The sequence below is a fragment of the Kluyvera intermedia genome, from assembly GCF_034424175.1.
Taxonomy (GTDB): domain Bacteria; phylum Pseudomonadota; class Gammaproteobacteria; order Enterobacterales; family Enterobacteriaceae; genus Kluyvera; species Kluyvera intermedia.
Window position 1 is genome coordinate 2990319 of record NZ_CP139986.1, and the last position, 57671, is coordinate 3047989.

The window sequence follows — 57671 nt, forward strand, 5'->3', positions numbered from 1 at the left end:
GCAATCATCTGTACCTGTCTGTTGCCCATCGCTTTGTGGTAACCCGATTCATGAGAGTTAAGCCAGCGTCGTTTAGCCGCGTGTTGCTCCGAGGCTTGTGTGTTTTGTGTTTCCATCGTTTCCCTGTTACCTGTCTGTTTAAAGGAAGACTTCCGGTTTCGCGAATCGAACGACGGTCCGCGACAACGTAGGCCATTTTTCCCGTCATTCTATGTAGGGATAAAATCGCCGCGAAGCATCCTACCTGCAATTAATAAACGGTGCAAAACATACGCTGATGATGCCGGGGTAACGCACGGAAAACGCATCACAAAAGGCCACCTGCTACCCCGGTTTCGGGGAAGGACAACAGGCATAAAAAAACGGCGCCCGAATGGACGCCGCTAAAATAATCTTATACTGCTGGTGTTTACCGCTATGTATTAACAAAAAGGGCTATATTGCCTGGGGAAATTAATTTCCTGTTCAGGCCGTTTGTTTGACGTGTAATAAATTGACCGTCGCGGCGAGGCACAGGATATAACCAAACAGCTCGACGCCCTCTTCCACCATATTTTTGACAACCCGGACGTAGCCATCCTGCAAAATATCGTGCCACAGAACAGACATGCCAAACAGTCGAGAGAAAATAAGTACCGTCGCAAGACCCGCAACCATCAGGCCATAGGAAGGCGTGCGGGCATAATCCGCCAATTGTTTAGCGACCAATGCGGGGTTTCGGAGCGCGTAAACGATCGTCACAATACTGCTCAGCAGCGCGAACCATACCCAACTACCGTGATGAAGCAGGTCGAAAACACCGTCTAACTCGCGAATAAGCATGGCGAGGAAAAACCCAGCAATCAATACGTTACATTGTCTTTGAACACTGTTTTTTCGTGCCCGGATCAGGTGGATCAGCACGATAAGCAAGAGGATAGATTCTTGTACAATCTCAGTCAGTGAGACTTCAGACAAACCATTTTTGATGATATTGACATCAACATGCAGACAAAGCACAGCAGCAACGACCGCCAGAACCAAAAATATGATGCGCAAAAGAAGCTTAATTAATAGCATAAATATCACTAGTTTTTATTAAAAGAGTATTTTACATCACCACAACTTATTAAACTTATCGTTATGTGCCGCAATGCTTTTAATAACCGTCGTTTTCGTGCCAGGCGTTGAGCTAATTTTCGGGATGGGGATTGTCGACGAAATACACAGATTTGGCGGTGAGAAAGGCAATAAAAACGGGGATTACAGCAGGTTAAGTCTAGCATTTGGGGGCACTGCGAGAGTGCCCCCGCGCACTATTATTTCAGTTCTGGTAATTCAGCGTGAGCCGTTTGCTGCACTTCTACCGGCTGAGCCGCAGACGGTGCCTGAATGTTAAGCTGCTTTAACAAATCACCGATCCGTGCGTTGATGCGGTAAGTGGTAAACATCTCCGTAAACTGCATTTCGACATAACGGCGCTGGGCATTGAATACTTCGTTTTCGCTGTCCAGCATATCCAGCAGGCTACGCTCGCCAATGCTGAACTGCTCCTGGTATGCGGTGCGTACCACGGCGCTGCGATCGGCGTAATCTTTGGCAATAGGAACCTGCTGTTTGGCGTTCTGCCAGGCGTTCCACGACAGACGCAGCTCTTCATCCAGTTGGCGAAGGGCGTTGCGTTTCACATCCTGCGCTTCCTGCATTTTATAGGCATAGGATGACAACTGGGCTTTATCACTGCCGCCGTTGAACAGGTTGTAGTTCATTCTCACCATGGCCTGCCATTCCTGATCGTGCCCACGGGTGCCATCGACGTTGTTATCCATTCGGCGTCCCAGGTCGAGATCGACGCTCGGATAGAAGCGTGATTTGGCCGCTTCATACTGCTGTCGAGTGGCTTCAACGTCGAAGTCTGCCTGTTTAAGCAGCGGGCTGTTTTCCAGCATCTGCTTACGCGCGTCGCCCACCGACGCCGGAATATGAGTAGTCAGCGGCATTGACAGGCCGTCCGCCTCTTTTCCCACCACGCTGTAGTAGTTCGCCTGGGCATCCTGCAAGTTAGTTTGTTCGGTCAGCAGATTGTTTCTGGCCTGAGCCAGGCGCGCCTGCGCTTGTTCATAATCCGCTTTACGTCCTACGCCCTGTTCGGTACGCAGGCGAATCTGGTCGAATACTCGCTCATGGCTTTTCAGGTTATCTTCCGCCAACTTCACCATCCGCTGGCGCATCAGCACATCCAGGTAACTCTGAATCGCATTGAGCGCGGTCACTTCACTGGTATTTAACACCGAGTATGCGCGGGAGTTAACCGTCGCCTTTTGGCGGGACACCTCACTGGTGGTGGCAAATCCATTGAAGACATTTTGACGCAGGTTGATGGAAGATTCGCTGCGGTGCAGATTACGACGGTGATCGTCAGCTGCACGCGTGCTGGCGTTGTCGGTCTGTTCCCAGCCGGTACCGGCCGACAAATCTAAGGTCGGTAAATAGCCCCCTTTCGCCGCACGCAGATCTTCATCAGCGGAATAGCGACTGTTGACTGAAGCACTGACCTGCGGGTGCCATAGCAAACTGTCTTTGACGGCTTGTTCAAGCGACGCGGCATTTGCCGCCTGAGAGAACAGTAATGGTAATGAAATGCCGGTCAGTGCCAGAATATGTTTGCTCATAATTTCGTCCTTTAATTAATTTCCCTAACTGCCTGGTGTTAGCTTTGCGCCCTGAATAGAGAGAAAAACTAAATCTTTATTTTTTCGGGTGCCTGATTTAAAAATCCGGGTGATTAGCCCTACGATTTTTACCGCTCGCGAAGTGCTTCCGCTTTAGCTCGTAAGATCGGTTTTAACAGATAACTGAGAACGGTCTTTTGCCCGGTCATAATATCGACAGAAACCGTCATCCCAGGGATAATCAACAGCGGTTTATCTTCACTGCCTAAATAATTACGATCCGTTCTTAAGCGAATTTGGTAAAAGCTGCGGCCTTCTTTATCGGTGATCGTATCAGCACTAAGGTGATGCTGCCAACTTACTGATTTAGTGTATGATGGTGTTTTTGAGGTGCTCCAGTGGCTTCTGTTTCTATCAGCTGTCCCTCCTGTTCAGCTACTGACGGGGTGGTGCGTAACGGCAAAAGCACTGCCGGACATCAGCGCTATCTCTGCTCTCACTGCCGTAAAACATGGCAACTGCAGTTCACTTACACCGCTTCTCAACCCGGTACGCACCAGAAAATCATTGATATGGCCATGAATGGCGTTGGATGCCGGGCAACCGCCCGCATTATGGGCGTTGGCCTCAACACGATTTTCCGCCATTTAAAAAACTCAGGCCGCAGTCGGTAACCTCGCGCATACAGCCGGGCAGTGACGTCATCGTCTGCGCGGAAATGGACGAACAGTGGGGATACGTCGGGGCTAAATCGCGCCAGCGCTGGCTGTTTTACGCGTATGACAGGCTCCGGAAGACGGTTGTTGCGCACGTATTCGGTGAACGCACTATGGCGACGCTGGGGCGTCTTATGAGACTGCTGTCACCCTTTGACGTGGTGATATGGATGACGGATGGCTGGCCGCTGTATGAATCCCGCCTGAAGGGAAAGCTGCACGTAATCAGCAAGCGATATACGCAGCGAATTGAGCGGCATAACCTGAATCTGAGGCAGCACCTGGCACGGCTGGGACGGAAGTCGCTGTCGTTCTCAAAATCGGTGGAGCTGCATGACAAAGTCATCGGGCATTATCTGAACATAAAACACTATCAATAAGTTGGAGTCATTACCTGCCGTATCGACCGTTATCATTGATAGTGACCTGCATATTATTAATTTCAACGGCGGCCGGTTTTTGAGATGTTCCGTCGGTAGTGAAGCCTTCAATGGCAACACCGGCATCGTAGGTATCGAAGTTGGTGGATTTATTGCCCTTGATATCCAGCTTTTGCGAACCATCGCCGGTGATGCTAATAACACCGCCATCACGCGCGTAGAGACCGTAAACACCATTATCATTAGCTTCAATATGCATATTTTTGATGATAATCGCGGCTTGTTTGTCCGGTGTATTGGCAGAAACGCCGTGAGCCAGCAGCCCTGCACCGTACGACCATTGATTCGGCGTTGCCGCCGCATACTGCCGATTGGCGTTGGCGATTAAGGTGTTCTTTCCAGATTGGCTCTCAATATGGATGACGCCGCTGTCGGCCACCACCACCCCCTCAAGCTCATTATTATTGGCAATGATATCCATATCTTTAATCACCAGAGTGGAAACCTCACCTGATGGGCTATCGGCCCCTTTCGCATGCAGGCCTTTACCTAAATCTTGCCCGTAATCGTTCGCCATTCTGGTGTTATACACTTCAAGCAAGTGCTTACCGCTGGTGCTACTGATATTGATGATCCCCCCGTCGCGGGCGGCAATACCCTGATAGGCCTGATCGGCCACCCGGAGGTTCATATCCTGAATATAGATAGCCGAACGATCGCCATTTGACGCTGCATGGTCGGCAATAATGCCATCGCCCATATTGCCATCGGCGCTATTATTGGCAGCAACGTCGATGTTATTGTCTCCGCCCCCAACGATATTCAGCACGCCACCTTCCGTTGCGCGGATGCCGTAACGACCATTACCGTTTGCTTGCACATCCATATTTTGCACAACGAGTTGGGAAGCCACCCCCTGAACCGCCAGCCCCGCGCCTTCAGTCCATGCGGTGGCATGGTTTTTATTGCCATTTGCCGAGAGCGTGTTTTTGATATTATCAGCGCTGATAATATTGGCGGTGCTGCCTTCTGCAACCTGTAAACCATAGGTGCCATTGTCTTTTATCAAGACATCCATGCCCGTGATATTCAGTAATGAATTTCCTCTTACAATCATTCCGCCATCATTATTCAGGCCATTTTCGATGACATGTAAATATTGACGCCCATCCCCGAGGAAATCTACCCGGCCCCCCGATCTGGTCATAATCCCCGCTAATCCGTTCCCCTTAACCTCGGTGTTCATATTGGTAATGCTGACCAGAGCCTGATCCTCTGACCAGATACCACCACCCCACCCTGCTGTGGCGTTATTGTCATTCACAAAAAGGAATGAGCTGTGGTTATCTTTTCCACTAATGCTGACCACGCTATCAGCAGCAAAGGCGAAAATCCCTTTACCCGCGTTATTGTTGAATTCCACTTTATCAGCCCCTTCAATTGAGAGTTGACCTGCGGCATTGGCGCGGATGCCGTTATCTTTATTGCCATTTGAACTGACGTTCATCCCGCTTATGGTAAAATCAGCTTTCGATTCCACCAGAATCCCTTCCCAGCGGTTATTGTTAGACTGAAATTGATTGTCAGGTACGGAGCTGATTAAGGTTATCGAAGCGCCATCGGAAAAGAATACACCGGCATGGTTATTACTGACATCAACACCTTTAGCGGTTTTGATTATGGATGATATCGAATCTTCAGCGCGCAGCGCGCTGACATAACCATCAGATAAGTTATTAAGCGTCAGACCATCATTCCATGTCAGGTTGTTCTCCGTTATATGATATGTCCCCTGTGCCCAGGCTCCCTGCCCAGCCACAGCCATAAATAGCATATGCGTGATGATAATATTTTTATATTTCATTGCTTACGTCTCCGTACGTATACAATTTAAAAGTATTAGAGGTTATTAATAAACTCTGCATGAGATATAATGTAAAAATCACATTATCATTCTGGGGATAAGAGAATTAATTGAGGAGTTCTTAGGGGCTTTTATTATTTACCAGCCTCAATCATTCAATTCATTTAAGAATTAGATATTTAACCAATTGTTTCCAATCGTTTTTTAAACACCAAACCACCTCATTGATAGATTTAAGCTATCAATAAAGTCAATGTAATTGCCCAAGGGAACCACTAGCAAACGTAATTAAAAAGATTGGTTAACGTTTTTCGCAGAAAAAACATATAACTCATTGTTTTTGATTTGAAATTCAGACCATGATAAAAATATAGCTTATAAATTAGCTTGCTAAATATTAATTTAATATTTTTGCTTAAAATAAAAATATTCATTTCTCTACACTTCAAGATGTTTAAAATGTAAAAAATTTGAGTCTTCCTTGATCAATATCAATAAGAAAGATCGCAGCAAATATAAGAACATTACCATTCTGCCCCGGTTATTTATCACCTTTTCTTCGGAGATAACCCTGAGACAAATAAATCCGATGTTACGCATACATCATTTTTTCACCCAACGATAATACGGCACACGTCGGGTCGTTTCGGTCAACGTATCCGAAACATCAGCCTCAGCAGTGCTAATGCTCATCCCCGTTTTACGTAATTGCTGTACCTCTGCGGCAAGTCGCTGGATCCCAAACCAGAACAGAGCATCCAGCGCTGTGACGTCAAGCCCGGCCTCCAGCGCCAGCTTAAGACGCTCTCGCGGCACTCGCGTCTGCTTGGCTATCTCCTGATAAGGTGCTGCCGTCGATTGCCCATTTTCCATTCGTCGGATACGGCTGGCTAGGCTGTACACAAAGGTATCAGGGATAGCATCCATGCTGGTTTTCAGACTGTATACGCAACCAAAGCGCTTGCCGTTAAACATCACGTTTTTCTGATTGAGCGCCAGTTCCTCACGCACGCTGGCTATAAATTGTGGCGCTCTGACTAACAGTAAGCGAAAAGGCAACTCGAAGCTTGTAACGTAGTCAACGTTCAGCAACGCAATGCGCAGGCGATCTTCTGCGCCCATCCGGCGGCACTCTTCCATCACCTCAGCCCACTGGCTAGTCAGTCGCGCAGGTTCCGAAGCTTCTTTAAAGCTGTATTTTTCAATCTGATAATCAATGATCCCAGCCACTGTGAGTTCCTTTCAATTGCTATCAGTGGGTTACTTTAGCAACAGCCAGGCATTTTCGAAACGGTGGCCTTTAAAAAACGTCGTCACTCCTGATGTCGATGCTTAAACTGGCTCACATCAATATCAAACTGCTTAAGTTTACGCCACAGGGTGGTGCGACCAATGTTGAGCAAACTGGACATCTCCTGCACCCGGCCACTGGTCACTCTGGCGGCATGAATAATCGCTTCTTTTTCCATCGCCGAAATACTCAGGCTGGCGGGGATTAACCCACTGTTTACGCCGACAGCAGGATGATCGTGGAATAACCAACCAGGCAGATTGCTCAACCGGATATGCCCGTGTTCGCTGCTGATAGCGATATTTTCAACAATACTGTTCAGCTCAAAATCATTCCCCGGCCAGGAGTAAGCCACCAACTGTGCAAGGGCATCGTCATCCACCTTCAGCCGTGATGAAAAACGCCGTTCCAGGGTGCGTAACCGGCTGTGAACCAACGAAGGGATGCTGTTACGTCGCTCGCGCAGCGGGGGAATGCTGATCTCAAAAGAGTGCAGCGCATAGTAGAGCTGCCGACTAAAGCGGTTTTGTTCAACCAGATTTTCTAAATCCGTGGTGGTGGTCGCAATCACTTTTACATCCACCGGAACCAGCCTGCGCGCATCAAGGCGGGTGACGACACCCTGCTTTATCACCTGAAGCAAAATGGACTGTAGCTCGGGCGCCAGATACTCAACCTTCTCAAGAAAGAGTGTCCCACCGGAGGCCAGTTCAAGACGACTGAGGCGTCCGTTATCGTCTTCCGTCGCCGTGCTCCCCATAAAATCCAGCCCGAGGGCATTATCGGCATACAATTGGCAGTTGACGGCGATAAATGGCCCCGCGGCCCGCTCGCTTTCATTATGAATCGCTTGTGCAATCAGCTCCTTACCTACACCCTCTTCACCGCACATCAATACCGGGAAGCTGCCGCGCGACGCCTGGCGGCCAAAATGAATCACCCGCCGGGTTTCTGCATCGTCCGCCGACATCTGCGCAAAGGTGTGGCTAACTTTTCCCAGTTGGCTGGTCATCAATTGACGCATCTGCTCTACGGGGTGAAGCAGCAGAATAAAGCTGGTGCCCTGAGCTTCCACTATCGGTTTAAGGGTGATCACCGCATCGACAAACTGATGCTGGCTTTCAAAAGTCACTTCCGCATGGCTCAGCGGTCTGGCGTGTTTAATGGCTCGCCGGAGCAGCGCCGGGAGCGTCACCAAATCAGCAATGTTTTTACCCTGGCAGGCTTGAGCATCGAGGTGTAGAAGTCGTGCCGCCTGAGGGTTGAGAAACTGCAATATGCCCGCTTCATTCCACGCCATCACGCCGTCATCCATACTTTCGAGCAGACCGTACATCTGGTTAAGGTGGCGGTTAGACTCCGCCAGCAAACTGTCGGTCAGCAGCGAATTCCCCACTTCCCTGGCCATGGCTAGCGTCAACGACAGATCGGCGCTCCCGGATTCTGGCGCCAGGCAAACCAGGGCGATGGAGCCCGAGAGCCGACCGTGGTTATCAAATATTGGCGTAGAACAGAAAGCCCATGGGAACAGCGCTTGTTTAAAATGCTGTTCGCCCAGCGTTTTTACCGGTTGCCCCACCAGCGAGGCCAGCGAGAGAGCACAGGTGCCGATGATACTTTCTGCGCAGTAACTCCCGGCGTGGAAGCCTAGTTTATCCAGCTGTTCAAGCGTCTGAGGGTGGCCGCAGCGGGTGAGAATACAGGCGGACTCATCGAGAATGAACAGCGCACACGGGCGACCATCCATATACTCCCACGCATCTTCGAGTGCGGCTTGCCCAATGGTCAACAGCGCGGTCTTACGACGGCTGATAGACGCAAACGTCAGACCCTGTGCCTGATGCGGAGTGCTCCAGGTTTCGCGCTGCATCATCTTGCCGCAGCGGTGCCAGGATTGGGCAATAAATGTCACCTGAGCCTGTTCGGTCTGTTCATTCGGCGTGGTCATCTGTGTCATTCCTTCTTTCTGTGCATCCCGTATAAAAACAATAACCCCCGGCATCGTCTACGAGGACGCCGGGGGAAAACAACAACACGGTGGAGCGCAGATTACAGGAACGGTCAGCGCAAAAATTTAGTGTGTTGCCATCCACTGAGCGCCCAGACGGTCAGCGGCAAGAATCGCGCCATACACGCTTTGTGCCGTCACCGGGAACTGCATGTTGTGGATGGTTTCCCCTTCTGCGCAGGTGGCCTTCGCCACGGCGAGAATTTTCTCTTCAATGCCGTCCTTCACGCCCATCTGAGAAAGCGTCATTGGCAGCCCGACTTTTTGACAGAAGCCAAGAACCGTTTCAATTTCTTCCATCGGGCTGTTTTGCAGCACCAGTTGGGACAGCGTACCGAAAGCGACTTTTTCGCCGTGGTATAAGTGGTGACACTCTTCGAGGATAGTGAAACCGTTATGGATAGCGTGCGCCGCCGCCAGGCCACTGCTTTCAAAGCCGATGCCGCTCAGATAGGTATTGGCTTCCACAATACGCTCCAGTGCCATGGTGACCACTCCGGCCTCGGCGGCCAGACGGGCTTTCTCCCCTTCCGCCAGCAAGGTGTCATAGCACAGGCGCGCCAGACTCAGCGCTGCCGCCGTAGACTGTCCACCCGCCATGCTGACGGCACGCGCATCGAAACAGGCTTTTGCTTCAAACCAGGTGGAAAGCGCATCCCCCATCCCGGCAACCAGTAAGCGAACCGGCGCTTTGGCGATAATCGCCGTATCCATCACCACCATGTCGGGGTTTTTCGGATAGACCAGATACTCTTCAAACTCACCGGCTTCGGTATAAATGACCGACAGCGCGCTGGTTGGCGCATCAGTTGAGGCGATGGTTGGGATCACCACCACCGGCAGATGCTGGTAATAACCAATAGCCTTCGCGGTATCGAGGGTTTTCCCCCCACCAATACCGACGACGCCTTTGCAGCCCTTTTGTTTCGCTATCGCGCCGAGGCGGTTAATCTCCGCATGGCTGCATTCACCATTAAAGCGTTCAGCATGACTGCTGATGCCATTTTCATGCAGGCCGTTCAACACTTTGTCACCGGCCAGTTTCATCACAAAATCGTCGGCAATCACAAAATAGTTATCCGCCAGGTTTTTGGCATACTGACCGAATAAGGCTGATGCATCAGGACCCTGAAGATATTTTGCTGGAGATTGAATAACTTGTAGCATTCTCTACACCCTCACATTGAACTCGTTTCCATGATGGCGTCGGGTATGTTTGACATGGCCGACGCGGTGACAATCACTTTAGAGCGGGTGCAGAACAAAAAAATTCTTCGTTATTTGGTTCCACTTCGGAACAGCATCATAAAAATTTCGTTCCATAACGAAACGCATTAGAGAGCAGCGAGTCAGGATTGCGATCCAGATCCGCAGCCCATTCACACTATTCATCAGTTTAATTAATCTGGATTTCGCTATTCTGAACTTGAATGACTAAAAATAATAGCGTCACCCCGCCTGGCCGATGAATCCTGGCTCACCTGCACGGTAATTAAGCTTGCACCAGCTCTCACTTTCATCATTGGCCGACAAATAACGTTCCATTGTGAAACATAAACGCGGGAATACGTTTCGGGATGAAACCTCCAACAGCGGGGATTTTCTTTTTTCTCTACCAGGCGAGAATCACTTCATCGGTCACGGTATCGGAATTTACCTTATCGCCACCGGAACCCTACTCAGGAGGCAACCTTACCGTCGCCTCTTAAAACATCCAGCGGAGTACACAACATGAAAAAATTGATTAACCGTGTGGAAGATGTCCTGGCTGAACAGCTGGCCGGGCTGGCAAAGGCTCACCCGGAACTGAAACTTTTCCAGGACCCGGTTTACGTCACTCGTGCCGATGCGCCGGTCGCCGGTAAGGTTGCACTGCTCTCCGGCGGCGGTAGCGGGCATGAGCCGATGCACTGCGGATTTATTGGCACCGGGATGCTCAGCGGCGCCTGCCCGGGAGAGATTTTCACCTCACCCACGCCGGATAAAATTTTCGAGTGCGCCATGCATGTTGACGGTGGCGAAGGGGTGGTGCTGATTATCAAAAACTACACCGGCGATATTCTGAATTTCGAAACGGCGACCGAACTGCTGCATGAAAGCGGCATAAAAGTCACCACCGTGGTGGTCGACGATGATGTCGCCGTCAAAGATAGTTTGTACACCGCCGGGCGACGCGGCGTCGCCAATACGGTACTGATAGAAAAATTGATGGGCGCTGCCGCAGAGCGCGGCGACAGCCTGGAAGCCTGCGCCAGTCTCGGGCGCCAGCTCAATAACCAGGGCCACTCTATCGGTATTGCGCTGGGCGCCTGCACCGTGCCCGCCTCCGGAAAGCCGTCATTTGAACTCAATGATAATGAGATGGAGTTTGGCGTCGGTATTCACGGCGAACCCGGTATCGACCGCCGCGCGTTTACCTCACTGGATGACACCGTCGATGCTATGTTTGCCACCCTACTGGAAAACGGTCACTACAGCCGCACCCTGCGCCAATGGGATCCGCTGAAAGGATGCTGGCAGGAAGTCATGCAGACCAAACAGGCTCTGCAAAAAGGCGACCAGGTAATTGCGATGGTCAATAACCTCGGCGCGACACCGCTTTCAGAGCTTTACGGAGTCTATAACCGGTTAGATACGCTGTGCGCAGATGCCGGGCTGGTGATTGAGCGCTCTCTGGTCGGTTCCTGGTGTACCTCCCTGGATATGTCCGGTTTTTCGATAACGCTGCTGAAAGTGGGTGCGGATACCCTCAGCCTGTGGGATGCCCCGGTTCACACCCCTGCCCTCAACTGGGGCCACTAAGGAGATCTGCTATGTCACTGAACAGAGATAACATTGTCGATTGGCTATACCGCTGTGGCGACACCTTCACCACCCAGTGCGATTTTCTGACGGGGCTCGACCGCGAAATCGGCGATGCCGATCACGGTCTCAACATGCACCGTGGTTTTAGCAAGGTGGTGGAAAAACTGCCCTCTATTGCTGACAAAGACATTGGTTTTATTTTAAAAAATACCGGTATGGTGCTGCTTTCCAACGTTGGCGGTGCCAGCGGTCCGTTATTTGGCACGTTCTTTATTCGCGCAGCCCAGGTCACCCAGGCACGCCAGAATCTGACGCTCGAAGAGCTATATTTAATGATCCGCGAAGGCGCTGACGGAGTGGTGAGCCGGGGCAAAGCTGAACGCGGAGACAAAACCATGTGCGATGTCTGGCTGCCGGTAGTGGATTCCCTGCGCCAGTCCAGCGAGCAAAATCTCTCGTTAACCACAGCACTGGACGCCGCCTGTGAGGTTGCGCAGCAGGCCGTCCAGTCCACCATCACCATGCAGGCGCGTAAAGGCCGTGCCAGCTATCTGGGAGAACGCAGTATCGGTCATCAGGATCCTGGGGCCACCTCTGCACTGTTTATGATGCAAATGCTGGCAGCTTCGGCTCACGCGTAATAGGAAGGACAAGGCGATGGTAAACCTGGTAATTGTGTCTCACAGCGCCCAACTGGGCCAAGGGGTCGGGGAGCTGGCCCGTCAGATGTTAAGAGGGGATGGCTGCCGACTCGCCATCGCCGCCGGTATCGACGACCCCGAAAATCCTATTGGAACCGACCCTATCAAGGTGATGGAGGCGATCATCTCCGTCGCGGATACCGATGCCATCCTCGTGTTGATGGATATCGGTAGCGCGCTGCTCAGCGCCGAAACCGCGCTCGATTTGCTGGATCCCGAGATTGCTGCCCGGGTTCATTTATGCCCGGCACCACTGGTGGAGGGGGCGCTGGCCGCGACGGTCAGTGCCGCCAGCGGTGCCGACATTCATAAAGTGATAAACGACGCCCAGTGTGCCCTTCAGGCCAAACGCGTGCAGCTCGGTTTTCCCGCCGAGACGGAATCAACGCCACTGCTCGCGCCAGTTGAAGATAGCTTCCAGGGACAGTCTGTGATTGTTGAAATTACCAATCCGAATGGCCTGCACGTGCGCCCCGCAGCACGCCTGGTCGAGGGGTTATCCGGATTTAACGCCGACCTGCTGCTGGAAAAAGACGGTAAGTGCGTTAAACCTGACAGCATCAACCAGATAGCGCTGTTAAAAGTGCGCTGCCATGACAGGCTACGTCTGATTGCCAATGGCCCCGACGCTGCTGCTGCGCTGGCCGCTTTCCAGGCGCTGGCAGAGGATCGCTTTGGCGAACGCCCTGTCACAAGCGTACCGCCGACCAAAGGCCAATCGGCCCCCGCAGCCATTAGCGGTCAGGTGCTGCATTACCAGCCGAGCATTTTTACCTTTGATCAGGCAGCAGAAGGTCTTCCACAAGCGGAGTTTCGCCGCGTGAAAATGGCGGTAAGTCATACCCTTGACGATCTGTTGGGCCTTGCCGCCCTGGCGGCAGAAAAATACTCAGAGGATATTGCCGCTATTTTCTTTGGTCAGCATACCCTGCTCGACGACCCGGAATTGCTAAACAGCGTCAATGACCTCTTACTCCAGCAGCAATGCCGTGCAGAGTGGGCCTGGTCTCAAGTAATGAGCGAGCTTAGTCAGCAGTATCAGGCCCTGGACGACGACTATCTTCAGGCTCGTTATATTGATATCGAAGATATTCTGCACCGCACGCTGGGGCAGCTGGCTGACGCCCCTGATAGCGCACCCTGCTTGCAGCACCGGACTATCCTCATCGCTGACAATATTTACCCGTCGGTAGTTTTGCAGCTAGACGCGGCAAAAACGGCCGCTATTTGTTTGCGCGGCGCAAGCCCGCTGGCGCATGGTGCCATCATCGCAAAAGCCGCTGGAATCCCCTGGCTTTGCCAGCAGGGCAACGCCTTCGATGCCTACCGCGACGGTGACCCGCTAACATTAAGCAGTGCGGCAACCAAACCGTAATCACTCTTCGTACTCTTTCTGACACGCTGCTATACCAGCGTGTCATACCTCAAGCTCAGGAAACCGTTATGTCGCAATTTTTCTACAATCAACGTGAAAACCTCATTAATGACGCGATTGAAGGGGCGATTATTGCCAGCCCATGGAACAATCTCGCTCGTCTGGAAACCGATCCTGCCATCCGTATCGTGGTACGTCAGGATCTGGATAAATCCCGCGTGGCGGTGATTTCCGGCGGCGGCGCAGGCCACGAACCGGCCCACGTAGGCTTTGTCGGAAAAGGCATGTTAACGGCGGCCGTCTGTGGCGATTTGTTTGCCTCCCCGAGCGTCGATGCCGTACTGACCGCGATTGTGGCGGTCACCGGCGAGGCGGGCTGTCTGCTCATCGTTAAAAACTATACGGGTGACCGACTGAACTTCGGCCTGGCGGCGGAAAAAGCACGTCGTATGGGCTACAAGGTCGAGATGGTCATTGTCGGCGACGATATTTCTCTGCCGGATAACAAACATCCACGAGGGATCGCTGGCACTATCCTTATTCACAAAGTCGCCGGGTATTTTGCCGAAAACGGCAGCAATCTGGATACCGTCTCCCGGGAGGCGAATTTAGCGATGGCCCGGGTATTCAGCCTTGGTGTGGCGCTTTCCAGCTGCCACCTTCCAGCCGATCCCGAGGACGGTGTCCGCCATCACCCAGGTAAGGCCGAATTGGGGATGGGGATCCACGGAGAGCCCGGTGCCAACGTGGTGGATACGCAGAACAGTCGCGAGGTTGTTCGACTGATGGTGGAAAAAATCGCGGCGGCATTACCCGCTAGCGGACGCCTGATGCTGATGCTCAACAATCTGGGCGGGGTTTCGGTGACCGAAATGGCGATCCTCACCCACGAATTGGCCGCCAGCACGCTGGCTGCTCGCACCGATTGGCTCATAGGCCCTGCGCCGTTGGTCAGTGCGCTTGATATGAAAGGGTTTTCCATTACCGCGATGGTGATGGAAGAGAGTATTGAAAAAGCGCTGCTGGCTGAGGTCAGAACCTCAGGCTGGCTACCGCCGGTGAGTCTGCGCTCGCCGCAAACGATGCCCTGCACGCTTCAGAGCGCCCGCGTCGACTTTACGCCGTCTGAAAATACGCAGGTCCGCCAGATTGTGGAAACGGTGACCGCCACCTTGTCCGACCTCGAGAGCTGTCTTAACGCCCTCGATGCTAAAGTCGGCGATGGGGATACCGGTTCCACCTTTGCCGCCGGTGCGCGCGAGATTGATCGCCTGTTAAAGGAACATCAACTCCCGTTGGATCAACTGGAAACGCTATGCGGGTTAATTGGCGAGCGTTTAACGGTGGTGATGGGCGGCTCCAGTGGTGTGCTGATGTCGATTTTCTTCACCGCCGCCGGACAAGCGATTCATGACGGTAAGTCCATCGTCAGCGCCCTTCAGGCGGGGCTTGCGCAGATGAAATTTTACGGTGGAGCCGACCTGGGTGACCGTACCTTGATTGACGCCCTGCAACCGGCGCTGGACGCGCTGGCGCAAAATCCAGGTAATCTGGATGCCGCATACCGTGCAGCACAGGCCGGTGCGGATGCCACAAGCCTCGCGACCAAAGCCAATGCCGGTCGTGCATCGTATCTGAACAGTGACAGTCTGGCGGGGAATATGGATCCGGGAGCGCATGCAGTAGCGATGGTGTTTAAGGCACTGGCTGGCCAATAACAAAAAAGGGGTTACCTTGCGGTAACCCCTTTTCTTTAATTTGGCGGAAGCGTAGAGATTCGAACTCTAGAACCCTTTCGGGTCGCCGGTTTTCAAGACCGGTGCCTTCAACCGCTCGGCCACGCTTCCAATGCTGCGCACTATAAACATCCCAAACGGGCCTGTAAAGCACCAAAACGCGTTATTTGCGATGAAATTCACTTCTTACGTATCGCCTGGTTATTTCCTCTACAATTTTTGCTGCTGAAAACAAAAATAAGCGAGATGGCGGCGCAAAATGTGTTGCTTGATCGGAAATAGATCTTTGTCAGGGACGGCGCAAAAAAGGAGAGAGCACATTAAAACGATGGGTGTTATGCGGTATAAAAGCAAAAAGGGGTTACCTTTCGGTAACCCCTTTTCTTTATTTGGCGGAAGCGTAGAGATTCGAACTCTAGAACCCTTTCGGGTCGCCGGTTTTCAAGACCGGTGCCTTCAACCGCTCGGCCACGCTTCCAATGAGGCGCACTATAAACATCCCAATAGGACCTGTAAAGTGCCAAAACGAACGACTGCCCAAAAAACGAGCAAAACCGCGTTATTCGCCTGAAAAAACAACAAAATGACCGATTTTACTCGCCTCTAAGCAGTGCTCAGCGCATTCAGTGTTTTTTGATAAACATATCTTTGGTGTAATAGTAGCCCAGACGGTCAGGGGTAAATCCCCCCACCCATGGTTTCACCAGGTGCGTACGCACGTAGTGATAGACCGGGATCGCCGGAACATCGCGCCCCAGGAGATCCTCCGCTTTCTGATAATCGCTGGCGCGCTGAGCCGAATCCTGCACTTTGGCAGCATCACGCAACGCACCGTCATAGTCCGGGTTGCTGTACTTCGTGGTATTTTCGCTGTCGCCCGTGCGGAAGGTATTCAGGAACGTGGAGGCATCGTCATAGTCAGCAATCCAGGCATAGCGCACCACATCGAAATTACCGGTATGCATCGCATCCAGCATGGTTTTCCACTCCTGGTTTTGCAATTTGGCTTCAACGCCAAGATTTTTCTTCCACATTGACGCGGCAGCAATGGCAATACGTTGATGCGACTCAGAGGTGTTATAGAGCAAGTTAAAAGCCAGCGGATGGCTTTCGCTGAATCCCGCTTCTGCCAGTAACTTCTTCGCCTCGGCAAGCCGTTTGTCGAGCGGCCATGACGCATAGTCAGGCCCATGCAGTTTCACCCCACCGATTTCCGGTTGGCTAAACACCCACGCCGGACTCTGCCCCTGTCCCAGTACTTTTTCAGCAATGATGTCTTTATCCAGCGCCATATTCAGCGCCCGACGCACGCGCACATCATTGAACGGCGCACGGGTGGTGTTGAATTCGTAGTAATAGGTTGCCAATTGTGGAGAGACATTCACTTCAGAGCCCAGCGTCTTCTGCAATTGGCTGAATTGGTTTATCGGCAGCGTGTAGACAATGTCAACTTCACCCGCCTTGTAGCGGTTTACATCCGAGGCTTCTGAACGAATCGGCAGATAGGTCACCTTATTAATGACGGTCTTCGCGTTATCCCAATAATGTGGGTTACGCTCCGCCACAATGCGTTCGTTAACCACCCACTGCGACAGGCTATAGGCGCCACTGCCGACGAAATGTTCCGGTTTAACCCATTTATCACCATAGCGACCGATTAATACTTTATCGAGCGGCACCAGCGACGGGTGTGCGAGCATCGCGAGGAATGATGAGGTCGGCTGCGTCAGCGTGACTTCAAGCGTGGTATCGTCGAGGGCTTTTACCCCCAGCGTGTCGGGCGATTTTTTACCCTGCGCAATATCAGCGGCGTTCACCATATGCATATTGCCGGGATAACTTGCATACGGTGAACCGGTCGCGGGGCTCACCAGCCGCTGCCAGCTCCAGACGATATCCTGCGCGGTAATGGCTGAGCCATCGCTCCAGACAATCCCCGGTCGTAAATGGAACGTCCAGACGGTGTTGTCTTTATTCTCCCAGGATTGTGCCAGCCGAGGTTCGATACTGCCGTCCCCTTTCACCGCCACCAGCCCATCAAACAAATCGCTGATAATATTAAATTCAACGTCACTTTCTACTTTGTGCGGGTCAAGTGAAGCTGGCTCGTTACCATTACTGCGCACCAACTCCTGAGTAGCAGCAAGCGGTGTTCCTTCCGGGACGTTTGCGGCCTGTGCCGCCCCTGTTAGCCCCAATGCCAGTAAAGCTATCGTGATGCCATTATATTTTTGTATTTTCATTTCCATTGCCTTGTTGTTTTTACCCTTTTCACTTTCGGCATGCACATTGAATTACGCAAGTTCTTTCAATAACCTATAAGATATCGATCTCGCTATTTCTGGCGCTGTGGTGTGAATTTGTGACTTGCCCGTAATCCTCTGATTCGGCAGAGTAAAGATGGGTAAAACCATTTGGGAATAAAGAAGACTTTTTTTATGCTTAGCCATTAATAACATCCGTCATAAAGAGAGTGACTCATGGATCGCATAATTACTTCATCGCGTGACCGCTCATCGCTACTGAGCACCCACAAAGTCCTGCGTAATACCTATTTCCTGCTGAGCCTGACGCTGGCGTTTTCCGCTATCACCGCCACGGCCAGCACCGTGTTGATGCTGCCATCTCCAGGGCTGATTCTGACCTTGGTCGGTATGTATGGTCTGATGTTCCTGACCCATAAGACGGCGGATAAGCCTGTCGGTATTCTGTCTGCTTTCGCCTTCACCGGCTTCCTGGGCTACATTCTGGGGCCGATTCTGAATGCCTACCTGTCAGCGGGCATGGGCGATGTCATCGGTATGGCGCTGGGCGGTACGGCACTGGTGTTCTTTAGCTGCTCCGCCTACGTGTTAACCACCCGTAAAGATATGTCCTTCCTCGGCGGTATGCTGATGGCAGGTATCGTGGTGGTGCTGATTGGTATGGTGGCTAACATCTTCCTGCAGCTACCGGCCCTGCATCTGGCTATCAGCGCGGTGTTTATCCTGATTTCTTCAGGTGCCATCCTGTATGAAACCAGCAACATTATCCGCGGTGGTGAAACCAACTACATCCGCGCAACGGTGAGCCTGTACGTATCTCTGTACAACATCTTCGTTAGCCTGCTGAGCATCCTGGGCTTCGCAAGCCGCGACTAACCCGAAATCGCACACACCTTGAGGCCTCGCTTATGCGGGGCCTTTTTATTTGCTACACTTCCCGCCATCTGTATGTTGTGTGAAAAATTATGCTTATCTACGAAAATACCGAAATCGAGACGGATAACGACGGTTATCTCAAAGACTCCACGCTATGGAGTGAAGGTCTGGCAGTGGCCATTGCCGAAAAAGAAGGGATCACGTTAAGCCCGGAACATTGGGAAGTGGTTCGTTTTGTGCACGAATTTTACCTGGAGTTCAACACCTCTCCCGCCATCCGTATGCTGGTAAAAGCGATGGCCAACACCTTTGGTGAAGAGAAAGGCAACAGCCGTTATCTGTATCGCCTGTTCCCGAAAGGCCCAGCCAAACAGGCCACAAAAATTGCCGGCCTGCCTAAACCGGTAAAGTGCATTTAATAGCGAATACTGAAGTCGTTCCACGCTTTTTCGGGTTGATGAGGCTCGGCCAGAACTTTATCAATCCGGGCGCTCCTGGGCCCACCCGCTTTTAGCCACGCCAGCAGTTTCTCTACTGCCTCATCTTCGCCACAGGCCACCACTTCGACGCTACCGTCATCCAGATTCCGCGCATAGCCACGTATCCCTAGCCGTAGCGCTTCCTGCTGGGTAAAATAGCGAAAACCGACGCCCTGTACCTGACCGTAAACCCAACAGATTACACATTTATCCACGTTAACTCCTCGCAAACGCTGGTGATGAACCACCTGACTTTAGCGTCAATTGTCCTGACATTCTTCCGTCGTTCGTTGCATTTATGCAGGGAAGTCGGGAAAATGCAGCCTTTCCCATCAAAACAGCCAGATTATAAAATTATGAGTGTACGTTTAGTGTTAGCCAAAGGGCGCGAAAAATCATTGTTGCGCCGTCATCCCTGGGTCTTTTCCGGTGCAGTCGCGCGCATGGAAGGCAAAGCCAGCCTCGGCGAGACCATTGATATTGTCGATAGCCAGGGGAAATGGCTAGCCCGCGGTGCGTATTCTCCATCATCGCAAATCCGTGCTCGCGTCTGGACATTTGACGCCAATGAAACCATTGATATCGATTTCTTCGTTCGCCGTTTACAGCAGGCGCAACAGTGGCGTGATTGGCTGGCGCAGAAAGACGGTCTGGACAGCTATCGCCTCATCGCTGGGGAATCTGACGGTCTGCCGGGCGTCACCATCGACCGTTTTGGCTCCTTCCTGGTACTTCAGTTACTGAGCGCCGGGGCGGAATATCAGCGTGCCGCACTGATAAGCGCTCTGCAAACGCTCTACCCTGAGTGTGCTATCTACGATCGCAGTGATGTTGCGGTGCGTAAGAAAGAAGGCATGGAATTGACTCAGGGACCCGTAACCGGTGAACTGCCGCCAGCGCTAATGCCTATTGAAGAACACGGTATGAAACTGCTGGTGGATATTCAGGGCGGCCATAAAACGGGTTACTACCTCGATCAGCGCGACAGCCGTCTGGCGGTTCGCCGCTACGTGGAAGATAAGCGTGTATTGAACTGCTTCTCTTACACCGGTGGTTTTGCGGTCTCCGCACTGATGGGCGGTTGCCGCCAGGTCACCAGCGTCGACACGTCTCAGGAAGCGCTGGATATCGCACGTCAAAACGTTGAGCTGAATAAACTCGACCTCAGCAAAGCCGAATTTGTGCGCGACGACGTGTTCAAACTGCTGCGTAAATATCGCGATCAGGGCGAGAAGTTCGATGTCATCGTGATGGACCCGCCAAAATTCGTTGAGAACAAAAGCCAACTGATGGGGGCTTGCCGTGGTTATAAAGACATCAACATGCTGGCTATCCAGTTGCTCAATCCAGGCGGTGTGCTGCTGACCTTCTCCTGTTCTGGCCTGATGACCACCGATTTATTCCAGAAAATCATCGCTGACGCCGCAATAGATGCCGGTCGTGATGTACAATTTATAGAGCAGTTCCGTCAGGCAGCCGATCACCCGGTGATTGCGACTTACCCGGAAGGGCTGTATTTGAAAGGGTTTGCCTGCCGCGTTATGTAACTTGAAAAGCGAAATGGTGTCTATATATAGAGTAAAGGCGCTATTTCCCCCGGGAGGAAGAATGATGATTACCAGCAAATTCGGCATTGGCCAGCAGGTGCGTCACTCGCTGCTGGGCTACCTGGGCGTGGTGGTAGATATCGACCCGGTTTACTCGCTTGATGAACCTGAACCCGACGATCTTGCGGCTAACGACGAACTTCGCGCGTTGCCCTGGTATCATGTGGTGATGGAAGATGATGAAGGCCAGCCAATGCATACCTATCTGGCCGAAGCACAGTTGAGCAGTGAGCCGCGAGACGATCATCCGGAACAACCTACCATGGATGAACTGGCCCGCACCATTCGCCGACAGCTACAGGCGCCACGGCTGCGCAACTAACCGCCGTATAAACGAAACCCCGCTGCAATGAGCGGGGTTTTTTATTGTGACTGACTTTGGGTGAGGCTATTTTGCCAACCCTAAACGCGGTATCTCAATCGCAGGACAACGGTCCATCACCACCTGCAGCCCGGCGTTACGTGCCAATACGGCTGCCTGTTCATTGATCACCCCAAGCTGCAACCAGAGCGTTTTCGCACCAATGGCAATGGCTTCCTGGGCGACACCCCACGCGGCTTCCGAGTTGCGGAAAACATCGACCATATCGACCTTCTCCGGCACATCGGCAAGCGTGGCATAACCTTTCTGACCTAACAGCGTGCCACCTGCAACCTTCGGTGAAACCGGGATCACATGATATCCCTGATCCAAAAGGTATTTCATCACCCGATAGCTTGGGCGGTCAGGCTTATCGCTGGCTCCCACCAGCGCAATAGTGCGCGTTGTGGTCAAAATACTGGCAATCTCATTTTCTGTCATCATTATCCTCCTGGCCAATAGCTTAAGTGTAAGCTAGTCCGCTAATGTCGCGCGTCAAATTTTTGCCACTCAGGGCTTGCAGCCTGATTCGCTTGCAGTAATCTGTTGGGATCTCACACATTAGGGAATGTTTTATGGAACTGACTACTCGCACCCTGGCCGCCCGCAAAAATATTGCACTGGTTGCGCACGATCACTGCAAAGATATGCTGATGAAATGGGTGCAGCGCCATAAGGAATGTCTAGCGCAACATACGCTGTCAGCCACCGGGACCACCGGCAATCTGGTTCAGCGGGCTACAGGGCTTGAAGTGCAAGCGCTTTTAAGCGGCCCGATGGGTGGCGATCAGCAGGTTGGTGCGCTGATTTCTGAAGGTAAAATCGATGTGCTGATCTTCTTCTGGGATCCGCTCAATGCCGTGCCGCATGACCCGGACGTCAAAGCATTGCTGCGCCTGGCAACCGTCTGGAATATTCCGGTTGCCACTAACGCCTCTACTGCTGATTTCATCATCCAGTCGCCAAACTTTGGTGAACCGGTTGAGATTCTAATCCCTGACTACCAGCGCTACCTTGCAGAACGTCTGAAGTAACTATCTGAAAAACCGGGGCATTCATCATGACCCCGGTGGTTTTACGGTTTGCGCACAACAGGCACCGACAACTGCTTTAATACTTCCACAAACGATGACGGTTGCGCCTGATTAAACAACAGCCAGACGCGCAGTTTTGCGCGCGTTATCGCCACATACAGCAAACGTCGTTCTTCCGCATCCGGAAAATCTTCCGGCGCGGGCAGCAGTGCCTGCTCCATGATTGACTCCCGGGCTGGCGCCGGAAAACCGTCAAAACCTTCCTGTAACCCCAGTACGATGACGTAATCGGCCTGCTGACCTTTACTGGCATGCATGGTCATAAAATCAATATTCAGCTTTGGCCAACGGGTTACCGCTTTTTCCAGGGCCGCTGGTTTTAAATGATGGTAACGCGCCAGCACCAGAATGCGTTGGTCCGGCGTGGCATAGCCGCTGAGTTTATCAAACAAGGCATCGAGCTTATCGTCTTCCAGTAACGTCACCGCATTCTTATCGCCAGCGGTCAGACTGTTAAGCGGTTTACTGAGTTGATGTGGGTTTTGTTGAATAAAGCGATTGGCAATATCGCCAATGCGCCCATTAAAGCGGTAAGTGGTATCCAGCGCGCAGCTGTCACCCTCGCCAAAATAGTGACTGAACGCCGTGGTTAGCGACAGTTGCGCACCGCTAAAGCGATAGATAGCCTGCCAGTCATCACCTACAGCGTAGAGCGACGTTTGTGAGTTTTGTTTGCGTAATGCTGCCAGCAGTGCCGCACGCTGCGGGGAAATATCCTGGAACTCGTCCACCAGAATATATTTCCACGGACTCACAAAACGGCCCTTCTCAAGAATAATAATCGCCTGGTGAATCAGCCCAGAGAAATCGACGGCATCCTCCTCTTTTAACGCCGTTTTCCACGCTTTAAGCAGCGGAGCCATCAGCTTCACGCGTTTGCCAAATAGATCGCGCACCTCTTCTGGCGCACCCGCGATCATCTCTGCCTGTGAACCACCATGCATGCGCATCAGGCTGACCCAGCGATCCAATCGACTGCCCATCCGTTTGGCGATTTTCTCATTTTCCCAGAAGCTCTCGTCGCTAACGTCCCAACCCAATTCCTCTTGCAACCATAGTCGCCATCCCTTGGCCTGGGCTTTTTTCTCACGACACTGCTGCTGCCAGCATTGCGTGAAAAGCTTGTGGCGCGCAGCCGAATCATTTTCAAGTTTGCTGACCACCGGTACTTTTTTACTGCCCTGCTGAATAATAAACAGCGCCAGAGAGTGGAACGTCCGGGCAGTAATAGCATCAGTATGTAAGCGTGTTTGAAGCCGTTCATCCATCTCTTCAGCGGCTTTTTTGCCAAATGCGAGCAGCAGAATTTGCTCTGCTGACGCTTCACCGCGCGCCATCAACCAGCCCGCCCGGGCCACCAGCACCGAGGTTTTACCGCTACCGGCTCCTGCTAGCACCAGCAAGGAACGCTCACCATTGACCACGGCTCGCGCCTGTGATGGATTCAGGGGTGAGGACTCTATTTGTTCGAAGAAGTCGCTGTACTGCTGGAGCATCGCGTCGGTGTAACGTTGGTTATGCTGAGCTCGACCGCTCTCTTTATCTGCCAGCCAGGCTTTACATTGCTGCCAGGCATCACGGCAGTTATCAAACTCATCTAAACGACAGGTCGGCAGTGGTAATCCTTCCAGTGCCTTCACAATTTGCTGACGAATAGTTTGCGCCTGCTGGCGGGTCAGCCAGTGGGTTTGCTCGCGATTACCGTTAATAATCACCAGTTGCGCCTGCAATAACCCGGCGGCTATTTCACTCATCTCCGCGCTCCACTGCTGCCAAAGCCCGAGCAGATGACGATGAAAACGCTGGGTGTCCGCCCACTCGGTTCCATGCAGACGCACCACTTTATCCTCTGGCAGAACGAATTCCATCTCCCCCCACACCAAGCCACGCTTGCAGTTAATAGATATTAACTGATTGAAAGGGATAAGATATTCATGCTGTGGCCCGGAGACCTTCACGCCCGCGTTGAGGATCTCAACCCGGTCATAAGGGTGCTGCGCCATCCGCTTGCCCAACGTCGTTGCTTTTAGTTCCATGTCATGCCGAGTCCTGACTTTTTCGATATCTCACAGTGTAACCGCCAGAGAATAGGTGCTCCAGCCTAAAAAAACGTTACAATCACCAGGTCTTATTATTCACAGCGCTGCAGAGAGGATTTATGCGTACTGTTCTGAATATTTTGAATTTTGTATTAGGTGGTTTTCTGACAACTCTGGGTTGGTTATTGGCGACAATGTTCAGCGTCGTGCTGATTATTACGCTCCCACTCACGCGTTCTTGCTGGGAAATAACCAAACTCTCGCTGTTCCCCTTCGGAAACGAAGCTGTGCATGTTGACGAACTGGAACCCGGTAGCAAAAGCAGCGTGATGAATGCTGGCGGGGCGCTGCTCAATATTGTCTGGTTTGTGCTGTTTGGCTGGTGGCTGTGTCTGACGCATATTCTGGCCGGCATTGCCCAGTGCATCACGATTATTGGAATTCCGGTAGGCATCGCAAACTTCAAAATTGCCGCCATCGCCCTGTGGCCCGTAGGTCGTCGCGTTGTGCCCGTTGAGGTAGCGCGCGCTGCGCGTGAAACCAACGCTCGCCGTCGTTTCCAGTAATCAGGACCCGTCACCCGATATGCTAAGCCCCCTGCTTCGCCGCTATACCTGGAATAGCACCTGGCTGTATAACGCCAGAATATTCATCGCATTAGTTGGCACAACCGCCCTGCCCTGGTGGCTGGGCGACGCCAAATTAACCATTCCGCTCACGCTTGGCGTCGTCGCAGCTGCACTGACCGATTTGGACGATCGTCTCACCGGCAGACTGCGTAATCTGGTCATTACGCTTTTTTGCTTTTTCATCGCTTCAGCATCGGTTGAATTGCTGTTTCCATGGCCATGGCTGTTCGCACTCGGTTTAACTGTTTCAACTATCAGCTTCATTCTGCTTGGCGGTTTAGGCCAGCGCTACGCCACCATCGCATTTGGCGCATTGCTCATTGCCATTTACACCATGCTCGGTGTCTCGCTCTACGCCCATTGGTACCAGCAACCACTGCTGTTGATTGCCGGGGCGGTGTGGTACAACTTGCTGACGCTGACCGGACATTTGATTTTCCCGATCCGCCCGCTTCAGGATAATCTTGCCCGCAGCTATGAGCAGTTGGCCCACTATCTTGAGCTAAAGTCCCGGCTATTCGACCCGGATCTTGATGATGAAAACCAGGCTCCGCTATACGAACTGGCGCTAGCGAATGGTCAACTGGTTGCCACGCTCAATCAGACCAAAGCTTCGCTGCTCACCCGTTTGCGCGGCGACCGCGGCCAGCGCAGTACGCGACGGACGCTGCACTATTATTTTGTCGCCCAGGATATTCATGAGCGTGCTAGCTCATCCCACATTCAATACCAGGCCCTGCGCGATCATTTTCGCTATAGCGATGTGATGTTCCGCTTCCAGCGCCTGCTGTCGATGCAATCATTAGCCTGTCAGGCGTTATCCCGAGCCATACTGCTCCGCACGCCTTACCAGCACGATGCACGTTTTGAGCGCGCGTTCACCCATCTGGACGCAGCGCTTGACCGGGTACGAGCCAGTGGAGCCGCGCCAGAGCAGATGAAAGCACTCGGTTTTCTTCTCAATAACCTGCGCGCCATTGACGCCCAACTGGCGACTATTGAGTCGGAACAGTTACAGTCTCAAGCAAAGAGTGAAACAGAAACCTTGTTGGCGGACGACAGCATCCATGGATTTGACGATATCCGCTCACGTCTTAGCCGCAATATGTCGCCAGAATCGGCGCTGTTCCGCCACGCGGTGCGCATGTCTTTGGTTCTATGTGCGGGATATGCCTTTATCCAGTTCACTGGATTACAGCACGGCTACTGGATTTTGCTCACCAGCCTATTCGTCTGTCAGCCCAACTATAACGCCACTCGCCACCGGCTCGCGTTACGTATCATCGGGACATTGATTGGCGTGGCGCTTGGCCTGCCAATCCTCTGGCTGGTACCGTCGCTTGAAGGACAACTGATGCTTATCGTGGTGACGGGCGTGTTGTTCTTTGCTTTTCGCAACGTGCAATATGCCCACGCCACGATGTTCATCACGCTGCTGGTGCTGCTGTGCTTTAACCTACTTGGTGAAGGATTTGAAGTCGCGCTGCCACGCGTAATTGATACCCTGATTGGCTGCGGGATTGCCTGGTTTGCAGTGAGCTTTATCTGGCCAGATTGGAAATTCCGCAACCTGCCTCGGGTACTTGAGCGCGCAGTTAATGCCAACTGCCGTTATCTTGATGCCATACTTGAGCAGTATCACCAGGGGCGTGATAACCGGCTCGCTTACCGGATAGCGCGTCGTGATGCGCATAATAGAGATGCCGAACTGGCCTCGGTCGTATCGAATATGTCTACCGAACCCAACGTCACCGCTGAAATGCGAGAAACGGCTTTCCGCTTACTGTGTCTGAACCATACTTTAACCAGCTATATCTCCGCGCTGGGCGCCCACCGGGAGAAATTAACTTCACCAGAAATTCTGGCTCTTCTGGACGACGCTGTCTGTTATGTCGACGATGCTCTGCATCACCTCCCTTCAGATGAAGAACGGGTTCAGCAGGCACTCACCGGGTTATCGGCACGGATCAATCATCTTGATCCTCGCCCGGACAGCAAAGAGCCATTGGTTCTGCAACAAATAGGTCTGATGATTTCACTGTTACCGGAAATCTGTCGGCTACAAAAGCAGGTTCTGGTCTAATACCTGCGTTTAGTTCTTGTGGGTGCGATTGCGCACCCACTCTTCCAGCTCCTGACGCTTTAGCGCCGGGAGTGCAGCAGCATGCACACCCTGAATGGCTCCCTCCAATGAGTAAATGACATTGGAACTTATCTGTTTACGTTTTTGACGAAGAAGCAACCACACCGTTTTCGCCCCCATTTGTTGCAACGCCCGGACATCCTTAATACCCGCTTCATGCAACAGCAATTCCATATGAAAAGAGAGATTGGGTAAATCTTTTAATCGCTGCGGATGCTTTTGATGGGACTTTTCACGTCGCGCATCCTCTAGTGAAAACAGCCCCAGTTGCAATAAAACAGGTTTGTTGGCCCAGAGAGCATCATCTACTTTGAAATACTTAAGCTGAAGCGAGCTTCCTCGTTTACGTAACATCAATAATGGCGGCGAGTGCTGAGTCTGATAAATGGCGGTTTTTTCGCACATCCTCAAATACAGCTCCCCCTCCGCAACCATTGCGAAAACCGTGTCGTCAACGGCAAGGCTGTAACCACCAAACAGCGCTCGTGACCTGACTTTTCCTAACACCGCAAAATATTCCTGGGATTGATAAATCCGTTTATATGATATTACCTTCATGATTAATCCTTAATAATCATGGACATGAATCCATTAAATTCGTTAACGGAACACATAATTAGCAACATAAGGAAGTTCACGCAGGACGGCAAGGTGAATTTCGCCTCCCAGGTAATTAGTGTGCAATTTTGCGAGTTGCTTTCAGAAAATGAGGTTGATCTTTAACATACAGGGTAGTACTGTATATGCATACAGTAACCCACAAGGTTGGATTAGCTATGTATACTTCTGGTGTTGTAAATCGTTCTTCCGCGGCTGCCGTCAACACGGCTTCACAGACCTATACCCCGGTAGAAAATACTTCTGCCGCTTTAATCAGCGAAGTGCTCTATCGCGAAGATCAGCCCATGATGGCGCAGATGTTACTGCTACCATTACTTCAACAACTGGGGCAACAATCGCGCTGGCAGCTGTGGCTCACCCCGCAGCAAAAACTGAGCCGTGAGTGGGTACAGTCGTCTGGCCTACCATTAACCAAAGTTATGCAGCTGCGCCAGATGTCACCGTGCGACATGCTTGATTCGATGGTTCGTGCATTGCGCACTGGAAATTATAGTGTTGTTATTGGCTGGTTGACGGAAGAATTGTCATCAGATGAGCATGCTCGTTTATTAAGCGCCGCCGAAGAAGGGAACTCGATGGTGTTCATTATGCGACCAGTTCAGTCGACTTCTCACCCCACTGGACAATTTAATGGGCTAAAAATTCACTCAAATTTGTACCATTAAGTAAAAATAGGATTTTTCTGAGTAATTTTTTCGAAACTTTTTTATCTCGTAGATTTCCTGATGGTTTTTGCGCAGAAGGCTTGTCTGGTGCGGTTTTCAGTGTTTTTCACTGTTTAATTTTTCAACATAAATGTTAAATATTGCGTACACAACTCTTTTTTTTTCATAAGCCTGACGGAGTTCACACTTGTAAGTTTCGAACGACGTTGTAGACTTTACATCGCCAGGGGTGCTCAGCTTACACCGCAGATATCTGCTAAGTAATTCACTAAGCCACGCCCCCGGTGGAAGGATTTAACCGTGAGTCTACTTAGAACTTCATGGCAAATTTTGGATGATAACGAGGCGCAAAAAATGAAAAAGACAGCTATCGCGATTGCAGTGGCACTGGCAGGCTTCGCTTCTGTAGCGCAGGCCGCTCCGCAAGACAACACCTGGTATGCTGGTGGTAAACTGGGTTGGTCCCAGTTCCATGACACTGGCTGGTACCAGAGTGACCTGAACAACAACGGTTCAACCCACAACAGCCAGCTGGGCGCAGGCGCCTTCGGTGGTTATCAGGTTAACCCGTATGTTGGTTTCGAAATGGGTTACGACTGGCTGGGCCGTATGGAATATACCGGTAGCCAGACTAACGGTGCTCTGAAAGCTCAAGGCGTTCAGCTGACCGCTAAACTGGGTTACCCAATCACTGACGATCTGGACATCTACACCCGTCTGGGTGGTATGGTTTGGCGTGCAGACTCCAGCAACAACATCGCTGGCGATCACCACGACACCGGCGTTTCCCCAGTATTCGCTGGCGGCGTTGAATGGGCAATGACCCGTGACATCGCTACCCGTCTGGAATACCAGTGGGTTAACAACATCGGCGACGCAAACAGCGTTGGCGTACGTCCAGACAACGGCATGCTGAGCGTAGGTGTTTCCTACCGTTTCGGCCAGCAGGATGCAGCAGCTCCAGTAGTTGCTCCAGCTCCAGCTCCAGCGCCAGAAGTACAGACCAAACACTTCACCCTGAAGTCTGACGTTCTGTTCACCTTCAACAAATCTACCCTGAAACCAGAAGGTAAGCAGGCTCTGGACCAGATGTACAGCCAGCTGAGCAACCTGGATCCGAAAGACGGTTCCGTAGTGGTTCTGGGCTTCACTGACCGCATCGGTTCTGACGCTTACAACCAGGGTCTGTCTGAGAAACGTGCACAGTCCGTAGTTGATTACCTGGTATCTAAAGGTATCCCTTCAGACAAAATCTCTGCACGTGGCATGGGCGAAGCTAACCCAGTTACTGGCAACACCTGCGACGGCGTGAAAGCGAAAGCTGCGCTGATCGATTGCCTGGCACCAGATCGTCGCGTAGAGATCGAAGTTAAAGGCAGCAAAGACGTTGTAACTCAGCCACAGGCTTAAGTTCTCGTCTAATAAAAAACCCCGCTCTGCGGGGTTTTTTTTGCCTGTCTGAGGATGACTCGCCAACAAAGCTAATTCAGTAAGGACTACTTTTCTTTACCTAACATAGCCTCAAGATCCTGCTTAAGGCTGGACATCTTGGTGGCATATTTCTCTTTATTTTCGGCATCTTCAATCAACTGCACGATAGTCTCAGACAACGTCTTACCACGACGCTGAGCAAGACCCGCCAATCGTTGCCAGACAACAAACTCCAGATCGATTGATTTCTTGCGGGTATGTTGATGCTCGGCATTGAAATGGCGCTTACGGCGTGCACGAATCGTCTGTTTCATGCGATTCACCAGCTGCGGGTTGATATGCTGAGCAATCCAGTCATTAACCTGAACGGGTTCATGCTCCAGCTTATGCAAAACATCGACCGCTTCTTGTGCGGCGCTGGCTTCAATGTAGCGGGTAATGGATTCGCCTTCCCGGTGCTTTTTCACCAGATATTTCCACTTCCAACCGCTTTCAAGATTTTCCAGTTGTTGATATTTCATTGCGATCTCAGTGTGACCGTGTAACTCTTTTCAGGATAACAGTTTTTTCTCAATGTGCTGAGAAGAAATCTGCAACTGTGATACCGATAAAGCCAACGGTCAAAGATACTTCCCTAATCTCCGTGAGCTTCCCCGCAGCATCAGGTATAATCACGCGTTTTACATCTGACTAAAAATAGCGACATTGACTATAAATACTCTTTCCCGGCGCTTTCTCGCCCCCGCGACTGAAGCATTTCAGGCGCTATTTGCCCAGCCTGAGCTGGCCTCAGAAAACGAAACCTTATTCAGCGAGCTTCAGGCGCGTTTACACTATGCGCTGGAGCAGTTTTTACATCCGCAGGGCATCTCCCCTTTCCTACTGGTTAAAGCACCAGAAGAAAAAGAGTATCTCCAGTTGCTTACGCAGACCATCGACACTCTGCGAGATAACGATGGTTCAGCAGTAACTGGCGTCAGTTATCAGGTGAACGGCAGTAAAGTCAGCATGACGCCTGCCCAAAGTCTTGACGATAACTTTGCCAGCAACAGCCCTGTCATTTTTGCCGACTGGGTAGAAGCCGAACAGTTATTTGGCTGCGTACGCCAGTTTAACGGTGAAATTAGCCTTCAGCCGGGCCTGGTGCATCAGGCCAATGGCGGCATCCTCATACTGTCTCTGCGTACACTCATGGCGCAACCGTTGCTGTGGATGCGCCTGAAGAATCAGGTTATGCAGCAACGTTTTGACTGGCTGACATTTGATGACGCACGCCCCCTGCCGGTGAGTATCCCCTCCATGCCACTGACATTGAAAGTGGTCTTAATGGGTGACAGGGATTCTCTGGCGGACCTCCAGGAGATGGAACCCGAGCTTGCAGAAACCTCTTTGTATAGCGAGTTTGAAGATAACCTGCAAATCGCCGACGAAGAGACACTTAAGCAATGGTGTCAGTGGGTCTGGAGTGTCGCGCGCGAAAAATCGTTACCGGGTCTCACCCCTGATGCATGGCCGCTGCTGATGCAAGAAGGTGCTCGCGACACGGGCGACCAGGAAATTATGCCGTTGTGCCCGCTGTGGATTGCTCGTCAGCTTCGTGAAGCCGCTCCGTTTACTGAGAGTGACCGTATCGATGCTGAACAGCTGAAAACCATGCTGATGCAGCGTCAGTGGCGTGAAGGCTTCCTTGCTGAACGTATGCAGGATGAAATTCTGCTTGAGCAAATTTTGATTGAAACCGAAGGTGAATGCATCGGCCAGATCAATGCCCTGTCAGTGATTGATTTCCCAGGCCATCCCCGTCCGTTCGGTGAACCTTCACGTATTTCCTGCGTGGTACACGTTGGCGACGGCGAGTTTATCGATGTGGAACGCAAAGCTGAACTAGGCGGTAATCTGCACGCCAAAGGCATGATGTTGATGCAAGCCTTCTTAATGGCCGAACTCGATCTGGACCAACAACTGCCGTTCTCTGCATCGTTGACCTTTGAGCAATCGTACAGTGAAGTGGATGGCGATAGCGCCTCCATGGCCGAGCTATGCGCGCTGATTAGCGCCCTGGCTAACGTCCCGATTAATCAAAGCATCGCGATGACCGGTTCCGTCGATCAGTTTGGCCGCGCCCAACCGATTGGTGGTCTTAATGAAAAAATCGAAGGATTCTTCGCCATCTGTGCCCAGCGTGGGCTGACCGGTAAGCAAGGGGTGATTATCCCTTCTGCTAACGTACGTCATTTGAGTCTCGCCACTGAGGTTCAGGAAGCGGTAGAAGCCGGTGAATTCTCCATCTGGGCTATCGATGACATCGGTGATGCGTTACCGCTACTGACACAGCTTAACTGGGATGGTGAAGGTCAGACGCTGTTGCAAACTATTCAGGAACGCATTGCACAAGCCACGCAGCAGGAGCCTCGCTACCGCTATCCGTGGCCGTTACGCTGGTTAAACCGTTCACAATCCAACTGATCGGACTTGTTCAGCGTACACGTGTTAGCTATCCTGCGTTCCGAACTTAAAATAAGGCTTACTTAAAACATGGTAGATAAACGCGAATCCTATACGAAAGAAGACCTTCTTGCCTCTGGTCGCGGTGAACTGTTCGGCGCGAAAGGCCCACAGTTACCGGCACCTAGTATGCTGATGATGGATCGTGTCGTTAAAATGACCGAAACCGGCGGCAACTTTGACAAGGGTTATGTTGAAGCTGAGCTCGATATCAATCCGGACCTGTGGTTCTTCGGTTGCCACTTTATCGGTGATCCTGTTATGCCTGGTTGTCTGGGTCTGGATGCGATGTGGCAGCTGGTTGGTTTCTACCTCGGCTGGCTGGGTGGCGAAGGCAAAGGCCGTGCGCTCGGCGTAGGTGAAGTGAAATTCACCGGCCAGGTTCTGCCAACGGCGAAGAAAGTGACCTACCGTATTCACTTCAAACGCATCGTTAACCGTCGTCTGATCATGGGTCTGGCTGATGGTGAAGTACTGGTTGACGGCCGTCTGATCTACACTGCAAACGACCTGAAAGTGGGTCTGTTCCAGGACACTTCTGCATTCTAATACGGGTCGTTGCCAGAACTGGCGATAGATAAGTATTGTGAATCAAAAGGCGAAACCTCCGCATTGCGGAGGTTTCTTTTTAAAGAGACAGTGTCAGGCAACGACTGCCCTGTCCTCCATGGCTTCTCGCCAGCCTCCCAGCCAGTAAGACCTCTGGTTAATAGTCTGGTAAGGACACATTTCTTTCGACCGTCCGGTAATACCGGCCTGATATCCGCGTTGATGTGCCCGATCCAGGCGATCTCGTTTTTGTCTCTTCATGCCTCGTTTCCCTCATATCTTTTGGTCTGGTGGAAAAGAAAACAGTGGCTACAAATCGCGCAACCACATAATACGAATAACGCTAAATAATCTTCCCGTCAATGCGCAGAATTCATACCAATGTCATATTTGTGAGCTATTAAGAAGTTCATTTGTACAAAAAATAGCAAGCGGCATAAGTAACCAGTTGAAGCCAGACATAAAAAAACCGCCGCCGGTTTTGCACCGGCGACGGCCTTTAGAACAATTAATTCTACTTATGGTTGGCGATTGATGGTTTGCGCAATAGAGGCCGCTTCCTGACTCCAGGCCTGAGCTAACACTTTCACCATGGCATCATAACCATCCTGCTGCTGCGCCATTTCTATATGGAATGGGCGCTTAGTCAGATGGCCTTGATGATTGAGCAACCATTCACCGCTTACCACGACTTTCCCGTCATAGCGACCATGGAAGCCGGTCACAGACACGTTTAGCGTGTCCTGAGTGCTAGCTAATGGCTGCGAAGAGACCACCCATCCCGGTAGCTGGTTACTGAGGTTTGAAACCAGCGTAGTACGCAATTGCTGATCCAATGGGCTGGCCCACAGATTGTTACTGGCAATCACATACTGCACGTCACTGGTCTGATACACCACGCCGTTGCCGGCGAGGAAGTCAGGAATACTGACTTGTTCAACCCACAACATCCGTTGGTTGGTGGTGGCGCTAGTGTTTTGCACTACACCCGTAGCCAACGGCAGCTGGTAGTAGGTTTTATTTTCCCCGCTGCTGCAGGCCGCCAACAGGCAGGCCGCAGCAAGAACTAACCACTTTTTCATTATTTCGCCCTCTTAGGCTCTGGATCTTTTTTATCCTTCGCTTCAAATACCAGCGCGTTGCTCTTCTCATTCAACGTTTTCAGCACAGGCTGCAACTCACGCAGAACCTGATCCAGACGCTGCATATCTGCGACCATTTTGTTATAGGCCGCGGAGCCCGGTTGGAAGCCCTGCATACTGCGGTTAAGTTCGCCTAGCGTTTTCTGCATATCCGCAGGCAACTGCTGCGCAGACTGGCTAGCGGTTATCTTATTCAGATTATCCAGCGTCGTTTGCAGGCGGCGCATAGTGTTCTGACTCTCGCTTAGCGTATTAGTCGCTTGCTGAACCATTGGCGTTAACGGCAGGTTGTTGAATTTATCCAGCGTATCCATCAAACGTTGTTGGATCTGCGCAAGGCCACCGCTCACGGTCGGAATAATGTCTACGCCGTCAAACGCCTTCAGATCTTTTATCAACGGTTCTTTCGGATAGAAGTCGAGGTCTATATACAGCGCACCGGTCACCAGGTTACCGGTTTTCAGCGCGCCGCGTAGCCCACGCTCAATCAAGGTTGGCAGATGACCGCGCACATCCATGCTATCGCCAAACTGGGCTGCGAGACGCTCGGGTTCAATCTGGATTTTGACCGGAATACGGTAATCGCTGGTCAGGGCCTGGTGCAGTCCAGGCACAAAGTACGGTACCTGTGCCACGGTGCCCAAACGAATACCGCGGAATTCAACCGGAGCCCCCACCTGTAGACCACGCACTGAATCTTTGAAGAACATCAGATAGTCAATGTGTTGGGTATACAGCGAATCCTGAATGCTTTTCTGGTCATCGTAGAGTTTGAATTCAGTCTTCTCGGCGATCGGTTGACCAAGCTCAACACCTTCCGGTACGTCAAAGCTAACGCCACCGCTAAACAACGTTGCCAACGACCCCATCTCAACCCGCATCCCTGCAGAAGTCAGATCGACCGCTACGCCGCTGTCTTTCCAGAAGCGAACGTTACTGGTCACCAGACGATCGTTCGGCGCGCTGATAAACAGTTGATAGGAGATATTGCGGTTTTGCGGATCAAAGGTGCTGGTTTCCACCGATCCCACGCGATAGCCACGGAACAGTACGGGATCGCCCGGACTCAGCTGGCCCGCTTTTTTGCTGTCGAGCACTACGCGAATACCTTTAGCATCCGGCGGGGCCAGTGGCGGAGCATCGAGCAGTTGGTAATTGTCCAGTTCCGAACCTTTCGAACCCGGCTGCAATTCGATATAGGCGCCGGACAGCAGCGTGCCAAGCCCGCTGATCCCTTCGCGTCCCACCTGCGGTTTCACGACCCAGAACACCGAGTCCTTATGCAACAGTTTTTCCATTCCGGAGTTCAGGCGCGCTTTAATCTCAACGTGCGTCAGATCGTCGGTCAGGGTGGTACTTTCCACAACACCTACGTCTACGCTGCGGCTTTTAATGGTCGTTTTACCGCCTTCAATACCTTCGGCATTGGTGGTGATAAGCGTCACCTCCGGCCCCTGATGGCTATAGTGGTAAAATAAGATCCACGCGCCAATCAGCGCGGTGACAATCGGGAAGATCCAAACGGGAGACCAGTTTTTCACTTTCTGCACGTTCGCCTCCCCTTTCTTGGTTTCCATGCTATTACGACTCCTCATGGCTTGATTCAGGTTCCCGATCCCACGACAGTCGTGGATCAAAGGTTGTTGCTGAGAACATGGTCATTATGACGACCAGCGCGAACATCAGCGCGCCAATTGCCGGGTAGATATTCATTAATCCTCCGATACGCACCAGCGCAGAGAGGACTGCAATGACAAACACATCGATCATCGACCAGCGCCCCACGAACTCCACCACTTCATAGATCAGGTGCATACGTTCGCTATCCCGGTTTCGACGTTTGAGTCCGTTCGCATCCAGGCATAGCCAGGCAATGGCAATCATCTTTAAGGTCGGCACGAGGATACTAGCGATAAAAATCACCATTGCCACCGGGTACGACCCTTCACTCCACAGCAAAATCACCCCAGCGATAATGGTTGAGGGCATTTTGTCACCCAGCAGATCGGTAATCATAATCGGCAGGATATTGGCGGGAACATAAAGCAGAATTGACGTCACCAGCAGGGCCATCGTCCATTGCAGGCTGTTTTTGCGCCGCGCATGACCTTTGCTGTGGCAGCGCGGGCACTCAAGCTTGTCAGCAGGCAGAATGGCGGTGCAACACGAGCAAGAACGTAACCCCTGACGCAGACCGGTGATTCCGGGCTTTAGCGGCTGCGACAACGTTGGCATCGGGCCGATATCATCCCACAGCCAGCGGCGATCGACGCACTGGAAGGTCCGTAATTGCAGCAAACAAAAGAGACACCACGGCAGGAAACTGCTGCCCACCCCCACATCGCCATAAGCCATCAGCTTCACAAAGCTCACCAGAACGCCAGCGAGGAAGATTTCAGCCATCCCCCACGTTTTGAGCGCGAACAGAATCCGCGCCAGAAACGTTTTTAGCCGATAAGGCATCGGCACGCGATTAACCAGTAGCAAGATGGTGATAAGACAAAACGCGGGCACCAACTGAACGAACAGCAGGAAAAAAGTGCCAAGGCTGGCGTAGTCTTCGGAGAACATGACGCTGGGGATTTCCAGCAACTCCACTTCACTGCTGACCCCTGCCACGTTCATGTTGATGAACGGAAACAGGTTGGCCAGCAGTAGCATAAAAAGCGCCACCAGAACGTACGCCGTGGGGCGACGTCTGGGTTCATCCCACGCGGTGGTCAGTGTTGTACCACAGCGTGGGCAGTTTGCCTTATGTCGGTGCTCGAGGTGCGGCAACGCCACCAGCATGTCACACTGTGAACACAGAATATGCTGCGCAGCATGATGTTGTTCGCACATGAAAAGTCCTCAATCAGGCGCCGTTTTTCAACGCTTCCAGATATTCCCAACGTTCAAACGCTTCTTCCAATGCCTTTTCCGCCTGTGCCATATCAGCCAATACCTTTTGGGTATGGTCATGAGGCTGGCTAAAGAATGAGGCATCAGCAACCTGCGACTGTAATATTTCAAGCTCCGCTTCCAGCGTTTCCAGCTTTTGCGGCAGCTGTTCCAGTTCGCGTTGCAGGTTATAGCTTAGTTTGCTACCACCGCGTTTGACAGTTTCTGCTTTTGGTTGAACAACTTCCGCAGTTTTTTTCACCGCCGCTTGTTGATGCGACTGCGATTGTGCCTGTTGCCCGCGGGCATCGTGATACCCCCCGACATAGCGACCAATGCGTCCATTGCCTTCGAAGATCCAGCATTCGGTCACGGTATTATCCACGAATTGACGATCGTGGCTTACCAGCAACACGGTGCCCTGATAGCCGTCGATAAGCTCTTCCAGAAGTTCGAGCGTTTCGACATCCAGGTCGTTGGTTGGTTCATCGAGAATCAACAGGTTGCTAGGTTTCAGGAACAGACGCGCCAACAGCAGACGGTTACGTTCACCACCAGACAGTGCGCGCACCGGCGTCATTGCCCGTTTAGGATGGAACAAGAAGTCTTGCAGGTAGCCCAGAACATGGCGCGGCTTGCCGTTCACCATCACTTCTTGCTTACCTTCCGCCAGGTTATCCATGACCGTTTTGTCCGGATCCAACTCTGCGCGGTGCTGATCGAAGTAAGCCACTTCCAGCTTGGTACCCACATGAATACGTCCGCTATCGGCCTGCAATTGACCTAACATCAGCTTCAGCAACGTGGTTTTACCACAGCCGTTCGGGCCGATCATGGCGATTTTATCGCTACGCTGCACTTGTGCGGAGAAGTCTTTAACCAGCACCTTGCCATCAACCTGGTAATTCACGTCTTCCATTTCAAAGACGATTTTGCCGGAGCGGGATGCCTCTTCAACCTGCATCTTCGCGCTGCCCATCACTTCACGGCGAGCGCTGCGTTCATTACGCATCGCTTTCAGCGCGCGGACGCGTCCTTCGTTACGTGTACGACGCGCTTTGATCCCCTGACGGATCCACACTTCTTCCTGCGCCAGCTTGCGATCGAATTCAGCGTTTTGCAGTTCTTCAACGCGCAACGCTTCTTCTTTCTCCAACAGATACTGGTCGTAGTTGCCCGGATAGGTCACAAGCTTCCCACGATCGAGATCGACAATACGGGTCGCCATATTGCGGATGAATGAACGGTCGTGAGAGATGAAAATGATCGTGCCCTTGAAGGATTTCAGGAAGCCTTCCAGCCAGTCGATAGTTTCGATATCCAAGTGGTTCGTCGGTTCGTCAAGCAGCAGCACGCGTGGTGCACTGACAAGCGCACGCCCCAGCGCCGCTTTACGCAGCCAACCGCCAGACAACGATGCCAGTTCGGTATCCGCTTGCAGCCCTAACTGTTCCAGAACTTCGTTAATGCGACTTTCTAGCTGCCACAGGCCGTGGTTGTCCAATTGCTCCTGAACGTTCGCCAGTTCTTGCAGATTTTTATCACTCGGGTCAGTGATCACCAGATGCGAGATATCGTGATAACGCTTGAGGTACACCGCTTGTTCCGCAATCCCTTCAGCGACGAAATCGTAGACGCTGCCCTCAACGTTACGCGGTGGATCTTGTTGCAGACGCGCCACGACCAGATCTTGTTCGTAGATGATACGCCCGTCATCCAGCCCCAGTTCGCGGTTAAGGATTTTCATCAGCGTTGACTTGCCCGCACCGTTACGGCCTACCAGACAAACTCGCTCGTTATCTTCAATATGCAATTCGGCATTATTGAGAAGTGGCGCATCGCTGAACGACAGCCAGGCGCCATGCATACTAATTAATGACATACTTTATTCCTTTCAGGCCGAAGTGATCAGCCAGCAGTTGTGGATCTGACGGTTACGGGCAAAATCTGGCGACTGTGTTTTTTGGGTAATATCTTGTGCTTTCAGTCCCAGTTCAGCCAAACCGTCGTGGTCCATACGGAAACCGCGTTTATTGTTGGAGAACATAATGGTGCCGCCTTTACGCAGCAGACGTTTCAGGTCCGTCATCAAGCGCAGATGATCGCGCTGAACGTCAAACGCATCTTCCATTCGTTTAGAGTTTGAGAAGGTTGGCGGATCGATGAAGATCACATCAAACTGCTCGTCGGTATCGCGCAGCCATGACATCACGTCAGCCTGCATCAGGCGGTGCGGACGACCGGTTAAACCGTTAAGACGCAGGTTACGTTCCGCCCATTCGAGATAGGTACGTGACATATCCACTGTGGTGGTGGAACGCGCGCCGCCCAACCCTGCATGCACGCTGGCGCTGCCGGTGTAGGCGAACAGGTTAAGGAAATCTTTCCCTTTGCTCATCTCACCCAACATACGACGCGCAATACGGTGGTCGAGGAACAGGCCAGTATCGAGATAGTCGGTCAGGTTGACCCACAGGCGCGCGTTATACTCGCTCACCTGCATGAAATCACCCTTTTCATTCATCTTCTGATACTGGTTTTTACCCTTCTGACGTTCGCGGGTTTTCAGCACCAGTTTATTTGGCGCAATGCCAAGAACAGCAATGGTCGCGGCGATAATATCGAACAGACGCTGACGCGCTTTGTTGGCATCGACGGTTTTCGGCGGTGCATACTCCTGCACCACCACCCAATCGGCGTAGCGGTCAACGGCAACGTTATATTCCGGGAGATCGGCATCATACAGGCGGTAGCATTCGATACCTTCCTGCTTCGCCCATTTCTGGAACTTTTTCAGATTTTTGCGCAGACGGTTAGCGTAGTCTTCCGCAAGTGATGCCGGAGCTTCACCGGTGCTTTCCGTCAGATGGTAGTTTTTCTGTACGCAGTCCAGCGGGCCGTTTTTGGCTTTGAACTGACGCTCGGCACGCAGTTGCAGACAGCTTAAAAGTTCTGGTGAGGCGCTGAATAAAGACAGGTTCCAGCCGCCAAACAGATTTTTCATATTACGGCCGAGCAGGCTGTGCAGGGCAATCAGCGCGGGCTCGCTTTCCAGACGCTCACCGTATGGCGGGTTACTAATAACCGTACCGTAAGGGCCTTTTGGCAGCGGATTTTCAAGCTGCGCAACGTCTTTGACTTCGAAGGTAATCAGTTCACCAATCCCTGCGCGACGGGCGTTACTGCGTGCCAGTTCCACCACACGGCCGTCAACGTCAGAACCAAAGAAGCGCGATTCATAGGCCGCCAGACCTGCGCGTGCGCGTGTTTGCGCATCAGCTTTAACCGACTGCCAGACCGTTTCGTCGTGCTGCGCCCAACCGCTAAAGCCCCAGTGGCTACGGTGCAGGCCAGGTGCGCGATCGGTCGCCCACATCGCCGCTTCAATCAGCAGCGTACCGGAACCACACATCGGATCGAGCATTGGCGTGCCAGGCACCCAACCAGAACGCATAACGATAGCTGCCGCCAGGTTCTCTTTGATAGGCGCCATACCGGTACGATCGCGATAACCACGCAGGTGCAGCCCATCGCCGCTCAAGTCGAGGGAGATATAGGCGGTTTCTTTATTCAGGCGCACGTTAATACGCAGATCCGGGTTTTCGCGATCGACGTTAGGACGTGGCAGATTTTTGCGCGTAAAGGCATCCACGATGGCGTCTTTTACCTTCAACGCACCGTACTGGCTATTACGAATGCTATCGTTCAGGCCGCCAAAGCTCACCGCAAAGGTCGCATCCTGAGTGAAGATGGATGTCCAGTCGATGGCCTGCACGCCAAGATAAAGATCGAGATCGCTCCAGACGCTACATTCTCCCAGCGGCATCATGATGCGCGAAGCCAGACGACTCCACATCAGGCTTTTGTACAGAAGCTGCGTATCGCCCTGGAAATGGACGCCACCCTGGGTAATCTGGCACTCTTGCGCACCCAGACCTTCCAGTTCAGTTTTTAACAGCTCTTCCAGCCCACGGGCCGTACTGGCAAACAGAGAATTCATATCGTCACTTTTACTCGCAGAAAATTGTTGCGCATTATAGCCAATCTGCGCCCCATGTCATAAAGTTAAAGGCTTATTTCGACTTAGGGACAGCGTTGTGGCTACATTATCGCGGCTTTTTATTCATCCGGTGAAATCTATGCGGGGTATTGGGCTCACGCACGCCTTTGCTGATGCTAGCGGGCTGGCGTTTGACCGCATTTTCATGATTACCGAACCCGATGGCACCTTTATTACCGCCCGTCAGTTTCCGGCAATGGTGCGTTTCACGCCTGCCGTCCTGCATGATGGCTTACATCTTACCGCACCAGATGGCAGTAGCGCGCTGGTACGCTTTGCCGATTTCACCGCAAAGGCGTCGCCGACTGAGGTTTGGGGCAACCATTTTACCTCGCGTATCGCCCCGGATGCCATCAATCAGTGGCTTTCGCCGTTCTTTAAGCGCGACGTGCAACTGCGTTGGCTCGGTACTGATCTGACCCGTCGGGTAAAACGCCACGACGCAGTCCCGCTTTCCTTCGCGGACGGCTTCCCTTTCCTGCTCGCCAATGAAGCCTCCCTGCGAGACGTTCAACAACGCTGCCGAGCCAGTGTAAGTATGGAACAGTTTCGCCCCAATCTGGTGGTGACCGGTGTAGAAGCATGGGCCGAAGACAGCTGGAAAACGATTCGTATTGGGGATGTGATCTTTGACATTGTGAAACCCTGCAGCCGTTGCATATTTACGACTATCAGCCCTGAGAAGGGTCAAAAACACCCGGCAGGTGAACCGCTAAGTATCTTGCAATCATTCCGAACAGATCCCAGCAATGGCGATGTCGATTTTGGCCAAAACCTTATTGCGCGCAACAGTGGCGTGGTACGCGTGGGCGATCAAGTTGAAATTCTCGCAACCGGGCCAGCTAAAATTTATGGCGCAGGTCAAACCGATGACGCACTTGCGCCCCAGGCGCAGCAAGATGCATTGGTGGAGATCGACTGGGAAGGAACAGCCTTTAGCGGCAATAATCAGCAGATTGTGCTTGAGCAGCTTGAGCAACAGGGAATTCGCGTTCCCTACTCCTGCCGCGCCGGTCTGTGCGGAAGCTGTCGTGTGACGCTAATTGAAGGCGAAGTGACCCCGCTGAAGAAAAGCGCAATAGGCCCGGATGGAACGATATTGAGTTGCAGCTGTGTACCTAAAACGGCGCTGAGGCTAAAACGTTAGACTGCTTGTTCCAGGTTGTAACCGACGGTACCTATTTGCGGTTGCAGCCTGTCATTCATCACCTTGATCGGATCACCTAACTGCATCGTGCGCCCAGCAAGCACGAGGCCAGGTTGTGCTAACAGACACAGTGCGGCGTTTTCGCCTGGTTCTACCACTAAGAGATTCACCTGACTGTCATCATCGCTTAGCCACACGCAAGCGGCATCGCCAGTTGCCGGTGTCCAGGCATCGTGGTGCGCGCGGAAATGCCAGCTTTTTGGCATTTGTGGTTTCAGGAAACGAATCGCCACCAGCGCATTTAAAATGAGCTCAGCACGATGTTCTTTCGATAACATCAGATCGCGACACTTTTCTTCGAAAGAGAAATAGAGCGCGGCATCATCAACACAGAAACCCGTTGGGTCAAACGCATCGGGTGTTAACATGCGGCGAGCAAAACGCGAGCGAAATAACATACCATTGGCTAAATCGAGCATCATTCGATCGTGCTCTTCATCATAATACCAACGCCAGTTATCATCAGGTTTAATTCGCATTTGTCTCCCCCATCATTTTCGCATCCAATGCTATGTCTGTTTCTTCCGCTGCGTTACATTGCCCTAAATAATAAAAGACCAATATGTTTAAATAAGCAACAATAGGGAAATATAAAGCAACCAGGGCCGGAAATAAAGCCCTGGATCACATTACCAGGAAAAAGACTAGATATGAGTAATGATTTCTTTAATCAGCGGCGGACCTTTAAAAATAAAGCCGGAATAAATCTGTACCAGCGAGGCCCCAGCAGCCATTTTCTCACGCGCAGCAGTCACTGAGTCAATACCGCCGACACCGATGATTGGCAACTGACCTTTTAATTCTGCTGACAGCATACGAATAATTTCGGTGCTTTTTAATTGTAATGGACGACCGCTTAAGCCTCCCATCTCATCGCAATATTTCATCCCTTGAACCAAAGAACGATCTAATGTCGTATTGGTCGCAATAACGCCATCGATATTGTGACGAACTAAACTATCGGCCACCTGGATCAACTCTTCAGGAGAAAGATCCGGCGCGATCTTCACCGCCACAGGAACATATTTGTGATGTTTTTCCTGAAGCTCAGATTGCTTATTTTTAATACCGGAGAGCAGATCGTCGAGCGCTTCTCCATATTGCAAGCTACGTAGCCCCGGGGTATTTGGTGAGGAAATATTGATCGCGATATAACCGGCATAGGCATAGATTTTTTCCATACAAATCAGATAGTCATCTTTACCCTGCTCAACCGGAGTATCTTTATTCTTACCGATATTAATCCCCAGAATACCGTCGAAATGCGCTTTTTTAACGTTCTCAACCAGGTTATCCACACCGTGGTTGTTAAAGCCCATACGGTTGATCAACCCTTCGGCATCAACCAGGCGGAACAGACGCGGTTTGTCGTTACCCGGTTGCGGGCGCGGCGTGACGGTACCTATTTCAATAGAACCGAATCCCATCGCCCCTAAGGCATCGATGCATTCGCCATCTTTATCCAGACCTGCGGCCAGACCCAGTGGATTTTTAAACGTCAGCCCCATACAGGTAACCGGTTTTTCCGGCACTTTCTGGCGCACGAGCGCTTCTAGCGGAGTGCCAGTGATACGGCGTAATTGTTGAAATGTTAATTCATGAGCGCGCTCTGGATCGAGCTGAAAAAGTGCTTTACGAACGAAGGGATAGTACATGAACTCTCCTGGATTCCCGGTGTGCAAACCGGGGGCGTATTATGTGCGATAACGCGGAGAAAGGGAATTGACCTATGGCAAAAAAAGCGCAATCGTTTTCCTTGCTCTTCCCCACCGAGCCACTCGCTATATGCATTTTTTGGTAAACCAACGCCGGAAAAAGTATTTCGCCCTCTCTGAAGGCTCTGAGACACTGATGCAAATGTTATGAAATTTAGATTAATGTTTGTTTTTGGTTATAAGGAGAGTCTATGCGCGTCATTACTTTAGCAGGCAGCCCCCGCTTCCCTTCCCGCTCCAGCGCCTTACTAGAGTACGCGCGGGAGAAACTTTCTACGGCAGATGTCGAAGTTTTCCACTGGCATCTGCAAAATTTTTCGCCAGAAGATTTGTTCTACGCCCGCTTTGATAGCCCGGCACTGCTAACTCTCACCGAGCAGTTAGCCCATGCTGATGGGTTGATTATTGCCACACCGGTCTATAAAGCCTCGTTTGCCGGAGCCTTAAAAGCGCTGCTCGATCTGCTTCCGGAACGTGCACTGGAAGGGAAAGTAGTACTGCCGCTGGCAACCGGGGGTACGGTGGCGCATATGCTGGCGGTGGATTACGCGCTTAAGCCGGTACTGAATGCACTGAAGGCTCAGGAGATCCTGCAAGGCGTCTTTGCTGACGATAGCCAGGTCACCGATTATCAGCATAAGCCGCAGTTCAGTCCAAACCTGCATCATCGTCTGGACAGCGCGCTAGAAACGTTCTGGCAAGCTTTACATCGGCGGGATATCCAGGTTCCCGCATTAGGTGCCGTGAGACAGGCCGAACATGTTTGATAAAAAAAACGCCGCGAGAAAACCTCAGCGGCGTTTTTGTTAATAACAATATGACATGTAGCCGGGCCGAACGAAGTGACGCCGAGAACAGGTTCCGAGTCTTCCCGGCGTCACTTCGTTCGGCCGGGTTACTCATGCGTTAGGCTAACGCTTTCGCAATCTTCTCGTACAGATCGCCAGACAGATTCTCCAGCCCCTTCAGCTGCTCCAGCGCCGCACGCATCAATGCCTGACGTTTCGCATCATAACGTTTCAGGCGGATCAGCGGTTCAATCAGACGTGAAGCTACCTGCGGGTTACGACTGTTCAGTTCGGTGAGCATTTCCACCAGGAACTGGTAGCCGCTGCCGTCTTCAGCATGGAACGCTGCCGGATTGCTGCCAGCAAATGCGCCAATCAGCGAGCGGATACGGTTCGGGTTGTTCATGCTGAATGAACGGTGGTTCAGCAGCTTACGTACCGTTTCCAGCGCATCTTCGGCCGGGCTCGTCGCTTGCAGAATAAACCACTTGTCCATCACCAGACCATCGTGATGCCACTTATCATCGTACTGTTGCATCAGCGCGTCACGGCATGGCAATTCTGCCGCCACGGCAGCAGACAGCGCCGCCAGAACATCAGTCATGTTGTCGGCGTCGTGGTACTGCTTGCTGATCAGTTTATCCGCCAACTCACGATCGCCAAACGCCAGATAACGCAGACAGGTGTTACGCAGCGAACGTTTGGCGATGTCATCATGCTCGACGCGATAGCTGTCGAGTTTGTTGGCGTTATAGATAGCCAAACATTCGTCGGCAAGCTCGGTCGCAAGCGTTCGGGTCAACGCTTCACGTACCGCCGCAATGGCGATCGGATCGATAATCTCAAACAACTCGGCAATTTCGCTTGCCGATGGCAGCGTCAGGATCTCAGCAGCCAGCGCCGGGTCGATCTTTTCATCCAACAAGATCGCACGGAAAGCATCCGCCACGTGGATAGGCAGAGACAGCGGTTGGCCCTGCTGATGACGGGCAACATTGAGTTTGATGTAGGTTGCCAGCAGGCTCTGTGCCGCATCCCAACGAGAGAAATCGTTGCGCGCATGACGCATCAGGAACGTCAGTTGCTGGTCGCTCCATTTATATTCCAGTTTCACCGGCGCTGAGAATTCGCGCAGCAGCGAAGGTACCGGCTGGAAGTAGACGTTATCAAAAACAAACGTCTGCTCGGCCTGAGTCACGTTCAGCACGTGGTGCACCGGATGACCGTCTTTTTGCAGCGGGATGACTTTGCCTTCGTTATCGTACAGCTCGATATCAAAAGGAATATGCAGCGGATACTTTTCATCCTGCTCCGCCGTTGCTGGCGTACGCTGACGAATGGTTAGGGTGTACTGCTCGGTTTCCGGATTGTAGTCGTCCTGCACGCTCACAATTGGCGTACCGGCCTGGCTGTACCAGCGGCGGAAATGAGACAGGTCAACGTTTGACGCATCTTCCATCGCCTGCACGAAATCATCACAGGTAGCCGCGCTGCCGTCGTGACGTTCGAAGTAAAGCTGCATCCCTTTCTGGAAATTGGCTTCACCTAACAAGGTGTGCAGCATACGGATCACTTCCGCACCCTTTTCGTAGACCGTCAGAGTATAGAAGTTATTCATTTCAATAACTTTATCTGGACGGATCGGGTGCGCCATTGGACTTGCGTCCTCGGCAAATTGCAGCCCACGCATGGTACGCACGTTGCTGATACGGTTAACCGCACGAGACCCTAAATCAGAGCTGAATTCCTGATCGCGGAACACCGTCAGGCCTTCTTTTAAGCTCAGTTGGAACCAGTCGCGGCAGGTCACGCGGTTACCGGTCCAGTTATGGAAATATTCGTGGCCGATCACGCGCTCAATATCGAGATAGTCTTTGTCGGTGGCGGTATCGGTACGCGCCAGAACGTATTTGGAGTTAAAGACGTTAAGCCCTTTGTTCTCCATCGCGCCCATATTAAAGAAGTCGACGGCGACGATCATATAGATGTCGAGATCGTATTCCAGGCCGAAACGCTCTTCATCCCACTTCATGGAGTTTTGCAGTGAAGTCATCGCCCACGGTGCGCGGTCCAGATTGCCGCGATCGACAAACAGTTCCAGCGCCACTTCACGCCCGGAGCGGGTTTTGAAGGTATCACGCAAAACGTCGAAATCGCCTGCTACCAGCGCAAACAGGTAGCATGGTTTTGGGAACGGATCTTGCCACTGCACCCAGTGACGGCCGTTGTCGAGTTCGCCTTCGGCAATGCGGTTACCGTTGGAGAGCAGGTAAGGATATTTGGTTTTATCCGCGGTGATTTTGGTGGTAAAGCGCGCCAGCACATCAGGACGGTCGAGATACCACGTGATGTGGCGGAAACCTTCCGCTTCACACTGGGTACACAGCGCTTCACCGGATTGATACAGGCCTTCTAACGCCGTATTCGACGCGGGGCTGATTTCATTCACAATCTTGAGCGTAAAACGCTCTGGCAGGCCAGAAATAACCAGATGGCTATCTTCTTCTTTATAGTCGGCCCACGCTTGTCCGTTAACATGAAGGGAGATAAGCGTTAAATCTTCACCATTCAGACGGAGCGGCACATCAGACGCTGCGTGGCGGGAAACCTGGCTTTCCGCTGTCACGACGGTTTTTGCGGCATCCAGGTCAAAGGCCAGGTCAATATCACTAATCAGGTAGTCCGGCGCACGGTAGTCGTGGCGGTACTTGGCTTGGGGCTGTTGTGTCATAAAAAACCTTTAGCATCTTATGTAAATGTCAGCTCCAGTCTATTCCTGTTGTGTTATTCACGCTATGCAGAATCTTCATCTTTTCCAGTCAAATAGGTAAAAATGATACATTTACGCAACATGACGCACAAAAGCGCAAGTGACTCTTCGTGCCATATGGTGTGATCGGGGTTCAATAAATTGTTAAACAGGGTATACTCCAGCGATTCTCCCTCTGTTGTTTAATGTACTAAACGCTCCTGTGAGAGGATGCTACTGCGCACCATGACACAATTCGCTTCCCCTGTTCTGCATTCGTTGCTGGATACAGACGCTTACAAGCTGCATATGCAGCAGGCCGTTTTCCACCACTACTATGACGTTAATGTGGCGGCTGAATTCCGCTGCCGTGGTGACGACCTGCTAGGCATTTATGCTGACGCCATCCGCGAACAAGTCGACGCCATGCGTTCACTCACATTACGCGATGATGAATTCCAGTGGCTGTCCGGTTTACCCTTCTTCCAGCAAGATTACCTCGACTGGCTGCGCGACTTCCGCTATGACCCACAACAGGTCACCGTCATTAACGATAACGGCAAACTCAATATTCGCCTTGAGGGCCCGTGGCGTGAAGTGATCATGTGGGAAGTTCCGCTGCTGGCGGTAATTAGCGAGCTAGTTCACCGCTATCGTTCACCGGAAAACGGCGTACCTCAGGCGCTTGAAATGCTGGAACGTAAGCTTGTCGACTTCAATCAGATGACCGCTGACATCGACATGTCCGCTTTCAAACTGATGGACTTTGGCACGCGCCGTCGCTTTTCTCGCGAGGTTCAGGAGGCTATCGTCAGCCGCCTGCAGCAGGAGTCCTGGTTTACCGGCACCAGCAACTATGATTTGGCACGCCGTCTGACCTTAACGCCAATGGGTACCCAGGCGCACGAGTGGTTCCAGGCACATCAGCAGATTAGTCCTGACCTTGCCACCAGCCAGCGAGCTGCGCTAGCGGCCTGGCTTACGGAATATCCGGACCAGCTTGGTATTGCCCTCACTGACTGCATCACCATGGACGCTTTCTTGCGTGATTTCGGCCCAGAGTTTGCGACCCGCTATCAGGGACTACGTCATGACTCGGGCGACCCATTTGAGTGGGGCGAGAAAGCCATTAGCCACTATCAGAAACTGGGCATCGATCCATTAACCAAGGTGCTGGTGTTCTCTGATAACCTCGACCTGACCAAAGCCGTTGAGCTGTATCGTCACTTTTCCTCGCGGGTGAATCTCAGTTTCGGTATCGGTACGCGCCTGACCTGCGATATTCCACAGGTGAAACCGCTGAATATCGTCATTAAGCTGGTGGAGTGTAATGGCAAACCGGTGGCGAAACTCTCCGATAGCCCGGGAAAAACTATCTGCCACGATAAAGCATTTGTGCGTGCTTTACGTAAAGCCTTCGATCTTCCGCAGATCAAAAAGGCCAGCTAATCACCAAAGGGAGTCGCCAGGCTCCCTTCTTCTTTATTTATTTCCGAAAACAGCCCTTCCGAATGCGAATTCTGCTTGTCTGATAGAAGATGACAGGTAACATAGATATCCCCCCGAAGTGATGGGGAAAACGATTTTTTTATTGGACACGAATAGAGAGACTATTATGAGCGTTGTGCCTGTAGCCGACGTACTCCAGGGCCGCGTAGCCGTTGACAGCGAAGTCACCGTGCGCGGCTGGGTACGTACCCGCCGAGATTCAAAAGCTGGCTTTTCCTTCCTGGCCGTCTATGACGGTTCCTGCTTTGATCCTGTACAGGCCGTAATTAATAATTCTCTGCCCAATTACAATCAGGAAGTGCTGCGTCTGACCACCGGCTGTTCCGTTATTGTCACCGGTAAGATTGTCGCCTCTAAGGGCGAAGGTCAGAGTTTTGAAATTCAGGCCACTCATGTAGAAGTGACCGGCTGGGTCGAAGATCCCGATACCTATCCGATGGCGGCAAAACGCCACAGTATTGAGTATCTGCGTGAAGTCGCCCACATGCGTCCACGTACCAACCTGATTGGTGCGGTTGCTCGCGTACGTCATACGCTGGCACAGGCGCTGCACCGTTTCTTCGACGAGCAGGGTTTCTTCTGGGTTTCAACCCCGCTGATTACCGCCTCTGATACTGAAGGTGCTGGCGAAATGTTCCGCGTCTCCACGCTGGATATGGAAAACCTGCCGCGTAACGATCAGGGTAAAGTGGATTACGACAAAGATTTCTTCGGCAAAGAAGCCTTCCTGACGGTATCTGGTCAGTTGAACGGCGAAACCTATGCCTGTGCATTGTCCAAAATCTACACCTTCGGCCCGACCTTCCGTGCTGAAAACTCCAACACCAGCCGCCACCTGGCTGAGTTCTGGATGCTGGAGCCGGAAGTGGCATTTGCCGATCTGGAAGATAACGCCCAATTGGCAGAAGCGATGCTGAAGTATGTCTTTAAAGCCGTTCTGACCGAACGCGCCGACGACATGAAGTTCTTCGCAGAGCGCGTTGATAAAGATGCTATCGATCGTCTGGAACGTTTCGTGACCGCTGATTTTGCCCAGGTTGACTACACCGATGCGGTGACCATTCTGGAAAACTGCGGCAAGACCTTCGAAAACCCTGTGTACTGGGGCGTGGATCTCTCTTCTGAGCACGAACGCTATCTGGCTGAAGAACACTTCAAAGCGCCGGTGGTGGTGAAAAACTATCCGAAAGAGATCAAAGCTTTCTATATGCGCCTGAACGATGACGGTAAGACCGTTGCCGCCATGGACGTTCTGGCACCGGGTATTGGTGAAATCATCGGTGGTTCTCAGCGTGAAGAACGTCTGGACGTTCTGGATGCACGTATGGCTGAAATGGGCCTGAATAAAGAAGACTACTGGTGGTATCGCGACCTGCGTCGCTACGGTACCGTGCCACATTCTGGCTTCGGTTTGGGCTTCGAGCGTCTGATCGCTTATGTCACCGGCGTACAGAACGTACGTGATGTGATTGCATTCCCAAGAACGCCGCGCAACGCGACCTTCTGATTTACCTTCGTTACTAAGGCCAGCCATTGTGCTGGCCTTTTTTAATCGTCTATGTAAAGAAATCTTTATTAAGTTTAACAAACTTAAACATCAACCCCTCTCGGCATCAGCTCTGTTACAGACTGTTTCACCGCCACATTTGTGTACAAAAAACACCCTATATTATATTGCATCTGAAAATTCACTTAAGCCTTAGCACATTTTTCATCCACTCACATGGCAATCCAGATGGCTAAAAAATATCATATGAAAACCTTCACTCCTCCTCCCAGTGCGATAAGAAAAAGCGTTATGCGAATAAAAGATAAGAAATTCATATTGATAGATAAGGCTCTGTTCAAATATCCCGCGTACACATCAGAATTTTGAGTTAGTTCACAAAGTTCCTTAAAATTAATAAATTCTTACACATTATTTCTTTTGCTTACTAATTCTTGATGTTTGTAGCATTTTCAGGCTAGCGAAAGAATGTTTTGAATGGAAAGATGCCTCTCAGACACATAAAGACACCAAACTCTCATCAATAGTTCCGTAAATATTTATTGACGGAAGTAATTGTCGAAAGTCGAGAGTGTCTATAAAAAAAAACCTAATGAGGGTAATAAATAATGATGAAGCGTAATATCCTGGCAGTGGTAATCCCTGCTCTGCTGGCAATGGGTGCAGCTAACGCGGCCGAAATCTATAACAAAGACGGCAACAAACTGGACCTGTACGGTAAAGTTAACGGTGAACGTGATTTCGTCACCAGCGGCGACACCAGCAACTCTGACAGCACCTATGCGCAGCTCGGTTTCAAAGGTGAGACTCAGATCAACGACCAACTGGTTGGTTTTGGTCAGTGGGAATATCGCTTCATGGCTAACAAGCCTGAAAACACCGCAGCGACGAATAAAAACCGTCTGGCCTTCGCCGGTCTGAAAGCGGGTGACGCAGGTAGCATCAGCTACGGTCGTAACTACGGTATCGCATACGACGTTGCCTCTTACACCGATATGGCGCCATCCTTCTCAGGTATGACCTGGGGCGGTAACTACGTAGATAACTTCATGACCAGCCGTAGCACTGGTCTGCTGACTTACCGTAACAGCGATTTCTTCGGTCTGGTTGATGGCCTGAACATGGGCGTTCAGTACCAGGGTAAAAACGACCGTGGGGCTGACGTTTTAACCTCTAACGGTGACGGCGTAGGTTATTCACTGGGTTACGACTTCGCTGAAGGTTTCGGTCTGATTGCGACTTACAGCAACTCTAACCGTACCGTTCAGCAGAAAGCTGACAACCAGGGTAACAAAGCTGAGGTTTGGGGTGTTGGCGGTAAGTATGACGCAAACAACATTTACCTGGCAGCAACCTATGCTGAAACCCGCAACACTACCCGTACCGGTATCGACGGTGACGCTGGCTTCGCTAAGAAAACTCAGAACATTGAACTGGTTGCTCAGTATCAGTTCGACTTCGGCCTGCGCCCAGCAATCTCTTACGTGCAGACCAAAGGTAAAGACCTGCCTGCTGCGGCCAATGCTAACGGTACGTTCTCTGGCGGTGATGCAGACCTGGCTAAATTCATTCAGGTTGGCGCAACTTACTACTTCAACAAGAACTTCAACGTCGCAGCAGACTACTACATCAACCTGCTGGATAAAAACGACAGCTACACCCAGACTGTTGGCGGCATCAACGGCAACGACGACATGCTGGCTCTGATGGCAACTTACCAGTTCTAATCAGCAGACCCTCGCTGCTATATGCCTAAAAAGCAGGACTTCGGTCCTGCTTTTTTACGTTCCTAAGATGAAGATCGTAACTTTTGAAAACCATCGCGCTTTTCATCTCAAATGGTTGGCATTTTGTAAATCTACCGTTAACCTGATAGCGGATTTCCCCCGAACTTATAAATGGAACCTCGTCATGTTTGAGAACATTACCGCCGCCCCTGCCGACCCCATTCTTGGCCTGGCCGATCTGTTTCGCGCCGACGAACGCCCGGGAAAAATCAATCTCGGGATTGGTGTGTACAAAGATGAAACCGGTAAGACGCCGGTTCTGACCAGTGTAAAGAAAGCTGAACAGTATCTACTGGAAAACGAAACCACCAAAAACTATCTCGGTATTGATGGTATCCCTGAATTTGGTCGCTGTACGCAGGAACTGCTGTTTGGCAAAGGCAGCGCTATCGTTAGCGACAAACGTGCTCGTACCGCACAAACTCCTGGCGGCACCGGCGCACTGCGCGTAGCGGCGGATTTTCTCGCTAAAAACACCGACGTAAAACGTATTTGGGTCAGTAACCCAAGCTGGCCTAACCACAAAAGTGTCTTTGCCGCAGCCGGTCTGGAAGTTCGTGAATACAACTATTACAGCGCTGAGAAGCACGCGCTGGACTTCGACGCCCTGCTGGCTAGCCTGAATGAAGCCGAGGCTGGTGACGTGGTTCTGTTCCACGGTTGCTGCCATAACCCAACCGGTATCGATCCCACGCTTGAGCAGTGGCAACAGCTAGCGGCCTTGTCGATTGAGAAAGGCTGGTTACCGCTGTTTGACTTTGCCTACCAGGGCTTCGCTCGTGGTCTGGAAGAAGATGCAGAAGGCCTGCGTGCATTTGCCGCGCTGCACAAAGAGCTGATTGTCGCCAGCTCCTACTCGAAGAACTTTGGTCTTTATAATGAACGTGTCGGTGCCTGCACCCTGGTGACCGCCGATGCCGACACCGCTGACCGCGCCTTCAGCCAGATGAAAGCCGTGATCCGCGCCAACTACTCGAACCCACCGGCACACGGTGCTTCTGTTGTGGCGACTATCCTTGGCAACGAGGCACTGCGTGCAATCTGGGAGCAAGAGCTGACCGATATGCGCCAGCGTATTCAACGTATGCGTCTGCTGTTCGTGAATACGTTGCAGGAGAAAGGTGCGGGCCGTGACTTTAGCTTTATCATCAAACAGAACGGGATGTTCTCGTTCAGCGGCCTGACCAAAGAGCAGGTACTGCGTTTGCGTGAAGAGTTTGGGGTTTACGCTGTCGCATCCGGACGTATCAACGTTGCCGGTATGACGCCGGACAACATGGCACCGCTGTGCGAAGCCATTGTCGCTGTGCTGTAACACTGTAATGCCTGATGGCGCGCAGCTTTCAGGCCTACGTTGCTGTAACCCGGACGAGGTGCGATGGCACTGACTTCGGGAGTTTCCCGGCGGCGCTGCGCTTGGCCGGGCTACTGGAGCATCAAAGTAAAAAGGCCGCGTTAGCGGCCTTTTTAATTGCTTACCAGACGGGTAATTCATCCTGCAAGAACGGGTTATTCAAACGCTCATACCCTAGCGTCGACATGGGTCCGTGTCCCGGGAGAAACTTCACGTCATCGCCCAGCGGCAACAGTTTCCGCTTGATAGCATCAATCAACTGCGCATGGTCGCCGCGAGGGAAGTCACTGCGCCCTACGCCGCCTTTAAACAGCACGTCACCTGAAATCAGTAAACGCGCCGCGTCGTCAAAGAACACAACATGCCCCGGTGTGTGCCCAGGACAGTGAAGCACCTGTAGCTTAACGTTACCGACACTCACCGTATCACCTTCGTTCAGCCAGCGATCCGGCACCAATGGCTCACATTCATCAAGACCAAACATCCGGCTTTGCGCGGGTAACCCCTGCAACCAGAACTCATCTTCTTTATCCGGCCCAATAATAGGCACACCATAATGTTGCGCCAGTTCAGCCGACGCCCCCACATGATCAAGGTGACCATGGGTCAGCAAAATTTGCTGTAACGTCACGCCAGCATCGGCAACCTGCTGTTTGATGGTTTCGGCATCACCACCTGGGTCGACTAACGCCGCCAGTTTAGTTTGCTCACACCAGATCAACGAACAGTTTTGCGCGAAAGCGGTAACCGGAATAATGCGATAATTCATGTTGCTCCTGTTTATACTCGTCACCATTCAGGCTCATCAATGAATCTGAACGGTCAGGCGTAGAGTTACCAGTGCCGCACAGGCCCGGTATCAATATGCACAAAGTTGCTACGTGGGTAATATCCTACACCACCTGCGCGCATAGTTAACGCAGCTTTGCGTATATTACTTAATGCTACGCCTTCAATATGGAAATCCATTGCCTGGCCTTTCGTGTGGTAGCTCTTTTTAGCAACACCACGACTGTGCGCACGCAGCTCATTATTGGTATCAAGCGAGCGATATCCAGAAATCAATTGCACAGGTTTATTGGTTCCTAATAATCCCTGAAGGCGATAGAGCTGATCAAACAATGAAGGATCGATGCTCTTTATTTTATTCGCGCGATAGTCCCGGAAAAAATGGTTCAGTTTTGCTAATTCATCCTGAATATAGCCTCGGCCGTCAAAAAACTCGGCTTTTATCAACTCACCGGTGTGCAAATTGCTCAGCGTAAGAATACGCGGGCGTGGGGTCGAGAGGGTAGCAAACGCAGGTGTCGGTAAGATGGCCGCTGCGCCCAACGCAACACCACCTAACGCCAGCAGTTTGCGGCGATTAGCGTCAAATTTGTCCATGATAATCAGGTCTACAGTCAGTAAATGTGGTCGGAATATATGCACTTCTGGCGCACGTTAAGCACCTTACCGGGCATCAAAGCCAGCGTCAAGGCGGCCTGCAGCGCAGATCTGCCAGCCCTGGACGTTCGAGGCTGGCATCTTCGCTTTTTATTCGACCACTACATTACCTGAACTACTTCATTTATCTGATTAATTGTTCCGCTTTTGGTAAAATCTGTGCACCGGATCGCGCGGTGGCATCGTAATTGTAAATATCTGTTCGATATTGTGTCTGTCCATCAGCGCCAATGAACGCGGTCAAATAATAGAGATTAACCGGAATATTTTGCCGGATATTTACGTAGCGCGTATTTCCTTCCTTCAGCGCATCGGAAATGCGGGCGTCATTCCAGCCAGCATCCTGCAACAGCATATTTGCCAAATCCGAAGCCTTATTTACCCGCACACAACCGGAGCTTAGCGCGCGCGCATCTTTCTGGAACAGATTATGGTTCGGCGTATCGTGCAGATAAATCGCATCCGAACTCGGCATATTAAACTTATAACGCCCTAAAGAGTTATGAACCCCCGGCGCTTGCTGGAAACGGAAAGGTAAATTCGATGCCGTAATCGTAGACCAGTCAACCTGCCACGGATCGATCGCCTCTTTACTGTTCCAGCCGCGCATTAAGGTGTAGTTGTGCCGCTCCAGATAACCTGGGTCATTACGCAGTTTCGGCAGAATATCGTTACGCGCAAGCGTTGGCGGCACGTTCCACGGCGGGTTAACCACCACGTTATTGAGCGCGCTGCTCATCATCGGCGTTTTACGATCGGGACGACCGACAATTACCCGCGATGCCAGCGCTTCATTACCATTGAGATAATAAACCAACGAGTAGGCCGGAATATTCACCATGATGCCCGTGGAGACTTTTCCTGGCAGCAAGCGTAGGCGCTGGATATTCAGAGCCAATACACCCGCACGCTCGGCGGAAGAGACGTTAAGCCAGTCTCGGGTAGCGGAACCAATAACCCCATCGCCCCCCAATCCTTGTGACGTCTGGAAACGTTTGACCGCTTCCACCAGCGTCTTGTCATAGGCCGCAGGACTACTCTTGGCAGTGTTTTTAGTCTGGCCGATGCTATCGCCCGGCAGTGCAATGGCTGGACCATTATCCAGCACGCCGTTACGTTGCAAAATTTCGCGCAGCGCAGGCACATCGCTACTCCACTGCCCCGGACGCAATGACGTTTTGCCGGTTAGTTTAGGCCATGGGCGCGAATCGCCGGTCAACGCCAGCAGCGCTTGATGCATCGCAACGTACTGCGGGTGTTGCGGGGCCAACGCGGTGATGAACTGCCCTAGCCCTCCGTTATCCAGCGCTAACTGCCACTGGTTGATAACCGACAGCGGCGGCGTACCCAGCGTGTAAGGCTTATTACTGTATAACCAGCGGTTGCCCTGAACCGGGATGCCACTAATGAAGTGGAGATAACCCATTAACGCATCAGACAGCACCACATCGCGGGCCATACCGGTGACGCCAGGGTCTGTGAGCAATTCAACCCACTGGGTAAACTGCGGCTGGAAACCGGCGATCGCCACCTCTGCCAGCTGTTGCTGGAAGGCATGAACCGCTTCGCGGTTATCCCACATTGGTTTCATCTCTCTGGCAGCGTAGAGCGTCACCAGAGGATTCATATAGACGGGTTTATAACCCACGGGCAGTATGCCCTGGATTTCAGCACGGCTTTTCGCCGCGGCACCATCCGCTAACGGCTGACTCCCGACCAGACTCGCCATTGCCGAGGATTGCGTACCTGGCTGCAGGAGCACTGGCGAGGCTTCGGCAGGCAGCGCGGTGCTATCAGAAGGAACCAGCTCGGGTTCGTCCGCAAGCGCAGAACACAGTGGAGCAAACGCCATTGCCAGGCACAAACTTACGGCCGACAACCGACGACGATTTTCATTTTTCAGCAACATCCCTTGCCCCCTGTTCAATATACGAAGACCCGAAACATGGGCTTATCTTCAGTATATAAAGACAAAATTATTTTTGCCCGACGAAATGTAAAGAAGTCTAAAGATAATAACGCGATATGGTCAAAAAGCGGATAACAAAAAAGGCGACATTACTGTCGCCCTGGGTGCTTTTCAGGACTTATCTTCCCGGGTTTGCCAGGCAAACCCGGGAAATACTCTAGGAAGCGTCCGCTGTGCCCGGTAAAGTTTCCGGAAGCTGAGCGGCGAAGCCACGCAGGCCAACAACGTGTACGTGTTCGTGGTTATTGACCACTTTACGTACCAGCTTGTAGGTTGTCCCTTTCTCCGGACTGATGTTTTCCGGTGCCGCGATAATCAGCTGCATATCCAGACGGTCACACAGCTCGAACAACGTAGCAATGGAGCGCGCATCCAGACGAGCCGCTTCATCAAGGAACAGCAGGCGGCACGGTGACAGGTCTTTGCCGCGCAAACGACGCGCTTCATCTTCCCAGCTTTGTACCACCATCACCAGAATCGACATCCCGGTACCGATAGCTTCACCGGTCGACAGCGCGCCAGACTCCGCACGCAACCAACCGTCGGAACCACGGTTAACCTCGACTTCCATTTCCAGATAGCTGCGGTAGTCGAGCAGCTCTTCACCAATGGTCTGCGGCGTACGCTGGCCCATATCAATCTGCGGATTCAGGCGCTGATACAGCTTAGCCAACGCTTCCGAGAAGGTCAGGCGATTGCTGTTAAACAGATCCTGGTGCTGTTCGTGTTGTTCAGACAGCACCGTCAACAGCATGGAGTGGGTTTCCC

At 51.9% G+C, this 57671-nt stretch carries 48 protein-coding genes, 2 tRNA genes and 1 pseudogene (2 of these 51 cut by a window edge); 22 read left to right on the forward strand and 29 right to left on the reverse strand.

All coding sequences use genetic code 11. From position 1 onward, the window contains the following. The 4 genes and pseudogenes from ansP to U0026_RS14585 all read right to left on the reverse strand — a co-directional run. Positions 1 to 116: the 5' portion of an L-asparagine permease gene (gene ansP / locus U0026_RS14570; protein ID WP_062778453.1), read on the reverse strand. 1327 nt of this gene lie to the left of the window's left edge; 116 of the gene's 1443 nt are visible here — the first part of the coding sequence; it begins with the start codon at positions 114 to 116; its stop codon lies off the left edge, out of view. 349 nt (positions 117 to 465) lie between these two features. Next, positions 466 to 1059 carry a hypothetical protein gene (locus tag U0026_RS14575; RefSeq protein WP_062778455.1) on the reverse strand — a complete coding sequence of 198 codons (594 nt, stop codon included), beginning with the start codon at positions 1057 to 1059 and terminating at the stop codon, positions 466 to 468. A gap of 239 nt (positions 1060 to 1298) precedes the next feature. Next, entirely contained in the window at positions 1299 to 2651 is a 1353-nt protein-coding gene (locus tag U0026_RS14580) for a TolC family outer membrane protein (protein ID WP_062778457.1), read from the reverse strand. A gap of 128 nt (positions 2652 to 2779) precedes the next feature. Then, positions 2780 to 2995: pseudogene (locus U0026_RS14585) on the reverse strand (HlyD family type I secretion periplasmic adaptor subunit); the annotation flags it as partial. Positions 2996 to 3049: 54 nt separating this feature from the next. On the opposite strand from U0026_RS14585, the gene U0026_RS14590 reads away from it, so the two are divergent. Beyond that, positions 3050 to 3747 (forward strand): IS1-like element IS1B family transposase gene (locus U0026_RS14590; RefSeq protein WP_223364178.1). Its coding sequence is split into 2 segments (ribosomal slippage): positions 3050 to 3299 and positions 3299 to 3747, totalling 699 coding nucleotides; the frame shifts between segments, so codons are not numbered across the junction. 10 nt (positions 3748 to 3757) lie between these two features. Here U0026_RS14590 and U0026_RS14595 read toward each other — a convergent pair. The 4 genes from U0026_RS14595 to U0026_RS14610 form a co-directional block, all read right to left on the reverse strand. After that, positions 3758 to 5611: a hypothetical protein gene (locus U0026_RS14595; RefSeq protein WP_156484213.1), complete on the reverse strand. Its 1854-nt coding sequence runs from the start codon at positions 5609 to 5611 to the stop codon at positions 3758 to 3760. A gap of 603 nt (positions 5612 to 6214) precedes the next feature. After that, positions 6215 to 6841, reverse strand: a complete 627-nt coding sequence (locus U0026_RS14600) for an ECs1377 family protein (protein WP_062777469.1) — start codon at positions 6839 to 6841, stop codon at positions 6215 to 6217. A gap of 83 nt (positions 6842 to 6924) precedes the next feature. Next, on the reverse strand, positions 6925 to 8850 hold the full coding sequence (gene dhaR / locus U0026_RS14605; protein WP_062777470.1) for a dihydroxyacetone kinase operon transcriptional regulator DhaR: 1926 nt from the start codon (positions 8848 to 8850) through the stop codon (positions 6925 to 6927). 126 nt (positions 8851 to 8976) lie between these two features. Beyond that, entirely contained in the window at positions 8977 to 10077 is a 1101-nt protein-coding gene (locus U0026_RS14610) for a glycerol dehydrogenase (protein ID WP_062777472.1), read from the reverse strand. Between the two features lie 564 nt (positions 10078 to 10641). Here U0026_RS14610 and dhaK point away from each other — a divergent pair. From dhaK to U0026_RS14630, 4 genes are all read left to right on the forward strand, one after another. Beyond that, the gene (dhaK, locus tag U0026_RS14615; protein WP_062777474.1) at positions 10642 to 11712 is read left to right on the forward strand and encodes a dihydroxyacetone kinase subunit DhaK; all 1071 of its coding nucleotides are present in this window, start codon (positions 10642 to 10644) and stop codon (positions 11710 to 11712) included. 11 nt (positions 11713 to 11723) lie between these two features. Further along, complete coding sequence (gene dhaL / locus U0026_RS14620; RefSeq protein WP_062777476.1) at positions 11724 to 12356, forward strand: dihydroxyacetone kinase subunit DhaL; 633 nt, start codon at positions 11724 to 11726, stop codon at positions 12354 to 12356. 16 nt (positions 12357 to 12372) lie between these two features. Continuing rightward, entirely contained in the window at positions 12373 to 13791 is a 1419-nt protein-coding gene (gene dhaM, locus U0026_RS14625; protein ID WP_062777478.1) for a dihydroxyacetone kinase phosphoryl donor subunit DhaM, read from the forward strand. A 68-nt stretch (positions 13792 to 13859) separates the two neighbouring features. After that, a complete protein-coding gene (locus tag U0026_RS14630; RefSeq protein ID WP_062777479.1) occupies positions 13860 to 15509 on the forward strand; it encodes a glycerone kinase in 1650 nt (549 codons plus the stop codon). Between the two features lie 41 nt (positions 15510 to 15550). Here U0026_RS14630 and U0026_RS14635 read toward each other — a convergent pair. The 3 genes from U0026_RS14635 to U0026_RS14645 all read right to left on the reverse strand — a co-directional run bounded on the left by U0026_RS14635 (position 15551) and on the right by U0026_RS14645 (position 17770). Continuing rightward, positions 15551 to 15638 (reverse strand) — tRNA-Ser (locus tag U0026_RS14635). Positions 15639 to 15917: 279 nt separating this feature from the next. Continuing rightward, positions 15918 to 16005, reverse strand: a tRNA-Ser gene (locus U0026_RS14640). Between the two features lie 145 nt (positions 16006 to 16150). Next, positions 16151 to 17770, reverse strand: a complete 1620-nt coding sequence (locus U0026_RS14645; protein WP_062777481.1) for an ABC transporter substrate-binding protein — start codon at positions 17768 to 17770, stop codon at positions 16151 to 16153. A gap of 237 nt (positions 17771 to 18007) precedes the next feature. On the opposite strand from U0026_RS14645, the gene yccA reads away from it, so the two are divergent. Together yccA and tusE are read left to right on the forward strand one after the other, a co-directional pair. After that, positions 18008 to 18667: an FtsH protease modulator YccA gene (gene yccA, locus U0026_RS14650; RefSeq protein WP_062777483.1), complete on the forward strand. Its 660-nt coding sequence runs from the start codon at positions 18008 to 18010 to the stop codon at positions 18665 to 18667. A gap of 89 nt (positions 18668 to 18756) precedes the next feature. After that, positions 18757 to 19086 carry a sulfurtransferase TusE gene (gene tusE, locus U0026_RS14655; protein ID WP_062777485.1) on the forward strand — a complete coding sequence of 110 codons (330 nt, stop codon included), beginning with the start codon at positions 18757 to 18759 and terminating at the stop codon, positions 19084 to 19086. Here tusE and yccX read toward each other — a convergent pair. Then, entirely contained in the window at positions 19083 to 19361 is a 279-nt protein-coding gene (gene yccX / locus U0026_RS14660; RefSeq protein ID WP_062777487.1) for an acylphosphatase, read from the reverse strand. The two genes, tusE and yccX, sit on opposite strands and share 4 nt — an antisense overlap. Before the next feature lie 141 nt (positions 19362 to 19502). On the opposite strand from yccX, the gene rlmI reads away from it, so the two are divergent. Together rlmI and hspQ are read left to right on the forward strand one after the other, a co-directional pair. Further along, positions 19503 to 20693, forward strand: a complete 1191-nt coding sequence (gene rlmI / locus U0026_RS14665) for a 23S rRNA (cytosine(1962)-C(5))-methyltransferase RlmI (RefSeq protein WP_062777582.1) — start codon at positions 19503 to 19505, stop codon at positions 20691 to 20693. A 64-nt stretch (positions 20694 to 20757) separates the two neighbouring features. Continuing rightward, positions 20758 to 21075, forward strand: coding sequence for a heat shock protein HspQ (gene hspQ, locus U0026_RS14670; RefSeq protein WP_062777489.1), 318 nt, complete (start codon positions 20758 to 20760; stop codon positions 21073 to 21075). Between the two features lie 66 nt (positions 21076 to 21141). Here hspQ and U0026_RS14675 read toward each other — a convergent pair whose 3' ends face one another. Next, positions 21142 to 21555 (reverse strand): CoA-binding protein, encoded by a 414-nt coding sequence (locus U0026_RS14675; protein ID WP_062777490.1) that lies wholly within the window; start codon positions 21553 to 21555, stop codon positions 21142 to 21144. Positions 21556 to 21689: 134 nt separating this feature from the next. On the opposite strand from U0026_RS14675, the gene mgsA reads away from it, so the two are divergent. After that, on the forward strand, positions 21690 to 22148 hold the full coding sequence (gene mgsA / locus U0026_RS14680) for a methylglyoxal synthase (RefSeq protein WP_062777492.1): 459 nt from the start codon (positions 21690 to 21692) through the stop codon (positions 22146 to 22148). Between the two features lie 41 nt (positions 22149 to 22189). Here the strand turns inward: mgsA and helD are convergent, their stop codons facing one another. Continuing rightward, complete coding sequence (gene helD, locus U0026_RS14685; RefSeq protein WP_062777493.1) at positions 22190 to 24244, reverse strand: DNA helicase IV; 2055 nt, start codon at positions 24242 to 24244, stop codon at positions 22190 to 22192. A gap of 122 nt (positions 24245 to 24366) precedes the next feature. Between helD and U0026_RS14690 the strand changes: the two genes are divergently transcribed. Then, positions 24367 to 24813 carry a YccF domain-containing protein gene (locus U0026_RS14690; RefSeq protein ID WP_062777495.1) on the forward strand — a complete coding sequence of 149 codons (447 nt, stop codon included), beginning with the start codon at positions 24367 to 24369 and terminating at the stop codon, positions 24811 to 24813. A 19-nt stretch (positions 24814 to 24832) separates the two neighbouring features. Further along, positions 24833 to 26959, forward strand: coding sequence for a YccS family putative transporter (yccS, locus tag U0026_RS14695; RefSeq protein ID WP_062777496.1), 2127 nt, complete (start codon positions 24833 to 24835; stop codon positions 26957 to 26959). Between the two features lie 9 nt (positions 26960 to 26968). Here yccS and U0026_RS14700 read toward each other — a convergent pair whose 3' ends face one another. Continuing rightward, positions 26969 to 27577, reverse strand: coding sequence for a TfoX/Sxy family DNA transformation protein (locus tag U0026_RS14700; RefSeq protein WP_062777498.1), 609 nt, complete (start codon positions 27575 to 27577; stop codon positions 26969 to 26971). A 218-nt stretch (positions 27578 to 27795) separates the two neighbouring features. Here U0026_RS14700 and sulA point away from each other — a divergent pair, with 218 nt between their 5' ends. Then, the gene (sulA, locus tag U0026_RS14705; RefSeq protein ID WP_062777500.1) at positions 27796 to 28305 is read left to right on the forward strand and encodes an SOS-induced cell division inhibitor SulA; all 510 of its coding nucleotides are present in this window, start codon (positions 27796 to 27798) and stop codon (positions 28303 to 28305) included. Between the two features lie 354 nt (positions 28306 to 28659). Further along, positions 28660 to 29715: a porin OmpA gene (gene ompA, locus U0026_RS14710; protein WP_062777502.1), complete on the forward strand. Its 1056-nt coding sequence runs from the start codon at positions 28660 to 28662 to the stop codon at positions 29713 to 29715. 86 nt (positions 29716 to 29801) lie between these two features. On the opposite strand, the gene matP is transcribed toward ompA, so the two are convergent. Further along, a complete protein-coding gene (gene matP, locus U0026_RS14715) occupies positions 29802 to 30257 on the reverse strand; it encodes a macrodomain Ter protein MatP (RefSeq protein ID WP_062777504.1) in 456 nt (151 codons plus the stop codon). A 184-nt stretch (positions 30258 to 30441) separates the two neighbouring features. On the opposite strand from matP, the gene U0026_RS14720 reads away from it, so the two are divergent. Then, positions 30442 to 32202: an AAA family ATPase gene (locus tag U0026_RS14720; protein WP_062777506.1), complete on the forward strand. Its 1761-nt coding sequence runs from the start codon at positions 30442 to 30444 to the stop codon at positions 32200 to 32202. Positions 32203 to 32271: 69 nt separating this feature from the next. After that, positions 32272 to 32790 carry a bifunctional 3-hydroxydecanoyl-ACP dehydratase/trans-2-decenoyl-ACP isomerase gene (gene fabA, locus U0026_RS14725; RefSeq protein ID WP_010429339.1) on the forward strand — a complete coding sequence of 173 codons (519 nt, stop codon included), beginning with the start codon at positions 32272 to 32274 and terminating at the stop codon, positions 32788 to 32790. A gap of 93 nt (positions 32791 to 32883) precedes the next feature. Here the strand turns inward: fabA and rmf are convergent, their stop codons facing one another. The 6 genes from rmf to rlmKL form a co-directional block, all read right to left on the reverse strand. Beyond that, complete coding sequence (gene rmf, locus U0026_RS14730; RefSeq protein WP_073971187.1) at positions 32884 to 33051, reverse strand: ribosome modulation factor; 168 nt, start codon at positions 33049 to 33051, stop codon at positions 32884 to 32886. Positions 33052 to 33308: 257 nt separating this feature from the next. Beyond that, positions 33309 to 33872, reverse strand: a complete 564-nt coding sequence (gene pqiC / locus U0026_RS14735) for a membrane integrity-associated transporter subunit PqiC (RefSeq protein ID WP_062777508.1) — start codon at positions 33870 to 33872, stop codon at positions 33309 to 33311. Further along, entirely contained in the window at positions 33872 to 35509 is a 1638-nt protein-coding gene (gene pqiB, locus U0026_RS14740; protein WP_062777510.1) for an intermembrane transport protein PqiB, read from the reverse strand. The genes pqiC and pqiB overlap by 1 nt, the downstream gene beginning before the upstream one ends. A 4-nt stretch (positions 35510 to 35513) precedes the next feature. After that, complete coding sequence (pqiA, locus tag U0026_RS14745) at positions 35514 to 36773, reverse strand: membrane integrity-associated transporter subunit PqiA (RefSeq protein ID WP_062777512.1); 1260 nt, start codon at positions 36771 to 36773, stop codon at positions 35514 to 35516. A 13-nt stretch (positions 36774 to 36786) separates the two neighbouring features. Beyond that, entirely contained in the window at positions 36787 to 38694 is a 1908-nt protein-coding gene (locus U0026_RS14750; protein ID WP_062777514.1) for an ABC transporter ATP-binding protein, read from the reverse strand. 12 nt (positions 38695 to 38706) lie between these two features. Continuing rightward, a complete protein-coding gene (gene rlmKL, locus U0026_RS14755; protein WP_062777515.1) occupies positions 38707 to 40812 on the reverse strand; it encodes a bifunctional 23S rRNA (guanine(2069)-N(7))-methyltransferase RlmK/23S rRNA (guanine(2445)-N(2))-methyltransferase RlmL in 2106 nt (701 codons plus the stop codon). A 97-nt stretch (positions 40813 to 40909) separates the two neighbouring features. Here rlmKL and U0026_RS14760 point away from each other — a divergent pair, with 97 nt between their 5' ends. Next, complete coding sequence (locus tag U0026_RS14760; RefSeq protein ID WP_062777517.1) at positions 40910 to 42019, forward strand: YcbX family protein; 1110 nt, start codon at positions 40910 to 40912, stop codon at positions 42017 to 42019. Here the strand turns inward: U0026_RS14760 and zapC are convergent. Together zapC and pyrD are read right to left on the reverse strand one after the other, a co-directional pair. After that, a complete protein-coding gene (gene zapC, locus U0026_RS14765) occupies positions 42016 to 42558 on the reverse strand; it encodes a cell division protein ZapC (protein ID WP_062777519.1) in 543 nt (180 codons plus the stop codon). The genes U0026_RS14760 and zapC overlap by 4 nt on opposite strands. Positions 42559 to 42723: 165 nt before the next feature. Then, complete coding sequence (pyrD, locus tag U0026_RS14770) at positions 42724 to 43734, reverse strand: quinone-dependent dihydroorotate dehydrogenase (RefSeq protein ID WP_062777520.1); 1011 nt, start codon at positions 43732 to 43734, stop codon at positions 42724 to 42726. 251 nt (positions 43735 to 43985) lie between these two features. On the opposite strand from pyrD, the gene ssuE reads away from it, so the two are divergent. Next, the gene (ssuE, locus tag U0026_RS14775; RefSeq protein ID WP_062777522.1) at positions 43986 to 44561 is read left to right on the forward strand and encodes an NADPH-dependent FMN reductase; all 576 of its coding nucleotides are present in this window, start codon (positions 43986 to 43988) and stop codon (positions 44559 to 44561) included. 139 nt (positions 44562 to 44700) lie between these two features. Here the strand turns inward: ssuE and pepN are convergent, their stop codons facing one another. Further along, on the reverse strand, positions 44701 to 47313 hold the full coding sequence (gene pepN / locus U0026_RS14780; protein WP_062777523.1) for an aminopeptidase N: 2613 nt from the start codon (positions 47311 to 47313) through the stop codon (positions 44701 to 44703). 264 nt (positions 47314 to 47577) lie between these two features. Here pepN and pncB point away from each other — a divergent pair, with 264 nt between their 5' ends. From pncB to U0026_RS14800, 4 genes are all read left to right on the forward strand, one after another. Further along, a complete protein-coding gene (gene pncB, locus U0026_RS14785) occupies positions 47578 to 48780 on the forward strand; it encodes a nicotinate phosphoribosyltransferase (RefSeq protein ID WP_062777525.1) in 1203 nt (400 codons plus the stop codon). 166 nt (positions 48781 to 48946) lie between these two features. Beyond that, positions 48947 to 50347, forward strand: a complete 1401-nt coding sequence (gene asnS / locus U0026_RS14790; RefSeq protein ID WP_062777526.1) for an asparagine--tRNA ligase — start codon at positions 48947 to 48949, stop codon at positions 50345 to 50347. 608 nt (positions 50348 to 50955) lie between these two features. Beyond that, positions 50956 to 52074, forward strand: a complete 1119-nt coding sequence (locus U0026_RS14795) for a porin (RefSeq protein ID WP_062777528.1) — start codon at positions 50956 to 50958, stop codon at positions 52072 to 52074. Positions 52075 to 52258: 184 nt separating this feature from the next. Next, complete coding sequence (locus U0026_RS14800; protein WP_062777530.1) at positions 52259 to 53449, forward strand: amino acid aminotransferase; 1191 nt, start codon at positions 52259 to 52261, stop codon at positions 53447 to 53449. A 160-nt stretch (positions 53450 to 53609) separates the two neighbouring features. On the opposite strand, the gene U0026_RS14805 is transcribed toward U0026_RS14800, so the two are convergent. The 4 genes from U0026_RS14805 to mukB form a co-directional block, all read right to left on the reverse strand. Next, a complete protein-coding gene (locus U0026_RS14805) occupies positions 53610 to 54257 on the reverse strand; it encodes an MBL fold metallo-hydrolase (protein WP_062777532.1) in 648 nt (215 codons plus the stop codon). A gap of 65 nt (positions 54258 to 54322) precedes the next feature. Then, positions 54323 to 54874: a YcbK family protein gene (locus U0026_RS14810; protein ID WP_062777584.1), complete on the reverse strand. Its 552-nt coding sequence runs from the start codon at positions 54872 to 54874 to the stop codon at positions 54323 to 54325. A gap of 184 nt (positions 54875 to 55058) precedes the next feature. Then, a complete protein-coding gene (ldtD, locus tag U0026_RS14815) occupies positions 55059 to 56843 on the reverse strand; it encodes a L,D-transpeptidase (protein ID WP_062777534.1) in 1785 nt (594 codons plus the stop codon). A gap of 217 nt (positions 56844 to 57060) precedes the next feature. Then, a protein-coding gene (gene mukB / locus U0026_RS14820; protein WP_062777536.1) for a chromosome partition protein MukB crosses the window boundary here: on the reverse strand, positions 57061 to 57671 show its end. Its footprint extends 3838 nt past the window's final position; 611 of the gene's 4449 nt are visible here — the last part of the coding sequence; its start codon lies off the right edge, out of view; its stop codon occupies positions 57061 to 57063.

Bases quoted from the DNA above. Each gene is read 5' to 3' on its own strand.
- U0026_RS14575 (WP_062778455.1), bottom strand. From the start codon at position 1,059: ATGCTATTAATTAAGCTTCTTTTGCGCATCATATTTTTGGTTCTGGCG.
- U0026_RS14580 (WP_062778457.1), bottom strand. From the start codon at position 2,651: ATGAGCAAACATATTCTGGCACTGACCGGCATTTCATTACCATTACTG.
- U0026_RS14595 (WP_156484213.1), bottom strand. From the start codon at position 5,611: ATGAAATATAAAAATATTATCATCACGCATATGCTATTTATGGCTGTG.
- dhaR (WP_062777470.1), bottom strand. From the start codon at position 8,850: ATGACCACGCCGAATGAACAGACCGAACAGGCTCAGGTGACATTTATT.
- U0026_RS14610 (WP_062777472.1), bottom strand. From the start codon at position 10,077: ATGCTACAAGTTATTCAATCTCCAGCAAAATATCTTCAGGGTCCTGAT.
- dhaK (WP_062777474.1), top strand. From the start codon at position 10,642: ATGAAAAAATTGATTAACCGTGTGGAAGATGTCCTGGCTGAACAGCTG.
- dhaL (WP_062777476.1), top strand. From the start codon at position 11,724: ATGTCACTGAACAGAGATAACATTGTCGATTGGCTATACCGCTGTGGC.
- dhaM (WP_062777478.1), top strand. From the start codon at position 12,373: ATGGTAAACCTGGTAATTGTGTCTCACAGCGCCCAACTGGGCCAAGGG.
- U0026_RS14630 (WP_062777479.1), top strand. From the start codon at position 13,860: ATGTCGCAATTTTTCTACAATCAACGTGAAAACCTCATTAATGACGCG.
- U0026_RS14645 (WP_062777481.1), bottom strand. From the start codon at position 17,770: ATGAAAATACAAAAATATAATGGCATCACGATAGCTTTACTGGCATTG.
- yccA (WP_062777483.1), top strand. From the start codon at position 18,008: ATGGATCGCATAATTACTTCATCGCGTGACCGCTCATCGCTACTGAGC.
- tusE (WP_062777485.1), top strand. From the start codon at position 18,757: ATGCTTATCTACGAAAATACCGAAATCGAGACGGATAACGACGGTTAT.
- rlmI (WP_062777582.1), top strand. From the start codon at position 19,503: ATGAGTGTACGTTTAGTGTTAGCCAAAGGGCGCGAAAAATCATTGTTG.
- hspQ (WP_062777489.1), top strand. From the start codon at position 20,758: ATGATTACCAGCAAATTCGGCATTGGCCAGCAGGTGCGTCACTCGCTG.
- U0026_RS14675 (WP_062777490.1), bottom strand. From the start codon at position 21,555: ATGACAGAAAATGAGATTGCCAGTATTTTGACCACAACGCGCACTATT.
- mgsA (WP_062777492.1), top strand. From the start codon at position 21,690: ATGGAACTGACTACTCGCACCCTGGCCGCCCGCAAAAATATTGCACTG.
- helD (WP_062777493.1), bottom strand. From the start codon at position 24,244: ATGGAACTAAAAGCAACGACGTTGGGCAAGCGGATGGCGCAGCACCCT.
- U0026_RS14690 (WP_062777495.1), top strand. From the start codon at position 24,367: ATGCGTACTGTTCTGAATATTTTGAATTTTGTATTAGGTGGTTTTCTG.
- yccS (WP_062777496.1), top strand. From the start codon at position 24,833: ATGCTAAGCCCCCTGCTTCGCCGCTATACCTGGAATAGCACCTGGCTG.
- U0026_RS14700 (WP_062777498.1), bottom strand. From the start codon at position 27,577: ATGAAGGTAATATCATATAAACGGATTTATCAATCCCAGGAATATTTT.
- sulA (WP_062777500.1), top strand. From the start codon at position 27,796: ATGTATACTTCTGGTGTTGTAAATCGTTCTTCCGCGGCTGCCGTCAAC.
- ompA (WP_062777502.1), top strand. From the start codon at position 28,660: ATGAAAAAGACAGCTATCGCGATTGCAGTGGCACTGGCAGGCTTCGCT.
- matP (WP_062777504.1), bottom strand. From the start codon at position 30,257: ATGAAATATCAACAACTGGAAAATCTTGAAAGCGGTTGGAAGTGGAAA.
- fabA (WP_010429339.1), top strand. From the start codon at position 32,272: ATGGTAGATAAACGCGAATCCTATACGAAAGAAGACCTTCTTGCCTCT.
- rmf (WP_073971187.1), bottom strand. From the start codon at position 33,051: ATGAAGAGACAAAAACGAGATCGCCTGGATCGGGCACATCAACGCGGA.
- pqiC (WP_062777508.1), bottom strand. From the start codon at position 33,872: ATGAAAAAGTGGTTAGTTCTTGCTGCGGCCTGCCTGTTGGCGGCCTGC.
- pqiB (WP_062777510.1), bottom strand. From the start codon at position 35,509: ATGGAAACCAAGAAAGGGGAGGCGAACGTGCAGAAAGTGAAAAACTGG.
- pqiA (WP_062777512.1), bottom strand. From the start codon at position 36,773: ATGTGCGAACAACATCATGCTGCGCAGCATATTCTGTGTTCACAGTGT.
- U0026_RS14750 (WP_062777514.1), bottom strand. From the start codon at position 38,694: ATGTCATTAATTAGTATGCATGGCGCCTGGCTGTCGTTCAGCGATGCG.
- rlmKL (WP_062777515.1), bottom strand. From the start codon at position 40,812: ATGAATTCTCTGTTTGCCAGTACGGCCCGTGGGCTGGAAGAGCTGTTA.
- zapC (WP_062777519.1), bottom strand. From the start codon at position 42,558: ATGCGAATTAAACCTGATGATAACTGGCGTTGGTATTATGATGAAGAG.
- pyrD (WP_062777520.1), bottom strand. From the start codon at position 43,734: ATGTACTATCCCTTCGTTCGTAAAGCACTTTTTCAGCTCGATCCAGAG.
- ssuE (WP_062777522.1), top strand. From the start codon at position 43,986: ATGCGCGTCATTACTTTAGCAGGCAGCCCCCGCTTCCCTTCCCGCTCC.
- pepN (WP_062777523.1), bottom strand. From the start codon at position 47,313: ATGACACAACAGCCCCAAGCCAAGTACCGCCACGACTACCGTGCGCCG.
- pncB (WP_062777525.1), top strand. From the start codon at position 47,578: ATGACACAATTCGCTTCCCCTGTTCTGCATTCGTTGCTGGATACAGAC.
- asnS (WP_062777526.1), top strand. From the start codon at position 48,947: ATGAGCGTTGTGCCTGTAGCCGACGTACTCCAGGGCCGCGTAGCCGTT.
- U0026_RS14795 (WP_062777528.1), top strand. From the start codon at position 50,956: ATGATGAAGCGTAATATCCTGGCAGTGGTAATCCCTGCTCTGCTGGCA.
- U0026_RS14800 (WP_062777530.1), top strand. From the start codon at position 52,259: ATGTTTGAGAACATTACCGCCGCCCCTGCCGACCCCATTCTTGGCCTG.
- U0026_RS14805 (WP_062777532.1), bottom strand. From the start codon at position 54,257: ATGAATTATCGCATTATTCCGGTTACCGCTTTCGCGCAAAACTGTTCG.
- U0026_RS14810 (WP_062777584.1), bottom strand. From the start codon at position 54,874: ATGGACAAATTTGACGCTAATCGCCGCAAACTGCTGGCGTTAGGTGGT.
- ldtD (WP_062777534.1), bottom strand. From the start codon at position 56,843: ATGTTGCTGAAAAATGAAAATCGTCGTCGGTTGTCGGCCGTAAGTTTG.